Genomic DNA, 55,501 nt, shown 5'->3' with positions numbered 1-55,501 from the left:
CACGTTGCGCAGGTCGGCCACCTGGGGCACTGGCAAGTCACGCTCCCAGTTGACCCCGAAATAGTGCTTGTCGTCGATATTGGCACCGATACCGAAGTCGCTCATCAGGGCGACCGAACGGTCGATCACGCACTCGAGCGGCAGGTTCAGCGGGCCCAGCGAGCCTGCCCCAGCACCGATGGCCTCGCGCAGTTCGGCATCGGTGGCCATGACCAGGGGGTCAGCCACCTGTTTCAGCTTGGCGGCCTTGATTTCGTTGAGCTCGTGATCGCCGCGCACGATCAGGGCGACCAGCTTGCCTTCCTCGGCGCCGCGTACGATCAAGGTCTTGACGGTCTTTTCGATCGGCAGACCGAAGTTTTCGACCAGCTGGGCGATGGTCTTGGCATCGGGCGTATCGACCAGGCGCAGCTCTTCGGTTGGGGCAGGGCGCACGGTCTCGCGCGGCACGGCCTCGGCTTTTTCGATGTTGGCAGCATAGTCGGAGCTATCGCTGAAGATCACATCGTCCTCACCGGACTGCGCCAGGACGTGGAATTCATGGGAGTAGCTGCCACCAATGGAACCGGTGTCGGCCTGCACCGGACGGAAATCCAGCCCCAGGCGGGTGAACACATTGGTGTACGCCTGGTGCATGCGGTCATAGGTTTCCTGAAGGGAAGCCTGGTCGGCATGGAAGGAGTAGGCGTCTTTCATGATGAACTCGCGACCACGCATCAGGCCGAAGCGCGGGCGGATTTCATCGCGGAATTTGGTTTGGATCTGGTACATGTTCAACGGCAGCTGCTTGTAGCTCGACAGCTCGTTGCGCGCCAGGTCGGTGATGACCTCTTCGTGGGTTGGGCCCACGCAGAAATCGCGCTGATGCCGGTCCTTGACCCGCAGCAGCTCGGGGCCGTACTGCTCCCAGCGGCCGGACTCCTGCCACAGTTCGGCAGGCTGGATGCTGGGCATGAGCACTTCAAGGGCGCCGGCGGCGTTCATTTCCTCGCGCACCACGTTCTCGACCTTGCGCATTACCCGCAGGCCCATCGGCAGCCAGGTGTATAGGCCCGAAGCCAGTTTGCGGATCATGCCGGCACGCAGCATGAGCTGATGGCTGATGACCACTGCGTCGGCAGGGGTTTCTTTTTGGGTGGCGAGCAAATATTGACTGGTGCGCATGGTTAGCCGTGTCGATTGCCTAAGACGTTGAAATAGCCCCGCATTGTACGGGGGTGAAGCCAAGGCGTACAGGATGCCCCAGGGCGTCCTGCTTGTCAGCCAAGAAAAAGCCCGGCACGGTCGCCGTAAGGCTGTTCACTCAATACCGCTGGGGCCGTTTCACGGCCCATCGCGGCACAAGGCCGCTCCTACAAGCCCTGTGAGTACCCCAACTAGGGCATCACGCGGTCAGTGTGGGAGCGGCCTTGTGCCGCGATGGGCTGCGAAGCGGCCCTAAGTGAACTGCATTACGGCGCGGTGGCCGGGCTTTTCAGGTGCGCAGCGTTGCAAGCCAGGCTTACAGGATGCTCAGCGGGTACTCCACGATCAGGCGCAGCTCGTCCAGCGATGGGGAGCCGTAGTAGACGCCATCGGAAGAACGGTAGGTGGCTTGACGAACGCGGAAGCTCAGGTCCTTGGCAGGGCCCTCTTGCATCACGTACTTGATGTCGATGTCGCGTTCCCATTCCTTGCCGTTGCTGGTGGTGCCGGTGTCGGCGCCGCTGCCACGCACGTAGCGGGTCATGAAGCTCAGGCCTGGAATGCCGTACTCGGCGAAGTTCAGGTCGTAGCGAGCCTGCCAGGACTTCTCGCCTTCGGCGTTGAAGTCGGAACGGGCCACGGAGTTGGCCAGGAACACGGTGCCGCCACCGTCGACGCCGTAGCCATAGTCGCCGTCGCCGGTCACTTTCTGGTAGGCCAGGGTGAAGGTATGGGCGCCGATGTTGTACGCACCGGACAGGCTGAACGCACGGTTGTCGAGCTTGGTCACGCCGTCTTTTTCGGCGCGCTGCAGGCCTTGGCCGTCGCTCTTGGTGTCATAGAAGTTGAAGTCGAACACCAGGCCTTGCTTGTCCGACAGCGGCAGCGCCCAGTTGACGTTGGCGTAGTATTTGCGCCAGTAGTCTTCGACCTTGGAGTAGTACAGGCTGGTGGACAGGCTGTCGGTGAAGGCATAGGTGCCGCCGAATACGTCGGCTTCTTTCAGGCGCAGGCTGTCACGGTTGGTCTGTTCCTGACCGGTCAGGCTGGTGAAGCGACCCGCGTGCAGGGTCAGGCCCTTGATGTCGTTGCTGGTCAGCAACGCGCCCTGGGCGATTTCCGGCAGCAGGCGGCTGTCGTCGGTGGCGAACACTGGCAGGGCAGTGAACTGGTCGCCGACTTTCAGTACGGTGTCGGAGATACGGAATTTAACCGCGCCGCCACCCTTGGAGTAGTCATCCTGTGCACGGCCGTCCGAGCCGTTCGGGAACAGGCCGGTGCCAGCACGGCCCTTGCCGCTGTCCAGTTTCAGGCCGAGCATACCAATGGCGTCGATACCCACGCCCACGGTGCCCTGGGTGAAGCCCGACTCATAAGTACCCACGAAGCCGAGGCCGGTTTCTTCACGGCGGCTCTGGCCGCCTTCGTTGTTGCGGAAATCACGGCTGAAATACAGCATGCGAGTTTTGACGCTCAGCTTGCTGTCTTCAATGAAACCTTTGGACTCATCCTGCGAAGAGGCCAGTGCCATCTGCGAGGACCCCGCCGAAACGGCCAGGGCGATCATGCTCCACTTCATCACGCGCATCGTGACTTGCTCCTTTGGTTTTTTTAGGAAGAGTACCGCTGCATCCAGGTGTTCTAGTTATAGGGTGCAGCTCTTTCTTGTTATGTCGGCGAAAATGTATAGCACGCTGAAGGTCGTTGGCGATATGGCGTAAAGCACTCTTGATGGAACTTTTTGGCCATGTCGCTGTCGGGCAATTCAGCGTCGCATCCGAGGGTGGTGACGCCCGGTGTGCAGGTGTTTCAGAGAGCATGCCGACTTGGGGTGAAGGCAATGCAACAAGCGTGCTCAACTTGGGCTGGCATTGATGAATTTTTCACAAAATTTTCAGGAATTCGTTTCAACCGCCGTAAACACGGGGGTTGGTCGCACTGCACCTCAAGCCCGCCCGGCCGGGCTATTCAGTTGGCTAGCTTGCTATCAAAGTCAATGTGTTACCGCAACATGTTAATGCGGTGTCAATTGTGGTGGGCTAGGGAGTCAGTTGACGTGGCGAAGCACCTTATTGGTGCGAAAAGTAGCGCTGTGTTACCGCAATTGCGCAAGGTATCCTTGCTGCCGTTTTTACCGCCACCCGTGCGGGTCGCTTTGCCTGAAGGAGGTACGCCGTGTTCGTTCTTGATCCACGCTTGCAGCAGGACACTTGGGTGCTGGGCGATTTCGCCCTGTGCCAGTTGCTGCTGAGCCGAGATGCCAACTACCCCTGGTTCATCCTGGTGCCCCGCCGTGCCGAGGTCAGCGAACTGTTCGACCTGAGCCTGGATGACCAGCACCTGCTCTGGCAGGAAACCACGCAGCTTGCCGAGGCGCTCAAGCGCAGCTACGGGGCTGACAAGATGAACGTGGCGACGCTGGGCAATGTGGTCAGCCAAATGCACATGCACGTGATCGTTCGCCAGCTCGATGATGTGGCCTGGCCTGCACCGGTCTGGGGCAAATGCCCGGCCGTGGCCTATACCGACGCACAAGTACAGGCGATACGCGCCCGCGTACGAAATCTACACCTCGAAGGTTTCCAGGAGGCCGCCGATGTCGCTTGAGCCGAGAATGATCGAGCTGGAAACGCGCCAGGCATTCCAGGACGACACCCTGCAGGCGCTCAACGATGTGGTGGTCGAGCAAGGGCGCGTGATCGAGCGGCTGCAGTTGCAGATGGCCGAGTTGATCAAACGTTACGAAGAGATAGCAGGTCAGTATGGCAGCGAGGGTGAAGAGGCGCCGCCGCCTCACTATTGATCATCTGGTCCTCAGGCCTGTCGCACCCATGGGCGAAGCGACAGGCCTGGTTTCAACGTGTTGAAGCCTGCTCGCCTGTCAGCGGCGCGTGACGGGGACCACATCCTCGGCCTGCAGGCCCTTGTCGCGGTGCATGACCGAGAACTCGACGCGTTGACCCTCTACCAGGACGCGATGGCCCTCGCCGCGGATGGCGCGAAAGTGCACGAAGATGTCATCGCCTGAGTCCCTGGAAATGAACCCGAACCCCTTGGACGTATTGAACCACTTGACCGTGCCCATATCTCGGTTGCCGGCCTCCGTCAGTGGCTGTTGGCTGCTGCGTACCTTGCGCGTGCCCTGGGCAAAGCCTGCGCCCAGGTGCAGGACCACGGCCAGAGCGGCGCACACCAGCGCCGCGAGGTTGCCAAGCTCCGGTCGAGCCAGCACGGTAAGGGTCTGCAGCACCACGGCCACCACCAGCAGGGCGCAGGCCAGGTATTGCAGCTGCTGCCTGGCACCTCGGTAGTACAGCGGCAGGACAGGCGCCAGGATCAGGTTGAGCAAGCCGAACAGGGCCAGGTAGACCGCGTCGGGTTGTTGCAGGAAAGGCGTTGCCTCGGTTTTAAGACTGGGTATGAACGCTAGCAGCAAGGCTGCCGCGCCTGTCACCAGATGGACGATCTTGAACATGGGATTGGCTCACATTGATTGAAGCTGATCACGGGAAGAGCTGACGGCCCGGTGCGCATGAAGTGTTGGCGCGAACACGTGGCCTTCAGCCTATGCATTCGGCAATTGCAGTCCGCACGAATGGCACGCTGCCTATTTAACCGTAAACCTGCAGGCTACTCAAACTGCACCCGGCGCCCTGTGCCTGCGGCCACCTGACAGAGGCGCGGCGCTCAGAGTGTTGCTAAAGTGGTCGGCACCCGCTTGGGTTTCACGTTTTCCGGAGGGGAGCATCATGGCAATCGATATCGGCATCAGTGAAGAAGATCGCAAGTCCATCGTCGATGGGCTTTCCCGCCTGCTTTCAGATACCTACGTGCTGTATCTGAAAACCCACAACTTCCATTGGAACGTCACCGGGCCCTCGTTCCGTACGCTGCACCTGATGTTCGAGGAGCAGTACAACGAGCTGGCGCTGGCGGTGGACGCCATTGCCGAGCGCATCCGCGCCCTGGGGTTCCCGGCGCCTGGGTCCTACGCGTTCTACGCCAAGCACTCTTCGATCAAGGAAGAGGAGGGGGTTCCCCCAGCCGACGAGATGATCTGGCAACTGGTGCAAGGGCAGGAAGCGGTAGTGCGCACCGCCCGCAGTATCTTCCCAGCGGTTGACAAGGTCAGCGATGAACCCACCGCCGATCTGCTGACCCAGCGCATGCAGGTCCACGAAAAGACTGCATGGATGCTGCGCGTGTTGCTCGACGAGAAATAGCCGGACCGTGCCGGCAGGCCTGCCCAGGGTGACTGGGCCGGCCTGCCGGTTTCTGTGCGGGAAGGGTTTGCCGCTGCTCTGCACTGGCGCGTTCGGCGCTTGATACACCCCTTGGTTCAATCATCAGGAGGTGTGCAGATGGCTCAGTCTGGCAAGCGGACGGCAGGTCAGGGGCGCTGGCCCGGCAAACAATGCGTCGACCCATTCACGGCAGATTTCGACATGTTGCAGACCCAGCCTGTTTCCCGCTCGGTGCGGCTCAATGGTTTTTCCACCTGTCTGCGCCTTGAAGCCGTGTATTGGGGTATCCTCGAGCGCATTGCCGCTGCCAACCAGTGCTCGGTCAGTGCGGTGTTGTCCTACGTCGACCGTGAGGTGCACCTGCGCCAGGGGGGCGTGCGCAACTTCAGCGGGCTGATACGGGTGATCTGCGTTGCCTGGTTGCAGCAGCCACCGACGTCGCACTGATTGCCCGGCGGGCTGCGCAGCGCTGGTTAACCATATATAATCCCGCCTTTTGCTGGCCAGGCAGCCAGCGTTATGGTTGACGAGAGACATCCATGCCCCTTTACGACTATCAATGTGCGTCCTGCGAGCACCGTATGGAAGTGCTGCAGAAAATCAGCGCCGCGCCGCTCACCGATTGCCCGGCCTGCCAGGCGCCGGCGATGAAGAAACTGCTGTCGGTACCCGGCTTTCGCCTGAGCGGTAACGGCTGGTACGAAACCGACTTCAAGACCGGTGCGAAAAAGAATCTGGCAGGCGGCGACAAGGCCGACTGAGTTGAATGCTATGACCGGGTCTTGCAGTATTAGCCCTCCGGGCGGCCAAGGCCTCCATCGAATACACGAATCACGAGAAGCGAAACCACCATCATGATGCGCAGCCATTATTGCGGCCAACTGAACGAGAGCCTGGACGGCCAGGAAGTCACCCTTTGCGGCTGGGTCCATCGTCGCCGGGACCACGGCGGGGTGATCTTCCTCGACATCCGTGACCGCGAGGGCATGGCCCAGGTCGTGTTCGATCCGGATCGCGCCGACACCTTCGCCGCAGCAGACCGTGTGCGCAGCGAGTATGTCGTGCAGATCACCGGCAAGGTCCGCCGTCGCCCGGAAGGTGCGGTGAACAGCAACATGGCCTCCGGTGCCATCGAAATCCTCGGCTACCAGCTCAATGTGCTGAACGAAGCCGAAACCCCGCCGTTCCCGCTGAACGAATACTCCGACGTTGGTGAAGAAACGCGTCTGCGCTACCGCTTCATCGACCTGCGTCGCCCTGAGATGGCCGACAAGCTGCGCCTGCGTTCGCGCATCACCAGCAGCATTCGACGCTTTCTCGACGAAAACGGCTTCCTCGACGTGGAAACGCCGATCCTGACCCGCGCCACCCCTGAAGGCGCGCGCGACTACCTGGTGCCAAGCCGTACCCACGCCGGTAGCTTCTTCGCCCTGCCGCAGTCGCCGCAGCTGTTCAAGCAGTTGCTGATGGTCGCCGGTTTCGATCGTTACTACCAGATTGCCAAGTGCTTCCGCGACGAAGACCTGCGTGCCGATCGCCAGCCGGAATTCACCCAGATCGACATCGAGACCAGCTTCCTGGACGAGTCCGAGATCATGGGCCTGACCGAGAGCATGATCCGCAAGCTGTTCAAGGAAGTGCTGGACCTGGAATTCGGCGAATTCCCGCACATGACCTTCGAGGAAGCCATGCGTCGCTATGGCTCCGACAAGCCAGACCTGCGCATCCCGCTGGAGCTGGTTGACGTCGCCGACCAGCTCAAGGACGTGGACTTCAAGGTATTCGCCGGCCCCGCCAACGATCCTAAATGCCGCGTCACCGCGCTGCGCCTGCCAGGCGGCGCCAGCATGCCGCGCAGCAAGATCGACGAATACACCAAGTTCGTCGGCATCTACGGTGCCCGTGGCCTTGCCTACATCAAGGTCAACGAGCGTGCCAAGGGCGTTGAAGGTCTGCAGTCGCCGATCGTCAAGAACATCCCCGAGGCCAATCTCAACACCATCCTCGACCGCGTGGGCGCCGTTGACGGCGACATCGTGTTCTTCGGTGCCGACAAGTTCAAGGTGGTCAGCGAAGCGCTGGGCGCCCTGCGTATTCGTCTGGGTCACGACTTCGAACTGTTCACCTGCGAGTGGGCGCCGATGTGGGTCGTCGATTTCCCCATGTTCGAAGAAAACGAAGACGGCAGCTTCACCGCGCTGCACCACCCGTTCACCGCGCCCAAGTGCACGCCCGAGGAACTGGAAGCCAACCCGGCCACGGCCCTGTCCCGTGCCTATGACATGGTGCTCAACGGCACCGAACTCGGTGGCGGCTCGATCCGTATCCACCGCAAGGAAATGCAGCAGGCCGTGTTCCGCCTGCTGGGTATCGAGGCGGCGGAACAGGAAGAGAAGTTCGGCTTCCTGCTCGATGCCCTGAAGTTCGGTGCACCGCCTCACGGTGGCCTGGCCTTCGGCCTGGATCGCCTGGTCATGCTGATGACCGGCGCCCAGTCGATTCGTGAAGTGATTGCCTTCCCGAAAACCCAGAGCGCCGCGTGTGTCATGACCCAGGCGCCGGGCATGGTCGATGCCAAGGCATTGCGTGAGCTGCACATCCGTCTGCGCGAGCAGACCAAGGTCGAGTAATCGGCCCGGGCGCAGCCGGCGGTTGCGCCCACGCGCTTTGGCGCAGTCTTTCCACGTTCCGCCCTTCGGGGCGGAACCTGTTTCTGTTACACGGATCGGGAGTCGTTATGGCGGGTCATTCCAAGTGGGCGAACATCAAGCACCGCAAAGAGCGCCAGGATGCCAAGAGGGGCAAGGTATTCACCAAGTGGATCCGCGAGCTGACAGTCGCTGCCAAGCAAGGCGGCCCGGACCCTGCCTCCAACCCGCGCCTGCGCCTGGCGCTGGACAAGGCCCTGGGCGCCAACATGAGCCGCGATATCATCGATCGCGCAGTGGCCCGTGGCGCCGGCACGAACGAAAGCGACAACGTCGAAGAGCTCACCTATGAAGGTTACGGGCCGGGCGGTGTAGCGATCATGGTCGAGGCCATGACCGATAACCGCAACCGCACAGCTGCAGCCGTGCGCCATGCCTTTACCAAGTGCGGGGGCAACCTGGGCACCGATGGCTCGGTCGCCTACCTGTTCGAGCGCAAGGGGCAGATCAGTTTTGCACCGGGCCTGGAGGAGGATGCCTTGATGGAGGCGGCGATGGAGGCCGATGCCGACGACGTGGTGGCCCACGAGGACGGCTCGTTTGACGTGTTCACCTCGTTCAACAGCTTCTACGCCGTGCGCAATGCCTTGGAAGAGGCCGGTTTCAAGGCGGCCGACGCCGAAATCGTGATGCAGCCGACCACCAGCGCCGAACTTGATCAGGAGGGCGCCGAGAAGGTACTCAAGCTGATCGACATGCTCGAAGACCTGGACGACGTACAGAACGTCTACTCCAATGCGCAGATTTCCGACGAGATCATGGAAAACCTCGGCTGAGGGCTTTCCGGCGCGCCATACTGACGCTTCCGGGCGTCGTACAGGCCCTTTCGCAGGGCACCCGTGGCACAGGTGGCGACACATGCGACCTGGCCAGGGGGTTGATCTGCGAAAGGGCCTGTACTGTTTGCACACCGCTTCACTTCAACGACAGGCGCTATGACTCTGATTCTAGGTATCGACCCCGGCTCGCGCATCACAGGTTATGGCGTCGTCCGCCAGACCGCACGTGGTTGCGAGTACGTGGCCTCAGGCTGCATCCGCACAGGCAGTGGTGAACTGCACGAGCGCTTGCAGATCGTGTTTCGGGGGGTCAGCGAAGTCATCGGCCAGCACGGCCCGGTGACCATGGGCATCGAGCGGGTGTTCATGGCCCGCAACGCCGATTCCGCCCTCAAACTGGGACAAGCCCGAGGCGCGGCCATCGTCGCCGCGGCTGAAGCAGGCTTGGAAATCGCCGAGTACAGCGCCACTCAGGTCAAGCAGGCGGTGGCCGGTACCGGCGGGGCGAACAAGGACCAGGTGATGATGATGGTCATGCACCTGCTCAAGCTGACCCAGAAGCCCCAGATCGATGCTTCCGACGCGCTGGCCATCGCCTTGTGCCATGCCCACACCCGTTCGAGTCTGGTGCCCCATGGGCTGTCGACGGCGCGTCGGCGCGGTGGGCGCTTGCGTCTGTAAGCGCTTCATGCGCTGATACACATTTTGTGCAGGTGGAGCGTCCGCCTGCCGTATTTGCTGATAGGGTTGAGCGGCCATCGAGCAGCTCCCCGTGAAAAGGATCGAAACGTGATCGGACGTTTGCGCGGCACCCTGGCGGAAAAGCAGCCGCCGCACCTCATCATCGACGTCAATGGCGTGGGCTACGAACTGGAAGTCCCTATGACGACGCTTTATCGCCTGCCCAAGGTCGGCGAACCGGTGACAGTGCACACACACCTTGTGGTGCGCGAAGACGCCCACCTGCTCTATGGCTTTGCCGAAAAGCGCGAGCGCGAATTGTTCCGCGAACTCATTCGGCTCAACGGTGTAGGCCCCAAGCTGGCCCTGGCACTGATGTCCGGGCTCGAGATCGATGAGCTGGTGCGCTGCGTCCAGGCCCAGGACGCCTCGGTGTTGGTACGCGTACCCGGCGTAGGCAAAAAAACAGCAGAGCGCCTGCTGGTCGAGCTCAAGGACCGCTTCAAGGCCTGGGAAACGTCACCGGCCATGTTCACGCTGGTGTCCGATGGCCCACTGCCGGCCGCCAGCGAGTCCAGCGCCGAGGCGGATGCGGTCAGCGCCCTGGTATCCCTGGGCTACAAGCCTCAGGAAGCGAGCAAGGCCATCGGCGCGATCAAGGACAAGTCGGGGCTTTCCAGTGAAGAGCTGATTCGTCGCAGCCTCAAGGGGATGATTACCAAGTGATCGAAGCCGACCGCCTGATCGCTGCCAGTGGCCGCGACCGCGAAGAAGTCCAGGATCGCGCCATCCGGCCATTGCGGCTGGAGGAGTACATCGGCCAGCCCGTGGTGCGCGAGCAGATGGCGTTGTTCATCCAGGCGGCGCGTGGGCGCAGCGAGTCGCTCGACCACACGCTGATCTTCGGGCCGCCGGGCCTGGGCAAGACCACCCTGGCCAACATCATCGCCCACGAAATGGGGGTGTCGGTCAAAAGCACCTCGGGGCCGATTCTCGAGCGCCCTGGCGACTTGGCCGCCATGCTGACCAACCTTGAGCCTCATGACGTGCTCTTCATCGATGAGATCCACCGGCTGTCGCCGGTCGTCGAAGAAGTGCTCTACCCAGCCATGGAAGACTTTCAGCTCGACATCATGATCGGCGAAGGCCCGGCGGCCCGCTCGATCAAGCTCGACCTGCCACCTTTCACACTGGTCGGGGCCACGACGCGCGCCGGCATGCTCACCAACCCGCTGCGCGATCGTTTCGGTATCGTGCAGCGGCTGGAGTTCTACAGCGACAAGGACCTGGCCACCATCGTCAGCCGTTCGGCCAACATCCTGGGCCTGGTCATCGAGGACCTCGGTGCCTACGAGATCGCACGCCGCGCCCGTGGCACGCCGCGCATTGCCAACCGCTTGCTGCGGCGGGTACGCGACTACGCCGAGGTGCGCGGCAAAGGCCAGATCACCAAGGCTGTGGCCGACATGGCGCTCAACCTGCTGGACGTCGATGAGCGCGGCTTCGACCATTCCGACAGGCGCCTGCTGCTGACCATGATCGAGAAGTTCGACGGTGGCCCGGTCGGCGTCGACAACCTTGCCGCCGCCATCAGCGAAGAGCGTCACACCATCGAGGACGTGCTCGAGCCCTATCTCATCCAGCAGGGCTACATCATGCGCACCCCCCGTGGCCGTGTGGTGACCCGGCACGCCTACCTGCACTTCGGCCTGAATGTTCCCGGGCGGTTGGGGGAGGGCGCGGATTTTTCCGAGCCGGGTGATGAATGACAGATCGAAACACGCTTTTCGTGGTCCTACCGCTGGCATGCAGCGGGGGCGTTGGCACCTGGACATGAATGTTGAAAAACAGTTGCCAGAGCGGATTGGCAAGCCGAGGAGTAAGCACTAGAGTATGCGCGCGCAAAAAGGCCTGGAACCGTTCACACACCGTTGTCGCGTCTATTACGAAGATACCGATGCCGGTGGCGTGGTGTATTACGTCAACTACCTGAAATTCATGGAGCGCGCGCGCACCGAACGCTTGCGGCACCTGGGCTTTTCCCAGTCGCAACTGGCTGACGACAACCTGCTGTTCGTGGTCCATTCCAGCGAAGCGCGCTACCACGCGCCGGCGCGGCTGGACGATGAATTGCGGGTGACCGCGCACGTACTTGAACTCAATCGCGCCAGCTTGCACTTCGTGCAGCAAGTGTGGCGGGAAAGGGACGACACGCTGCTCTGCGAAGGGCGGTTCCTGATAGCCGCTGTGCGCGCCGACACTTTCAAACCCCGAGCCATACCTCCCCAGCTGCGCGACGCCTTTGCGGCAGACGGCTCGGGTAATCAATCGAATGCAGGAGAATAAGCGTGGAAGCTAACGTCGTCGACCATACCTCCATGTGGAGTCTGGTCAGTAACGCCAGCGTCGTGGTGCAGCTGGTGATGCTGACCCTGGTGGCCGCCTCGGTCACCTCGTGGATCATGATTTTCCAGCGCAGCACCATGCTGCGCGCCGGTCGTCGTGCGCTCGATGCTTTCGAGGAGCGCTTCTGGTCGGGTATCGACCTGTCCAAGCTGTACCGCCAGGCCGGTAGCAACCCGGACCCGGACTCGGGTGTGGAGCAGGTCTTCCGTGCAGGCTTCAAGGAATTTTCCCGCCTGCGCCAGCAACCCGGCGTTGACCCGGATGCCGTGATGGAAGGGGTTGGCCGTGCCATGCGCGTTGCCATTTCCCGCGAAGAAGAAAAGCTCGAGCAAAGTTTGCCGTTCCTGGCGACCGTGGGTTCGACCAGCCCCTATATCGGCCTGTTCGGAACCGTATGGGGCATCATGAACTCCTTCCGCGGCCTGGCCAGCGCCCAGCAAGCCACGCTCGCCACCGTTGCACCGGGCATCGCCGAGGCGTTGATCGCCACGGCCATTGGCCTGTTCGCGGCCATCCCGGCGGTGATTGCGTACAACCGCTTCGCGGCCCGCAGCGAGACGCTGATCGGCCGTTACTACACCTTCGCCGACGAATTCCAGGCGATCCTGCACCGCAAAGTGCACACCAGCGAAGAGTAATCAGGTAGAAGCCCATGGCCCGAGTTCGCCACAAACGCAAGCCCGTCGCCGAGATGAACGTGGTGCCCTACATCGACGTGATGCTGGTGCTGCTGGTCATCTTCATGGTGACGGCGCCCATGCTCAACCAGGGCGTGAAGGTCGACCTGCCCAAGGTTTCCAGCGAAGCCTTGCCGCAGGACAACAACGTCCAGATCCTTACCATTTCCATCAAGGCCGACAAGACCTACTACTGGAACCTTGGCAGCGAAGTCGATACCGACAAGCAGATGGACAAGGCCATGACCCTGCCGGCCATGACCGACGCCGTCACCAAGATCATCGCGGCCGGCCGCGACCAGGGCAAGCAGACCCAGGTATTCATCCGCGGCGACAAGGCGGTGGACTACGGCGCGGTCATGGGCGCCATGGGCGGGCTGCAGAAAGCCGGTGTCGGTAACGTCGGCCTGATTACCGAGGCGCCCTGATGCAACAGCGCGAGCCCTCTGCCTCGGAAAGCTACTTCTGGCCCAGTATCTGGGCCATCGGCCTGCATGTGCTGGTATTCGGCATGCTGTTCGTAAGCTTTGCCATGACGCCCGAACTGCCGCCGTCCAAGCCGATCGTTCAGGCTACGCTGTATCAGCTCAAGTCCAAGAGCCAGGCCACCACTCAGACCAATCAGAAGATTGCCGGGGAAGCCAAGAAAACCGCTTCGCGCCAGACCGAGGTCGAGCAGCTTGAGCAGAAGAAGGTCGAGCAGGAAGCGGTGAAAGCTGCGGAACAAAAGAAAGCCGACGCTGCTCAAAAGGCCCAGGAGGCACGCGAGGCAGCCGAGGCCAAGAAAGCCGAGGACGCCGCCAAGGCCGCTGAAGCTGCCAAAGCCGCCGAGGCCAAGAAGGCCGATGAGGCAAAGAAAGCGGCCGAGAAACAGCAGGCTGACATCGCCAAGAAGAAGGCCGAGGAAGAAGCGAAGAAAAAAGCCGAAGAAGAGGCCAAGAAACAGGCCGCTGAAGAGGCGAAGAAGCAAGCTGCCGAGGAGGCCAAGAAGAAGGCCGCCGAGGATGCGAAGAAAAAAGCGGCCGAAGACGCCAAGAAGAAGGCGGCAGCGGCCGAAGAAGCGAAGAAGAAGGCAGCCGAAGACGCCAAGAAGAAGGCCGCGGCCGATGCTCAGAAGAAAAAGGCACAGGAAGCGGCTCGCAAGGCGGCTGAAGACAAGAAGGCACAGGCCCTGGCCGAGCTCTTGTCCGACACCACCGAGCGGCAGCAGGCGCTGGCCGATGAGCAGGGTGACCAGGTGGCCGGCGACTTCGACGACTTGATCCGCATGCGCGCGGCAGAAGGCTGGGCTCGCCCGCCATCGGCGCGTAAAGGCATGACGGTGGTACTGCAGATCAGCATGTTGCCCGATGGCACCATCACCAGCGTCAGTGTGGCCCGGTCAAGCGGTGACGGCCCCTACGACAGCTCGGCGGTGGCAGCGGTGAAAAACATCGGTCGCCTGACTGAAATGCAGGGCATGAAGCCGAGCGATTTCAACCAATATCGCTCGTTCAAGATGACATTTACACCTGAGGATCTAGCGTTGTGATTAAACGTCTGAGAGGACTGCTGGTCATGCTGTGCTGCGTGGCAGGCATGGCCGTAGCAGAGGAAAAGAACATCCTGGTCACCAGTGGCAGTGACCGGGCAACGCCAATTGCGGTGGTGCCGTTCGCTGTTCAGGGTGGCAGTGTGCTGCCTGAAGACATGGCCGACATCATCGGCAACGACCTGCGCAACTCCGGCTACTATTCGCCTATCCCGCGCCAGAACATGATCAGCCAGCCATCCCAGGCCAGTGAAGTCATCTTCCGCGACTGGAAGGCGCTGGGTGCCCAGTACGTGATGGTCGGCAGCATCGTGCCCTCCGGTGGGCGCTTGCAGGTGCAATATGCCCTGTTCAACGTCGCCACCGAGCAGCAGGTCCTGACCGGCAGCGTCGCTGGCAGCACCGACCAGTTGCGCGACATGTCGCACTACATCGCCGACCAGTCGTTCGAGAAGCTCACCGGTATCAAGGGTGCCTTCTCCACGCGCATGCTGTACGTGACGGCCGAGCGCTTCTCCACCAACAACACGCGCTACACCCTGCAGCGTTCGGACTATGACGGTGCCCGCGCCGTGACCCTGCTGCAGTCCCGCGAGCCCATCCTGTCGCCGCGCTTTGCGCCCGATGGCAAACGCATCGCCTATGTGTCGTTCGAGCAGAAGCGCCCGCGTATCTTCGTCCAGCACATCGATACCGGTCGCCGTGAACAGGTCACCAACTTCGAGGGCCTCAATGGCGCACCTGCCTGGTCGCCCGATGGTTCGCGCCTGGCCTTCGTGCTGTCCAAGGATGGCAACCCGGACATCTACGTGATGAACGTGGCTTCGCGTCAGATCAGCCGCGTGACCGCCGGCCCTGGCATCAATACCGAGCCCTTCTGGGGTAAAGACGGCAACACCCTGTACTTCACGTCCGACCGTGGCGGCAAGCCGCAGATCTACAAACAGTCGGTCAGTGGCGGCAGCGCCGAGCGCGTAACCTTCGTGGGTAACTACAACGCCAACCCTAAACTCTCGGCGGATGAAAAGACCCTGGTGATGATTCACCGCCAACAGGGTTTCACCAACTTCAAAGTTGCCGCTCAGGACTTGCAACGCGGAAGTGTAAAGATTCTCTCGGAAACAAGTCTTGATGAGTCTCCCACTGTTGCGCCCAACGGCACCATGCTAATCTACGCCACCCGCCAGCAGGGCCGGGGAGTCTTGATGCTCGTGTCGCTTAATGGCCGCGTGAGGCTCCCACTTCCTACCGCTCAAGGCGAAGTCAGAGAACCGTCCTGGTCCCCTTACCTGAACTGATTGCGGCGTAATACGTTTTGCTTAACACACTGGGGTTTCATTAGGAGTTTCACGATGGAAATGCTGAAGTTTGGTAAATTCGCTGCGCTGGCTCTGGCCATGGCTGTGGCTGTAGGTTGCTCCTCCAAGGGCGGTGACAACGCAGGTGAAGGCGCTGGCGCCGTTGACCCGAACGCTGGCTACGGTGCCAACACCGGCGCAGTCGACGGTTCCCTGAGCGAAGAAGCCGCTCTGCGCGCAATCACCACCTTCTACTTCGAATACGACAGCTCGGACCTGAAGCCAGAAGCCATGCGCGCTCTGGACGTTCACGCCAAGGACCTGAAAGCCAACGGCAACCGCGTTGTCCTGGAAGGCAACACCGACGAGCGCGGCACCCGCGAGTACAACATGGCTCTGGGTGAGCGTCGTGCCAAGGCCGTTCAGCGCTACCTGGTTCTGCAGGGCGTTTCCCCTGCTCAGCTGGAAGTGGTTTCCTACGGTGAAGAGCGTCCAGTTGCTACCGGCAACGACGAGCAGTCCTGGGCTCAAAACCGTCGCGTAGAACTGCGTAAGTAAGTTCCTATGCGCAAGTGCTGTCGTGCAGTAACCGTCCTCGCACTCAGCCTGCCCCTTTCGGCGTGGGCTGCAGTCCCTGTAGTAGATGACAACACAGGCAGCTATCCGCCTGCGGGTTATGGCACGAGCGGCGCCTATGCCGGGTCAGGGGCTTCGGCCCCTGCCTCTGCACAGGGCCAGCTGTTCATGCAGCTGCAACAGATGCAGGATCAGCTTTCCCGCCAGCAAGGCATCATCGAAGAGTTGCAAAACGATGTGTCTCGCATGAAGCAGGAAAACCTGGAGCGATACCAGGACCTGGACCGTCGCATCAACAGTGGCGCCGCGCCTGCCGCGACCCCTGACAATTCTTCCGCCGGTGGTGCCTCTGGCGCCGCCGCGGGGGCTGCAGCCGGTGCTGCTGCCCAACAACCGGCCGCCAGTAGCGAGCCCGGTGATCCGGCCAAGGAGAAGCTCTACTACGATGCTGCCTTCGACCTGATCAAGCAAAAAGACTTCGACAAAGCCAGCCAGGCGTTCAACGCCTTCCTGCGCAAGTACCCCAGCAGCCAATATGCCGGTAACGCACAGTATTGGCTGGGCGAAGTGAACCTGGCCAAGGGTGACCTGCAGGGCGCAAGCCAGGCGTTTGCCCAGGTAAGCCAGAAGTACCCCAAACACAGCAAGGTGCCAGACTCCTTGTACAAACTGGCCGACGTCGAGCGTCGTCTCGGCCACACGGACAAGGTAAAGGGCATTCTTCAGCAGGTGGTGACCCAATACCCGGGCACATCGGCTGCGCAACTGGCGCAGCGAGACCTGCAAAAGCTGTGAAGTAATGCGGCGCTTGCCCCCCGTTCGAAAGAAACCCGCGCCTGGCGCGGGTTTTTTCGTTAGAATCACCGCCCTTTTTTCGTAAACACGCTGTCACGGATAACGCTATGTCGAGTCTGTGCCAGTGCCTGACGGAGGCGGGCAGCCTGTTTTGCTGTCACGCCCGTGGCGATCATGCAAGATACATTACGCATCACCGAAGTCTTTTACTCGTTGCAGGGTGAAACACGAACGGCTGGGCTGCCCACGGTATTCGTGCGGCTCACCGGTTGCCCCCTGCGCTGCCAATACTGCGACAGCGCCTATGCCTTCAGTGGCGGCACCCTTCGCAGCCTGGATTCGATCCTTGAACAGGTGGCCGGCTTCAAGCCGCGCTATGTCTGCGTGACGGGCGGCGAGCCCCTCGCCCAGCCTAACGCCTTGCCCCTGTTGCAGCGCCTGTGCGACGCCGGTTACGAAGTCTCGCTGGAAACCAGCGGAGCGCTCGATATCGCCGGCACCGACACCCGTGTCAGCCGCGTCGTCGACCTGAAAACCCCAGGTTCGGAAGAATCGCACCGCAACCGCTATGAGAACATCGAGCACCTGACGCGCAACGACCAGGTCAAGTTCGTCATCTGCTCCCGCGAAGACTACGACTGGGCGGTGTCCAAGTTGATTCAGTACAACCTGGCCGAGCGCGCCGGCGAAGTATTGTTCTCGCCCAGCCACCACCAAGTGAGTGCCACTGATTTGGCCGACTGGATCGTTGCCGACAACTTGCCTGTGCGTTTCCAGCTTCAGCTGCACAAACTGTTGTGGAACGACGAACCTGGCCGCTGAGCAAGAGAGTGAGACATGACTGATAAACGCGCAGTAATTCTTCTGTCCGGTGGTCTGGACTCGGCCACGGTAGTGGCCATGGCCAAGGCCCAGGGCTATGCCTGCTATACCATGAGCTTCGACTACGGCCAGCGTCACCGCGCCGAGCTCAACGCCGCGGCACGGGTCGCCCAGGACCTGGGCGTGGTAGAGCACAAGGTGATCGGGCTGAACCTGGACGGCATCGGTGGCTCGGCCCTGACCGACAGCAGCATCGATGTGCCGGAAACGCCAGGGGAGGGTATCCCGGTGACCTACGTACCAGCGCGCAACACGGTGTTTCTGTCGCTGGCGCTGGGCTGGGCCGAAGTGCTGCAAGCCCGTGACATTTTCATCGGTGTCAATGCCGTGGATTATTCCGGCTACCCGGACTGCCGCCCCGAATTCGTCGAAGCCTTCGAACGCATGGCCAACCTGGCTACCAAGGCAGGGGTCGAAGGGCAGGGGTTCCGCATTCAGGCGCCCTTGCAAAACATGAGCAAAGCCCTGATCGTCCAGGCCGGCGTGGCGCATGGGGTCGACTATAGCTTGACTGTGTCGTGCTACCAGGCTGATGACGACGGGCGTGCCTGTGGCAAGTGCGACAGCTGCCGCTTGCGCGCTGACGGTTTCAAGGCAGCATCCGTGGCGGACCCAACGCGCTATTTTTAAGAAATTTTATTGCGGGGTGTTGATTTCTTTATAGAAATCAGTATTATACGCGCCATCCAACGGGTCGTTAGCTCAGTTGGTAGAGCAGTTGGCTTTTAACCAATTGGTCGTAGGTTCGAATCCTACACGACCCACCATCTTCGCAGCGGTTGCGAATACTCAAGCTAGACCACCGGGTCAGCGTCAGGTAAAGCAATTGTATGGATCGAACAGTCAGTTCGCTTCTGTGTGAAATCTGTACGAAAAGCCCGCCCTCATCGGCGGGCTTTTTCGTTTCTGGTCAAAGTACTGGGCCGTAGTCTGTCTGCAGTGACACTGCCTCATTCATGGGCAGTGTTTCACGTGCAAGGTGGCCTCTGATGAAGTCTCAGCAGGCGACCCCTACTCCAGGTGTACTAGATAGCCCTTTGCCCACTACTGCGGATGGGAAAATGTTCCGTCTAAGTAATGGCAGAGAGATGGCCAGTCATGCGCTCCCCAGTGAAACAACTGCTGTCGCTTGCACTCCTGTTGGGTGCCTTATCCGTCCATGCGGACAATGCCCAAAAGGGCGATTACTGGGTAGTGCATCATCAAGCCAGCCTGGGCAAGAGCAAGGTGTACCTTGCAGATGGCGACCCCAGTAACATCTACGAGCGCCCCGGCGGCGCCAAGTCCGTGGGCGTCTACCTGTTTGACCAGCAGCCCGGCAAGCCCGATTTCACGGTCTACGACGTCGAAGTCGATTGCAAGAACAAGCGGGCCCGTGTCACAGGGGCGCTCGACTTCAGCAGCGTGGCCAATACCTTGCGCAGGGCCAAGTTCTCCAATCAATGGCAGGGCGATCAACAAGCGTGGTTGGCGCAAAGCCGTAATTTCATCTGCAAGCCAGCTGAGCGCCAAGCGCTCAAAATGGAGCACCTGGGTGTGATGTCAGCTTCGCAGTTGAGCCGCGCTGGCCCCCAGCTATTTGAGATAACGAACCGCGAAGCGCTCAGGGCCGAGGTCATCAGGCAGATCGACCACGCCTTCACACAGATGCCTGCCAAGTAACTGGCCACCAAGGAGAGAAGCCATGATCCGTCTGCTCGTGTTTTGCCTGGGCGCTGTCCTGCTTAGCGGTTGCTCGTCACTTGAGGCAACCAGTGCGTGGAAAGGCCGCCCGGTCGGTGAGCTGATCGACTATTTCGGTGTGCCCAGGGTCATCATGGTGGCACCTGATCAGGACATGGTTGTGCTCAGGTACGTGCGCGACAGCACGTATATCTCCCGGGAGGCTGCGGGCACCTACACCGGCCCTGAAAATGGCCAATTGGTACACCGCGAGTATTGGCAGGATGTCGAGCATTCAGGCAGTTGCGAGATCAACGTCTTTGTCGACAGGGCGCACGTGGTGCAGAAAGTCAGGGCCAATGGTCGCTGTGCGGTCATCGACATGGCGCCCAAGGCGTAGCCCGGTAGTGGGAAGCAGGTACCGGGCAAAGGGGCGTTAAGCGATGACCGCTTTCGCCTCTCGTCATCACTGATTCAAAAAAGCTTCCACCACAGGCAGTAGCCATTGCGGGTGCGTTTCATGAGGTGAGTGATCAGCCAGCGCCAGGTTCAACAGCTGCGCCCCAGGCACTTGCTCTACCAGCTCCAGGGCATTGGCGCGTGAAACCAGGCGATCACGATCGCCACGCACTACCAGCAATGGCGCGGTAATGCCACCCACGCTGGCTGCGGGATAACCGTGCTCGCTGTCATCGAGCCACATCCCCCGCACGGCCTCCAGCAACCTTGCAAAGTCCGGTTGCGGGTTGATCGCCTCATAGCGAGCCACATCTTCGGCAAACAGGCCGCTCCACTTCGCGGCGGTAATACCCTCGTAGAGGGCCCGCGCAGGGTCGTTCTCGCCCAGCGCCCAGTGAGCCCCGATGGTGACGAGCCTATCGACCGTCACAGCCTGCGAGGCAGCCATGCGCAACGCGACGATTCCGCCATCGCTGTGCCCGATCAGGCTGACGCGTTCAAGGGCCAGATGCTCGATCACCCGCTCTACGTCGTGCTGCATGCGTTCATAGGTGAGTGGTGCGCTGCCCAAGGTGGACATGCCCTGGCCGCGGCTGTCGATGCCGATTACGCGCCAGCGGTGGGCTAAATGCGGAGTAATGGCGTTGAAGGTTTCGATATGTCCAAGCCCGCCATGCAGCAGGATCAGTACTGGTGCGTCAGGTGCGCCCAGCTGTTCGTAATAAAGGCGTGCATCACCGACGGTGAGGTACTCGCCGCCCCGGTGGTTGAAGACAGTCATGTCGAAGTTGTCCGTGTCGTCAGCTGTTATATCGGGCGTCAGTGTACCGAGTTACCCGCCCAAGCCCAATTAATCCGAGCTGCCAGGCCTTTTTGTCTGTTCTTTACCTTGCCCACCGCACCTCTGGGCAACCATGCTGTCAAAGTGCCAACAACGCTGCCCTGACGTTCTGACGATCGTGTTATTCCAGCGCTACTTCCTCTTCATCAAGCTGCCGGAGACACCATGGCCGATTTGATCTTTGCGCAGCCATTTGAAGCTGTGGGTTGCAAGCAATGCCGTGAGATGGCTGACCTCGGCTTCGGCATCACCATGGCCTTCCAACCTATCGTTCACCAACCTTCGGGTAAACCGTACGCCTACGAGGCGCTGGTCAGAGGTGTAGCGGGGGAGGGGGCTGCGCAGGTGCTGGCCAAGGTCACACCCGATAACCTGTATCGCTTCGACCAGGCCTGCCGGGTCAAGGCCATCGAAAAAGCCTCCGAGCTTGGGCTCAATCGGGTGCAGGATTGCAAGCTCAGCATCAACTTCCTGCCCAACGCCGTGTACCGTCCCGCCACCTGTATTCGTGCAACACTCGAGGCCTCCAGGCAGTTCGATTTTCCGGCCGACAGGCTGATCTTCGAAGTGACCGAAGGCGAACGGGTCGAGGACACCGAACACCTGAAGTCCATCTTTCGCGAGTACGACCGGCAGGGCTTCACCACGGCCATTGACGATTTCGGGTCAGGCTACTCGGGCTTGAACCTGCTTGCCGAGTTTCAACCGGACCTGCTGAAGCTGGACATGGCGCTGACACGCAACCTTGGGGCCGACCCGGTGCGCCAGGTGATTGTGGCAGGCATCGTGCTGGTGGCGCAGCGGCTGAACATTCTGCTGGTCGCCGAAGGCGTGGAAACAGAAGCCGAGTGCCAGGCGTTGGCAGCCCTGGGTATCGAGCTGATGCAAGGCTACTATTTCGCCCGGCCTGAAATCGAAGCGCTGCCGCTGATCGAACGCCTGCGTGGCTGAGTGCTGATGTCTATTCGGCCCACTCGGGGTCGCCGGTAAACACCACCGTCAGCCAGCGGTTGGGCCCTTCGCCGCCGATGGCCTCGCCGATCTCGTTGCGCCAGGCATCCCACTGCTCGATGGTCTTGGCCGCCATTTGCGGCGGCACGATGAAGTACAGCTCAATCTCCCGTGAGCGCCCCACCTTGGCCACATAGGCGCGGTAGGACTGCAGGTCATGGCGTTCAACGAAAGCCTGCGCAACCACATCCACATGCTGCTTGAGATCGCCCGGCGTGACGAGAAAGATATCCGCCAACGCCTGGCGAACGACCGACATCGGCAGCGGCACGATCACCAGACAGACCAGTGCCAGCACCGCCGGGTCGATGTAGGGCGATACCCATTCAAGCGATGTACCCTGCACGGCATAGCCAAAGCAGAAGGCGATCAGCAGCGCCGCCGTGATGCTGGCGGACATCACCCAGCCCTTGACGTCCATGGCGACGAAATCAGAGCGCAGCTTGCGGTTGGCCTTGCCCTCGATCACCGCGATGGTCACGCAGGCGGTGACGGTAAGCGCCGCATAGACCATGGCGATACCGAACTCCAAGTGACGGCCACCCTCCAGCAGGCTGCTCACGGCGTTGATCAGGGCATAGATGGCGACCCCGCTGAGCAGGATGCCATTGAGTGCCAGCACCATTGGCTCCAGGTGCCAGAAGCCCATGGTGAAGCGCTCACGCAGTTTGCGCGACATCTGCAGGCTGCTGGCATGGGAGGTGATCAGCCTGACCACCATTAGCGACAGCCCGCTCATGCTGGCATCGACCAGCGAGTAGACGCCGTCGAACACGATGGAAAACGAGCCCGACGCCAAGCCAAAGGCAATGCCGATGCTGGCGATGAACAGCGTGACCGCGATCGAGGTGCGCAGCAGGCCCTGCTCAGTGGTGATGTCGAAGAAACCGGTTGTGGTCGAGCTGTGCATGGTCGGTATGCGTCATCCCTCGGCGATACAGTTGGGCGGCGCCGCACGGAACGCCTTGGTCAACCAGGCCAGGTACACCAGGCCTAGCGTGGCCCAGATCCCGCCGAACAGCAGCGAGTGCATGTTCAGGTCCAGCCACAGCGAAACGATGATACAGAAGCCAGTGGTGGGCAGTACCAGGTACTTAAGTTGGTTGGCCAGCCCTCGGCGATTGCCCTCTCGCAGGTAGCAGTGATTAATCACCGACAAGTTGACGAAGCTGAACGCTACCAATGCACCGAAGTTGATGATGGAGGTGGCGGTGACCAGATCGAAGAAGATCGCCGACAGCGAAATCACCCCTACCACGGCAATGTTCAGTACGGGTGTCTTGTAGCGCGAATGCAACCGTGCAAACACGCTCGCGGGTATGACCTTGTCACGGCCCATGACATACAGCAGGCGCGACACGCTGGTTTGCGACGCCAGCCCCGAGGCGATGGTGTTGATTACCGTGCACGCGATGAACACCGATTGGAACAGCTTGCCGCCCACGTACAGGGCGATTTCCGGCAGCGCCGCTTCCTGATCGTGAAAGCGTGCCATCGTGGGGAAATAAGCCTGGATGAAGTAGGAAACGGTGATGAATACAACGCCGCCGATCAATGCCGTGAGGAAAATGGCCCGCGGTATGGTTTTGCCCGGGTCGCGCGTTTCTTCGGACAGGCACGTGACCGCATCGAAACCCAGGAATGAGAAGCACAGAATGGTTGCGCCTGCCGCCAGGGCGCTCAGGTGGGTCTGCTGGTCGGCGAAGGGCAACAGGCTCCATGCCGTGCCCAGCCCTTCGCCCTGGTCCAGGCCGCGTATGCACAGGTAGATGAACACTGCGATGATCGCCACCTGCACGCCGACGAACAGCAGGTTGAAATGCGCAACCAGATTGACGCTGCGCATGTTGATCAGGCTGATCAGGGACACGAAGGCCACGACCCAGACCCACGGCGCCACCTCGGGGAACATGGCAGACAGGTACAGCTTGGCCAGCAAGGCGTTGACCATGGGCAGCAATAGGTAGTCCAGCAAAGAGGACCAGCCCACAAGAAAGCCCACGTGTGGATTGATGGCACGCTGGGTGTATGTGTAGGCCGAGCCCGACTGAGGAAAGCGCTTGACCAGGGTGCCATAGCTGACGGCCGTGAACAGGATCCCGGCAAGGGCCAGGATGTAGGCGCTCGGTACGTGCCCTGCGGTGATGCCTGACACGATGCCAAAGGTGTCGAACACGGTCATGGGCGTCAGGTACGCCAGGCCAATGATGATTACATGCCACAGACGCAAGGTCTTGCGCAGTTGGCCGGCTTCGGATGCGTAGGATTCAGGCTGCATGCTGGCGTGGCTCCAAGGCGAGGGCTTGAAAGACAGGCACAGCGAAGGGCGCAAGCAGCAGCGGCGAGCGGGTGGGCTCCATATTGTTCACCTTTATGTAGGAGCAGCAGAGGCGTGACGGGATCACGCAAGTGATCAAAATAAAAAACGATAGGGTCTCGGGTGTCAAGTTAAACGTGACAAGGTGTTTCGAGGGTCCGCTTTTTATCGAGGAATTAACGCATTCGAGCGTCTCTGTAGTCTTTATTTTCACTGCTAAGGCCATAAGCGTGTTCGTAAAAATTGACATCTTTGAAGTGGGCCTGTGCAACGGGTTGCACGATTTCCTGCCTGGAACTGCCGCCAACCTGCCTGGCCTTCGGTGATATGCTGCATTTTCCTGGCTGCGCAGGCGATGTGCGAGCCTTTGTGGACATCAATCGGTTTTATTCATGAAGAAGACTTCAGTAGCAATTCTGTCCGGCGTAGCGGTGGCCTTTGCCGCAGTGGTCATTGGCGGCGCCTGGTACACCGGCAAGCGACTGCCGAGTGAGCTGGACCATGCCTTGGCCCTGAGCAACGCGCAGCTGCAAAAGTCGCTGGTGAACACAGGTGGCAGCGTACGCATCGAGTTGGTATCGCTGGACCAGCGCTGGTTCAGCAGTACGGCGCACTACCGTGTTGTCGCTCGCGATGTGCGTGCCAGCAGCCAGCAGGTCATGAATTTTGACGTGGGCGTGACCGATCAGATCGAGCACGGCCCGTTTCCATGGTCCCGCGTCAAGACCTTCAAGCTTTTGCCAGTGCTGGCGCTGAGCAACACCACGCTGGACAAGGACGATGTCACGGCGCCCTGGTACGCAGCAGCCGGGGACCGCGTGCCGTTCAGCGCCCAGACCAGCATGGGGTACGGCGGCAGTGTCGACAGCCAGGTTCGCCTGGCGCCGGTCAAGCTCGACGATGCCAACGGCACCAGCCTGGCGTTCTCGGGCATGGAGCTTGGGGTCAGCGGGGATCGCGACGGCAAGGATTCGCGCTTCCATGGCGAAGCCGATCACTTTCTGATGAAGCTGGTGAGCGAAGACCAACCTCCCGTCATCTTCGAGCTCAATGGGCTGAAGTTGGGTGGCAAGCTGGCGGCGACTGCGCATGACAACCTGTTCTCGGGCAACGCTGACCTTTATCTGGCCGAGACCAAGATTATCCTCGGGCCCAGGCAGCAGGCGCTGGTCATCAAGGGGGGAGAGCTCAGTACCCTGCAAAGCCTCGAAGGTCCCGACACCTTTGGCGGGCGTGTCGAATACAAACTTGGGGACATCACCTGGGATGGGCGAGCGGTCGGCAAGGTCCAGATGATCGTCGGCTTCAAGTCCATTCATGCGCCCGCGCTGCAGGCGTTGAGTAACTGGTATGCGGCGCATTTGCCTGAGTTCGAGGCAGCGGCAGCTGCCGGGCAGTCGGCGCCACAGATCAACATGACCGAAGCTGAAAAGGCTAAATTCCAAGGTGACTTGCGCACGCTGCTGGCCGCAAAACCCAAGGTGGCGCTCGAAGATTTGAGCCTCAAGACCGCCAATGGCGAGAGCCACTTCAACCTGGCCATGGACTTCGACGCGCCGTCTTCCTTCGACTTGCCACAAGATCAGGCGTTGAAGCAGATGGTGACGCAGGTCACCAGCAAACTGTCCTTGTCCAAGCCAATGCTAGGAGACCTGGCGACCTTGCAGGCCCTGCTCGACGGTCAGACCGATGCCCAGGCCATCGCCACGCAGTCTGGCCAGGCAGGAGAGATGGTCGGCTTGATGGGCGTGCAGAGCGGCCTGGCTACGGTGGAAGGCGATAAGGTGATCAGCTCGTTGCACTATGCCGATGGCATGGTCGATTTCAATGGCCAGAAAATGACGCTCGAAGCCTTTGCCGCGTTCGTCAATACACGGCTGGCAATGCTCTCGCCGCAACGCTGAGTGCCCGGCTTTACCTGCCCTTGAGCCGCTGGTACGAGGGCGGGTAAGGGCTGGATAAAAACCGCTTTAGAAATCTTGGGTTTCTCTGTAGCCTTCGGCCTCCATAATAATCCGCGCCCGCAGAGGGCCGTGGCGGCCTGCGCCGTCCGGCGCCCTTAGCCGATCTGCCAGGGCCGGGTGATACACTCGATTTGATGCGCGCACGCGCTTGCAGGTCCAGCGATCATGACCCAGATTTCCGAACGCCTGTTGGTACAGGCTCACCTCGACGCCAAGCAGCCCAACCCGCTGACGGACGAGCAGCAGGCCGAATACCGTGCGGCCATCGCTGCCGAGCTCAAGGCGCAGAATGCCGTGCTGGTTGCCCATTACTACTGCGACCCGGTGATCCAGGCCCTGGCGGAGGAAACCGGCGGCTGTGTGTCCGACTCGCTGGAAATGGCCCGCTTTGGCAAGCAGCACCCGGCCGAGACGGTGATAGTAGCCGGCGTGCGTTTCATGGGTGAAACCGCCAAAATTCTCACTCCTCACAAACGCGTATTGATGCCCACGCTTGGAGCGACCTGTTCGCTTGATCTGGGTTGCCCCATCGAAGAATTCTCTGCCTTCTGCGATCAGCACCCCGAGCGTACCGTGGTGGTTTACGCCAACACCTCCGCTGCCGTGAAGGCACGGGCCGATTGGGTGGTCACTTCCAGTTGCGCGCTGGAAATCGTCGAAAGCCTGATGGATAACGGCGAGACCATCATCTGGGGCCCCGATCAGCACCTGGGTCGCTACATCCAGAAGCAGACCGGTGCCGACATGCTGCTGTGGGACGGTGCCTGCATCGTTCATGAGGAGTTCAAGTCGCGTCAGCTCGCCGACATGAAGGCCCTGTACCCGGACGCCGCGGTGCTGGTCCATCCCGAGTCGCCGGAGTCGGTGATCGACCTGGCCGATGCGGTGGGCTCCACCAGCCAGTTGATCAAGGCTGCCCAGACGCTGCCTAACAAGACCTTTATCGTCGCCACCGACCGCGGCATCTTCTACAAGATGCAGCAGCTATGCCCCGACAAGGTCTTCATCGAGGCGCCCACTGCCGGCAACGGCGCGGCCTGCCGCAGCTGTGCCCACTGCCCGTGGATGGCCATGAACACCCTGGAGCGCGTGCTGCATTGCCTGCGCAGTGGCGGGGACGAGATCTTCGTCGACCCAGCCCTGGTGCCCAAGGCCATCAAGCCGCTGAACCGGATGCTGGATTTCACCCAGGCGGCCAGGTTGAAGCTTTCCGGGAACGCGTGAGGTAAGCGCTGGCTGAAATGCAGGTCCTGGTGCCATGCCCGAGGCAGATGACGCTCCTACATTGCGCCGAATCGGTGAGCTAGAGGATCTTGTGTGGGAGCGGCCTCGCGCCGCGATGGGCTGCGCAGCAGCCCTCAGGTGTCAGCCCCGCATCACAGGCCGGCGCGGCCGGTCCGGCGCCCCGGCGAGACCGCTCAGGCATGTTGTTCAACATTGGAAACGGTCCCGCCCCAGACCCTGAAACGCCTCAGCGCCCCATCATCTCCCGCACCATGCGCTGCTGCTCCAGCACCTCTCGCTGGCGTTGGTCGATCTGCGAGGCCAGCGGGAAATTCCCCCCGGCGCGGCGCTTGGCATAGTCGAGCTGCTGAATGGCCTGATCAAAGTCCCCCACCAAGGTGAAGTATTCCGCCCGCGCCCGGTGCAGGCCGATGGTATTGCCCGACAGCCCGCGCACCTCGGCCATGTCGTACCAGACGTCCGGATCATCCGGGCGGCTCTTGATCAGATCGTTCAACACCTTCTCCGCCTCGGCCGGCTTATTCTGCTTGACCAGCAGGTCGGCGCGCACCTGCTTGAGCGGGTAATTACCTGGGTACAGCCCCTGCATGCGCTCGGCCCGCTGCTGTGCATCGGCCAGGCGATTGTTGGTGATATCCAGGTCGATCTGCGCCAGGTTGTAGGTAATGTCGTTGGGCGCCTTGGCCAGCAGCGGCTTGAGCATCTCCCGTGCTTCGTTGAGCTGACCGCCCTTGATCTGCGCCAGCGCCAACCCATAACGCGCCGCATCGAGTTTGGGGTCTTCGTCGAGCTGGGCGCGAAAACGCTTGGCCGCAAGCCCCGGCGTACCTTCATACGTCAGCGCTACCCGGGCGCGGATCAGCTGATAGCGCAGGCTGTCTTCCACACCGCCTTTTGGCGCCTGCTCTGCCCGGTTACGGGTGTCGGCGATCCGCGACTCGGTTACCGGGTGCGTCAACAGAAATTCCGGCGGCTTGGCGTCATAACGGTACTGACGCGCCAGGCGTTCGAACATGGTCGGCATGTTGCGCGGATCGTAGCCGGCCTTTTCCAGGTTCTGGATGCCGATGCGGTCGGCTTCCTGTTCGTTTTGCCGGGAGAACCTGCGCTGTTCCTGAATCGCCGCCGCCTGGGTGCCGGCAATCATGCCGATGCCGGCATCACCGGCGCCACCGGCCGCCAGCACGATACCGGTGAGCAACGCTGCCATCATCGGCAACTGCATGCGCTGCTGGGCCTCGATGCCCCGGGCAAAGTGCCGTTGGGACAAGTGCGCCAGTTCGTGCGCCAGCACCGACGCGTACTCGCCTTCGGTCTGCGCATTGAGGAACAACCCGCCGTTGACACCCACGATGCCGCCTGGCGCTGCAAACGCGTTGAGTTCGCGGCTGTCGATCAGGATGAACTCCAGGCGACGATCCTGCAGCTGGCTGGTTTCGGCCAGGCGGTACACGCTGGTCTCCACGTAGTCCTTGAGCTGCGGGTCGTTGAGTTGGTTGACCTGGCCGCGCAGCAGGCTCAGCCAGGCGCGGCCAAGCTGATGTTCCTGCTGTGGCGAAACGATCGCCGAACTGGCGTCACCCAGCGACGGCAAGTCGTCAGCATGGCCAGGCAGGGCCATCAGGCAGGCCAGCGTCAGCAGGGTAGGGCGCAGTAGATTCATGCACGAAGCTCGCGTCGGTCAAAGATTGCTACTGTAGCGGGCTCACACGTTGGCGACCAGTGGCGCTATCCTAGGCGGCCGATCAGGCCGTAGCCGGCATTGCCCTGGAGAGTCCCGTTGATGAGCACCCCCCTGACCTGTGACGCCGAACTCGATGCCAGCGGGCTGAACTGCCCGTTACCGCTGCTCAAGGCCAAGATGGCGCTCAATGGCCTGGCCAGTGGTGCCGTGCTCAAGATCATCGCGACCGACGCAGGTTCCCAACGCGACCTTCGCACCTTCGCTAAATTGGCCGGTCATAGCCTGTTGCACGAAACGGCCGAGGCCGGTACCTACACCTACTGGCTGCGCAAGGCCTGAGTCCTACAAGGATCGTTCATGTTCAAAGTGCTACGCGACTGGGTCCAGCGCTACTTCTCCGATGAAGAAGCGGTGGTGCTGGCGGTCTTGCTGTTTCTGGCGTTCACGGCGGTGCTCACGCTGGGCGGGATGCTGGCGCCAGTGTTGGCCGGCATGGTGCTGGCATTTCTCATGCAGGGGTTGGTCAACGCCCTGGAGCGTCTGCGAGTGCCTTCGAGACTGGCGGTCATGCTGGTATTTGCCCTGTTCATGGGCGCGCTGGCGGTGTTCATGCTGGTGCTGGTGCCGCTGCTGTGGCACCAGCTGATCACCCTGTTCAACGAGCTGCCGGGCATGCTTGGCAAATGGCAGTCACTGCTGCTCCTGCTGCCAGAGCGCTACCCGCACCTGGTGTCGGACGAGCAGGTGCTGCATGCCATCGAGTCGGTCCGTGGCGAGATCGGCAAGTTCGGGCAATGGGCCCTGACGTTCTCCCTGTCCAGCCTGCCGCTGCTGGTCAACGCCATGATCTACCTGGTACTGGTGCCGATCCTGGTGTTCTTCTTCCTCAAGGACCGCGAGCTGATCGGCCGCTGGGTCAGTGGCTACCTGCCGCGTCAGCGCACCTTGCTCAACCGTGTGGGCAGCGAGATGAACCGGCAGATCGCCAACTACATCCGGGGCAAGGGCATCGAAATTCTGATCTGTGGCATTGCCACCTACATCGCATTCATCGCCCTGGGCCTGAACTACGCCGCGTTGCTGGCACTGTTGGTTGGGCTATCGGTGGTCGTGCCCTATGTAGGGGCGGTGGTGGTGACCGTGCCGGTGACACTGATCGCGTTGTTTCAATGGGGATGGGGAGACCAGTTCATCTACCTGATGACGGTCTACGCGATCATCCAGGCGCTCGATGGCAACGTGCTGGTGCCGCTGCTGTTCTCCGAGGCCGTCAGCCTGCACCCGGTAGCGATCATCTGCGCGGTCTTGCTGTTCGGTGGGCTGTGGGGGTTCTGGGGCATCTTCTTCGCCATTCCGTTGGCGACCCTGATCAAGGCCGTGCTGGATGCCTGGCCGCGTCAGGAGCCCAGTGTATCGCCCTTGCTCTGACAGCCATAGGGCTGCGCCGATGACCGACGCAGCCTGATCCGATCAGGCCTCGTTATGGGCCTGGGCCGCTGCCAGCACGGCATCCACATGGCCAGGCACTTTCACCCCCCGCCACGCTTGGCGCAACACGCCCTCCTTATCGATCAGGAAGGTGCTGCGATCCACGCCCAGGTATTCCTTGCCGTACAGTTTTTTCAGCTTGATCACATCGAACAGCTGGCACAGGGCCTCGTCCTTGTCGCTGATCAACTCGAACGGGAAACCCTGCTTGGCCTTGAAGTTCTCGTGGGACTTCATGCCGTCGCGCGAGACGCCAAGCACCACGGTATTGGCGGCTTCGAAGGCGCCATGTTGATCGCGAAAGCCTTGGCCTTGGGTGGTGCAGCCTGGCGTGCTGTCTTTGGGGTAGAAATACACCACCACCTGGCGGCCCTTGAGCGCGGACAGGCTGACCGTCTGCCCACTGGTGGCCTGGGCGGTGAAGTCGGGGACAGGTTGGTCGAGTGCAACGGCCATGGGAACCTCCTCAGACAGGGTTTTGTGGGCGCCAGGGCTCGATCAGGGCATCGAGGTTCAGCGCGTCGGCAAAATCCAGGAACTGGTCGCGCAGCCAACTGATCTGGGTGCCGGCCGGCAGGATCACCGTGAACTGGGCATTGAGCATGCTGCTGCCAGTCTGCGGTGCCAGGTAGGTGTCGCAGGTCATGGCTTCGAGCTCGACACGGTGGTCAAGGAAGAACTGGCACAGCTCGTTGATGATGTCAGGCCGGTAGGCGGCGCTGACATAGGCCACGTAGGGCAGGGCCTGCGGGCGTACTTCCTGGTCGGCGCTGCGCACCACGTCAAGGGTCAGGCCGTGCTTCTTGCCAAGGCCGGGGAGCATGGCCTCAAGGCGCGCCAGGGCATCCCAGCTGCCGCCGACCTGCAAAACCAGTGCGCTGGTCTCGCCATGGCGGCTCAGGCGCGAGGTGACCACCGCGCAGCGGTTTTCGAAGGCAGCGCGGCTCAGTACATTGGCCAGCTCCATGGGGTTGGGCCCCAAGGCGCTGATGACGAGGAATTGTTCGCGGACAGTGGGGGTGGACATGCAGCATTCCTAAAGCGATGAGCGGTCGATGCAGGACGGGCGAAAGCCTCCTGTAGGCAGCGCTCGGCACTCGCAGGCGAGGGCCGGGGCGCTGGCCGGGAGCAGGGTCTACGGCCCGGCGGGCCGTGCTGCACCGATCAAAGCATCAAGGGTAGCGAAATAAGGCGCCGAGGGGAATGCTCCGCCCGCCTGCTTCGCTTGTGCAAGGCCGATGCCCCCAGTACCATTACCGCTCTCTTTTTCCGGCAGGAGCAGATACATGATTGCGGGCAGTATGGTGGCACTGGTCACTCCCATGGATGCACAAGGGCGTGTTGACTGGGGCAGCCTCGACAAACTTGTAGACTTCCACCTGGAAAACGGCACCCACGCCATCGTCGCCGTCGGCACCACCGGTGAGTCCGCCACGCTGGATGTCGAAGAGCACATCCTGGTCATCAAGCACGTGGTCGAGCGCGTCAAGCGCAGCAAGAGCCCGATCCCGGTCATCGCCGGCACCGGTGCCAACTCCACTGCCGAAGCCGTGCACCTGACCCAGAACGCCAAGAATGCCGGCGCCGATGCCTGCCTGCTGGTCGTGCCGTACTACAACAAGCCGACCCAGGAAGGCCTGTACCAGCACTTCAAGCACGTTGCCGAGTCGGTCGACATCCCGCAGATCCTGTACAACGTGCCAGGCCGCACCTCCTGCGACATGCAGGCCGAAACCGTCATCCGCCTCTCGACGGTGCCCAACATCATCGGCATCAAGGAAGCCACCGGTGACATGGCCCGCGCCAAGGCCATCCTCGAGGGCGTTGCCAGCGACTTCATCGTGCTGTCCGGTGACGATCCAACCGCCGTCGAGCTGATCCTGATGGGCGGCAAGGGCAACATCTCCGTCACGGCCAACGTCGCCCCGCGGCAAATGGCCGACCTGTGCGAGGCCGCCCTTGAGGGCAATGCCGAGAAGGCCCGCGCAATCAACGACACGCTCATGCCCCTGCACAAAGACCTGTTCTGCGAGTCCAACCCGATCCCCGTCAAATGGGCGCTGGTCGAGATGGGCCTGATGAAAAAAGGCATTCGCCTGCCACTGACCTGGCTTAGCGAAGGCTGCCACGACAAAGTCCGTACTGCCCTGCGCCAGTCCGGCGTACTGGTTTAAGAGGAAGTACCCTGCATGAAGCGACTGGCTGGCCTTTCTGCCCTTGCCCTGATCATCTCCAGCACCAGTGGGTGCGGCTGGCTGTGGGGCGAGGATGGTTATTTCCGCGACCGCGGCAGCGATTACCTGCAGGCGCACTCGACCGCGCCCATGCAGTTGCCTTCGGACGTCAGCGGCGTCAAGCGCCTCGACCCCCTGCTGCCCATCCCGCGCAATGTTGCCGACGACAACGTCAGCGGCGAGTACGAAGTGCCGCGCCCTCAGCCGCTGACCGGCGGTGCGGGCCAGGCCAACGACTACAGCCTGCAGCGCAGCGGCAGCAGCCGTTGGGTGCTGGCCCAGCACGCCCCGGCCGAAGTCTGGCCGGTGGCGCGTCAGTTCTTCGAGGACAACGGCTTCCGTATTGCTGAGGAGCGCCCGCAGACGGGTGAATTCAGCACCACCTGGCAGCGTTTCGACGAACTCTCGGCCTCCCTTGGCCAGCGCCTGGCCAGCACGGCCAGCAGCAACGACAGCGAAGTGCGCGTGCGTGTGCGCATGGAGCCCGGCGTGCAGCGCAACACCTCCGAGGTGTACGTGGTCACCGTCGAGCGTCCGGCTGGCAGCAGCGCCGAACCTGACTTCCCGTCCAGCTCCACCAACACCGGCGCCGACGCCCTGCTGGTCGACGAGTTGCTCGCCAGCATGAACCGCAGCGCCGAGAAGGGCGGTTCGGTGTCGCTGCTGGCCGAACGTGATTTCGATGTGCCGAACCGCGTCAGCCTGAGCGAAGACGGCAGCGGCAACCCGGTCCTGAACGTGGGCGCCGACCTGGATCGCGCCTGGTCCAGTGTGGGCCGTGCCCTGGAGCAGGGGGGCCAGTGGCGGGTCGAGGACATCAACCGCAGCCTGGGCCTGTACTACATCAACTTGTCCGAAAAACCCGAAGACAAAGAGAACAAGCCTGGCTTCTTCGGTCGTGTGTTCGGCAGCGAGCCCACCAAGGAAGAGCGCGAAGCCCGTGCCGAGCGCTATCAGGTACGCCTGAGCAAAGTGGGTGAGAACGTGCAGGTCACGGTCGAGAAGAACATCAACACCGTGGCTCCGGCCGATGTCGCTCGCCGTGTGCTGAGTGCCATTCAGGACCACTTGGGTTAAGTGCGCTTCGCCGTACTTGGAAGCGGTAGCCAGGGAAACGGCACGCTGATCGCCAGTGGTGATACCTACATCCTGGTCGATTGCGGCTTTTCCCTGCGCGAGACCGAGCGGCGCCTGGCGCTGCTCGGTGTCTCGGCAGCCCAGCTGAGCGCTGTGCTGGTCACCCACGAACATGCCGACCACGTGCATGGGGTTGGCCTGCTGTCGCGGCGCTACAATGTACCGGTCTACCTGAGCCAGGGCACTTTGCGCGGGCTGCGAAAGCCGGTGGAAGTGGCCGGTTTCCTGGCTTGCGGCCAGCGCCTGAGCGTCGGCAGCCTGGAGGTTACGGCATCGCGCGTAGAGCACGATGCCCATGAACCGTTGCAATACGTGGTCAGCGACGGCACACGCCGTTTCGGCATGCTGACGGACCTGGGCTCGTACGACGCGCGGCTGCTGGACGGCTATCGCGACCTGGATGCGCTGTTGATCGAAGCGAATCATTGCCGCGACATGCTGGCGCGTGGTCACTACCCCTACTTTCTCAAGCAGCGGGTCGGCGGCATGCGCGGGCATTTGAACAACCACCAGGCCGCGAGCCTGGTACATGAGCTGGGCTGGAGTACCCTGCAGTATCTGGTGCTGGCTCACCTCAGCAGCAAGAACAACCTGCCACACCTGGCCCGCCAGTGCTTTGTCGACACCCTTGGGTGCGACCCTGACTGGCTTGAGGTGGCAAATCAGGAACACGGGCTCGACTGGCGCGCCATCGCCTAGCCCACCCCTCACGCAAGCGGAGCCCAATCATGGAAAAACGCGACGAACTCTACCGCGGCAAGGCCAAATCGGTTTACAAGACCGATGACGCCGACCGCTTGATCCTGCTGTTTCGCAACGACACGTCGGCCTTCGACGGCAAGCGCATCGAGCAGCTGGACCGCAAGGGCACGGTGAACAACAAGTTCAACGCCTTCATCATGCAGAAGCTCGAAGAAGCCGGCGTGCCGACCCAGTTCGACAAACTGCTGGGCGACAACGAGTGCCTGGTCAAGAAGCTGGACATGATCCCGGTCGAATGCGTCGTGCGTAACTACGCAGCCGGCAGCCTGGTCAAGCGCTTGGGCGTGGAGGAGGGCATCAAGCTGGAGCCGTCCACCTTCGAGCTGTTCCTGAAAAATGACGAGAAGGGCGACCCCTTCATCAATGAATCCCACGTTGTCGCCTTCGGCTGGGGCACCGCCGAGCAACTGGTCGAAATGAAGAAGCTGTCGCTCAAGGTCAATGAGGTGCTGACCAAGCTGTTCGACGACGCCGGCCTGCTGCTGGTCGACTTCAAGCTGGAGTTCGGTGTCTTCCACGGCCAGATCGTGCTGGGCGACGAGTTCAGCCCCGACGGCTGCCGCCTGTGGGACAAGGAAACCCGTAAGAAGATGGACAAGGACCGCTTCCGTCAGGGTCTGGGCGATGTGATCGAAGCCTACGAAGAAGTTGCCAAGCGCTTGGGCGTGCCGCTGTAAGGCGCCCGCACACGCAAGCGCCTGATACCACGCGGTTTTTTTGAAAATAAAGGTTTGCGTTTTCAGAATTCGCTGGTATGATGCGCGGCATTGGAGAGATGCCGGAGTGGTCGAACGGGACGGATTCGAAATCCGTTGTACTGGCAACAGTACCTAGGGTTCAAATCCCTATCTCTCCGCCATATTCAGAAAGTCCTTATAAATCAATGATTTACGAGGGCTGGAAAATGGCGATTTGTAGCAATAGTTTGTAGCAAAATTTGTAGCGAATTTTGATTGCAAGCTAGCCTACAGATCGCCATTTTTTTTCGTCTGTCTTTTGACCTTCCTAGCTAATGTGCTGCCCTGTGACCTAGAAGCCTCCGTGGGAGCGTTAGAGCGGGTTTGTAGCTATCTGCCTGTATTGATCTGATCAAGACCCTTTGATGTGCTGCGGCTCTGCAGCAGTGCGTCGAAGGGTCAGATGGGTTACCTGTCTATCCATACACCATGCTAGTATCACCGATTTTTAAGTAGCCGCTTTGAAGTAGAGCGTAGCGAGGAGACAAAATGAGCCTATTCACGTCATTGGAAATGTGTGCCGGAGCAGGCGGGCAAGCTCTCGGCCTTGAAATGGCGGGCTTTGGGCACGAAGTGCTGGTGGAAATTGAACCCCCTGCATGTGCAACCCTTCGACTGAATCGTCCAGAGTGGAACGTTCAGGAACAGGATCTGCGTCAGTTCAACGGGCTGCCGTTTTTCGGCGTTGATTTGGTCGCGGGTGGGGTTCCTTGTCCTCCCTTCTCCAAGGCGGGCAAGCAGCTCGGTGCAGACGATGAGCGGGATCTATTTCCCGAGGCGTTGCGTCTCGTTGATGAGTGTCGTCCAAAGGCAGTAATGCTGGAAAACGTGCGTGGGCTCTTAGACGCGGTTTTCGACGATTACCGTAATAAAGTCGAGAAGCAATTAAAAAAGCTTGGCTATGTACCGGGCTGGCGGCTGCTGAATGCTTCCGATTTTGGCGTTACTCAGCTTCGGCCTCGTGTGGTCTTCGTCGGTATCAGAAAAGACCTTGCTGATGGTTTTTCATGGCCTGAGCCAAAGCTAATCACTCCACCGACTGTTGGTGAACTTCTTCACGATTTAATGAAGGCGGATGGTTGGCGTGGTGCTGATGCTTGGCGAGAGCAAGCTAACACAATTGCACCAACGTTGGTCGGCGGCTCGAAAAAGCATGGTGGCCCCGATCTGGGACCGACAAGGGCGAAAAAAGCTTGGGCGTCTATTGGTGTCTGCGGAATGGGCATTGCGAATGAGCCTCCTACCGAGTTTTTTGAAGGTATGCCGAAGCTGACAACTCGCATGGCCGCACGCATTCAGGGGTTCCCTGATGATTGGCAATTCCACGGTAAGAAAACTGCAGCCTATCGACAGATAGGTAACGCTTTCCCGCCTCCAGTGGCTTGTGCAGTAGCAACGCAGATTTTTAAGGCTCTTTCAGTAAAACGCTTGGTACAGGTTGCCTGATGAATATTCCTCCCGAGTTTTTACAAGCACGGAAAGAGTTCCATGCCTCGCTTCTCAAAACAACCCTGACTATTAATGACAAGGGTGTGCCAAGTAACGCTGATAGTAGCAACAAAACCAGCATTGCAATCGCAAAAGGAATTGCGGAGCTATTGAAGGCAGAAACTATTGCCGAACGGCAAGCCGGTCAAACGTCTGGCAATGAGTTTGAGGGTATTTGTGCCGAATATGTGAAAAGCACGTTTTTAAAGCTTGGGCATCTTCGTCCCGGTGACTGGGACGTGCATCAAGTTTCTGGTCGCAATCGTCTAGAAATAGCTAAATATGAGCAATACGCACACTTGATAGCATTGGATCGAGCTGCTAAAGCTGATGCCGAACTAGCTGCGGCTTTGGGAAGTGACTACACAATCACCCCTGATATCGTTGTAGCTAGGGGTTTGGAAAGTGACGACAATATTAACCGTCATGAATTTTTGGTAGATGCGTCCGTAAGCACACGGGCTAGCTTGCGGGCTGCAGCTGGGGGCAAACCGCTTCTACATGCAAGCGTGTCATGTAAGTGGACTATCCGAAGCGATAGGGCACAGAATGCACGTTCCGAAGCGTTAAACCTGATGCGGAATCGCAAAGGCCACCTGCCTAATATCATGGTAGTCACCGCTGAGCCTACCCCTAGCAGATTAGCTTCAATTGCTCTCGGTACTGGCGATATAGATTGCGTTTATCATTTCGCCTTGTATGAGCTACAAGCAACATTGAAAGAATTAGGAATGGACGATTCGTCTGAGCTTTTAGCTATCATGGTTGATGGTCGGCGTTTGAAGGACATAAGCGATTTGCCGCTCGACTTGGCAACTTAAAATTTAGTCAGTTGTAAGCAGAAGGCCGGTATCGGCCTTTTTTATTCTGCTCCATGTGATGGTGTTAAGAGGGTAAAGGTTGGGGGGTATATCCTTGAACCTAAGTATGCTCAGCCATGTAGCGAAAAAAACGCTGCATGGATATATATTTATGATATTGATGTTCGCATTTCTTGAATTTTTTGTTTCTTATATTCATTTGCATCATCTTCAATTTTTTTCTTCGCATCGCTCCATAGTGACTTATACGTTTCGCTATATCGCTCTGTTAAAATCAATACAATATCGTCAAGGTTTTGCTGTTTTACCTTGTTGCCGGGCCTCCCAAACTCTTTTATCAAAACATCGTTAGAGATTGATTTGCAGCCAGAGAATGCTGCTATCAGTTTTTTTGCGAGGCATGAGGTCAGCTTTAAGTCTGGAAATTCCTCCATTTCTACCAGCTTTATAAATGCTACTAAAAACTTCTGACGCTCTCTTCTTTTAAATCCGCCAACTAATCCGCCTATTTTTCCTGCTTGTTCTGCTTTGTTCATGTTAGAACTCCTATGTTGTTATAATACAAATACCATAGGTTTTATGTAAGTCAATGCTTCAGGGTCATATCTCCGAACCTATAAATTTACTTCAGGGATATACATTGTAGGAAATTCGACATTTTCAATTTTTTTGAATTTTAGATGTGGCCAACACCCCGCGTTTTTTTGTGAAATTAATTTGAGGGCGATTTTTTGAGTTTCGCAGGTGCGATTTTTTCTCTGCTTTGTAGCAAAAGTGAACTAAGTAATTAATTTAGGGTTGAACCCTGTTTAACGATTACGGTTGAACCTTATATTTATTTTCATTTTTCTCTTGACAAGGTGTTTTGCTGTTTTTAAGCCGTAATTCGATGGTTGAAAAATCCCATATATCAAAAATTTGGTATAAATCCTTAAAATTTCTTGGGCGTATTTTAGAGAAAAATGACTTTCTCTAAATCCCGTTTTTTCAGTGCTGGCCAAAATCGCTTTTGGGATATTTAGGCTAATCAGCCCAGTGAGGGGTATTCACCGTTTTCGATGAATTTGAGAAAGTGTGAAATTTTCATCAGGAGAGAAGGTTGATATGTATGTATACATACATATAGGTTCAGGGATATATCTCCAAACCTTGGGAAGTATAGGGGTGCTGGTTAGGTGCTGCAGGGTGGTCGCTTACCCATTCGGTTATTTTAGGCATGTAGTGGTGTGGTTTGGTGTCTTCGTATCAATAAGATAAATAAACGCAGATTTTAACCGTTTCCTTGCGTTTTATGGCTATCGGTGGTGCGGTGTATGTATATGTGGGTAGGTATGGGGGAGGGGGGAAGAAGAAACACCCTCACCGGGTGCTACTATCTGATATAGGCTTTTGTCTCACCATTATAATACTATTTTCGATTTTGTAACCTGTACCAAGTCGCTCTGCTAACGCCCAACTCCACCCAAGGTCTACCGTTCGCAGTTGTTGTGGCGGGTCTACCGCCTTTCTTACCTCTGAATGCCTGCATCTCGCTTGTGTGAGTTCTGGCGACATAATCGTCAAAGGAGCCACGGGTAAAGTTTCTATGTGTCCACTTCGCTACGCTCTTGGCTGTGTGTTTAACCTCGGATATGTCCAACGGCGTAGTAAAATTAACGTTGTAGCCTATGGCACGGTCAAGGCAAGCGTTTAGCCATTGTTCATACGTCGGCCATCCCTGACGGATTGCCTTGTATGCCCACGCTCTTAATTGGTCAAAAAGCATACAGTTACGGCCCAAGCCGTAATCCTCTACAGGCGTCTCTCTGGCCTTTTCAGGGGTTAAATCAACGTATTCGGCTAAGTCGTCCAAGGTATATGGATCGGCCTGCCACTCGGTAACGATCCAATGGGAGTTGATCGGGTTTTTGCAGATCAACCCGGAATAGCCTCGGTCTGCACCTAAACGGTTACGCAGACCCGCTTCGATGGCCGCAGCATAGCGTAAAGGGGCTGTTTTACCGTCGATTGCGGTTCGGACAGGGGTTTGTAGCAGGTAGAGCAAATGGGCGTGCCCATTGGCCGGATTTCGAGCGATTAGGTTAGGGGCTGGTGCTCCAACGTCATCCCAGTGCAGCCCCGCGTTGGTCTTGTCCAGATCGAAAACCATCCAATATCTATGGGTTGGGCCGTTTGGTTGGACCAGACGAGCAAGTTTCGCTTTTTCTTTTTTGTTGATTTTTAAGCCGCTGATTATATCATCGGTGTGATAAGGTCTCTTTGGTAAGTAGTCCTCAAATAATTTTACGCATCCCATCGTCATCCTCTTCTAATTGGTTATTTAGAAAAAGAAAACCTTGGGAGATGACTTGACAATAAATTATTTGGTGATTAAATGGAGGTGTAAGTTTTATAAAATATTGTAGTAGTATCTTTCGCCACCTTCCCCAAGGTGGTTTTCTTTTTCTGCTCCTTTCAAGTTGCCACACTTTCGAGGTTTGTCAAATTTGGATGCTAAAAATCCCGCTTTCCAGCGGGTTTCTATTATCTAATGGTTTGACTATTGAAACGGGTCGTAAGGGTCTTGAAATGGGCTTAGTGGCTTAGGTTTTAGAAGTCTTCTCTTTCTTGCCTGCTTCGCCTGCTCGGCTTCTTCCTTGTCGAATTCAACCACTTGCTTGCTGGTGAACGTATCAGATGCCCACAGTTTTACTTTGTCGGTAAATCCTAATGCGGCTTGCGTATCGTCCAAACCCTGTTCTTTGAGTTGTTCGGCAACGTTGAATAGATAGTCCTTTCGTTTCTCTTTGCCCAAACGACTAGCCATTTCATACGTGTTTTCTCGTAATCTCTTATAGTATTGCTCTGGGTTCTCGTCGAGCCTTCGGGCTTCAAGTAGTCGATCCACCAAAATATCAAAACGTTTCATCAAAGGCTCAAGCTCTTCCTCGTATGCCTTGATTGCTTTTTCCAAGATGGTTTTTCTGCTGGTGTCCTCTTTAATTTTCTTGCGTAGTTCATTTAGTTCTTTTGTCATTCTGGATTTCATGGTTTTGAAATTAGATGACAGCTCTGCAGACTTTGTGGTTTTTACCGTTATTTCGTCGTCTAATTTCTGCTTTTGACTATCTAGCTCGGCATTTTCTTTTCTCTGCTCGCTGGCCTGTATTTCTAAGCTCTGTATGGTTGCTTTGTAGTTGCTAGCCGTTCCTTGTAGGTCTTTTATCGTGGTGTTAAGTGTGACGACAGTGGCCCTTTGCTCGATAAGTTCGACCTCCTTACTGGTTAGTTCTTGCTGCAGCTTTTCTAGCTGTCTGGTGTAATAGTTGTGGCTTCGTTCACTTTTCGGTTTTTTGGCTTCCTTTTCAATAGGGCTTAAATATTCGGTGTTTTCCTTTGTTTTAGGTAGGAATTTGGCTTGCAAGCCATATGCAGCCGCTAAGCTGTTAAAGTGCTCATAGAAAGCCACCTGCATCACTTTTGACTTCCATGATTCGCGTGCTCGAATAAATCTGTGGTTCTGCTTTTCTTCGCTGCGGTTGGGCAGTTTGAAGTCTTCTAATTTCGGCGGCTCGGATATCTTGTCAAGTCGGGCCTTGTTCTTCGCATAGTATTGCGATGCGAACTCAAATTCTTGGGCTGAAAAATCATATTTTCCAGTTTTCGTATTTTGAAGGTCAAGGAAGGCGTGAACGTGGTTGGTTGTCTCGTCCAAGTGGCTGAATGAAAATAAGATGTCGTTATTAGGGAAGTTATTTTGATAGAACTGATGCATGGCTTTCTGCAAAAGGTCTGTGTATCCCTTTGTGATAGCCAATTTATTGGGTTCAGGTATCACAAGGATGATTTCTTTAACCCTGTTGACCGTCCTTGATACGGCTCGATCTGGTGCGTTTTGCTCGATCTCTCGCTTCTTGGTGGTGTAGTTCTCTAGAAGGTCGATACGCTGAGCTACACGGCTGATTCTGTGCTGATTGAGTAGGGCGGCGTAGTCTCCGACTACCAACGGCCTTTCTCCCTCCATAACCGATGTGACGTATTCTTTTATTTGGGTGGGTTCGGTTGCGTTGATGAATTTAACCAGCTTGGATTTTAGTTTTCGGAGCTTTTCTTTTTCTGCTGCTATCTCGTCAGTCGCTTCTGTTGCTTTGAGTTTGGTTTGTAGTTGGTCGTTGAAGTCGGCCAGCAATTGCTCTGCCAATTCCCTAGTTAATACTTGTTCAACGCCACCTACAATGGCGATATTTGGGTGGTCTGGATTGGGGTTGAATTCAAAGTCGTCATACTCGTTTTGGTCCAGTCTAAGCGAGTGTTTCAGCGAACTGTCCAGCCCCTTGAGGTTGGAATAGTTCCTGTCTCTTTTGGTTAGTGTGATTGTCTGCAAATTGGTGTCATTCATTTTATCCTCAGTGGTGGGTTTGTTTTTGCTCTTGGCTTTTGCTTCTATCCTGCCGACTAGGCACCTGCGTTAACCGTCACATCTTTTGCGTAGCAAAAGTGGGATGGTTAACATAGCAGGTATGCTTTAAAGGGCTTCTTTGAAAATTTGAGCCATATACATATATTGAACCACATAAAAAATGTATATCAAGCATGATTGTGCTGATTGTTTTGTGTGTGGCGGTTGTGTATGCGTGCGTGCGGTGTAGTAATCTTTATTATTGTTATCTAGTATATTTGATATCTATATATTGATAACTAAAGACGCGGGCGTGCGTGTGCGTGCACATGAGGCGTGTGCAGGGGAGTGCATTATGCGAGACGATTTGTAAAAAAAGATGGTAGTTTAGGGAAGGTCAAAAGCTCTTCTGGTGGGTAAGAGCTTTGGAGCCTTTGATTATTGTTCTGAATTTTAACGTGTAACGCTTGCGATTTTAAGATTTTAGCTCGTATTTTAGTTTTGATATCGCGTCGTGTTTTTGCTTTGGACTTGGCCCTGCACTGTATACGTCAAACGTGACTGTACCTGTCTCATGTCCGACAATTGAGGCAATGAGTATTCCCGGCACGTCTGCACGTTGTAATTGCGTGATAACGGTCTTGCGGAAGCTGTGGAATACAAACTGGCTATTATAGTTGAGGCTGGTCTTTAATCGCCCGAATTGCTTACTGAGAGCGTCTGAGCGGTTGCCGTATTTATTTCCTGCAGGTGACTCAATCAAGAAACCGTCTTTTGAATTACGGATCAACCTTTCTACGGTGTCCTGTATCGCCGGATGTATTGGGGTATGTCGCTCGCTGGCGGCAGTCTTCCCATCGTAGAAGTAGAAACATTTAATCCCTTCCTCACTGACGATATCTTGGGCCTGAAGCTGGCAAAGCTCTTCAATACGTGCTCCGGTGTAAGCACCTAAAAGGATGAGATCTGTAAGGGTTTCGCGGTTTTTGGTGGCTTTTGCGGCTTCATGGAGCTTTGTAACGTCTTCCGGGGTGAATGCCTTCCTTTCCATTGATCCATCGTTCCTTTTGCTGCGGTTGACTGGGAAATCGTGCTTTTCAAAGGGGGATTGCTGGTCACGGTGCAGTTTTTTGAAATTCTCATCGTGTTTAATCGCCCATTTCCAAAAGCTTGACCCTGCGAATAGGTATTGTTTTTTGGTCTTAATGGATAGGTCGAGCGTATCGAGATAACTGGCAATGCTTTCGTGGTTGAGGTCGCGTTGCTCTGCCTCAAGCCAAGCACCCATCATTTTCAATCGATTGGCCTGCGTATCGACTGTCTTTTGAATAATACCCTTGGTATTCGTCTGATAGGCTTCAAATGAGGCTATTCTGTTCGTCGTAATGGGGGACTTGGTTTTGTAGTTTTTGGGGTCTTCGAGGATTGACTTAATTTCTTCAATGGTGCCAACGCTGATGGCTTGCCCCGCAGTGATGGCGTAGTGCTCTACTGCTTTATGCAATTTAATGTAGTCATTGAACCGTTCAATCTTCCTTTCGAGCGGGATTTCCTCGCCCAACTCATACCATTTTTCTTTGAAAGCTTGATATTCGCGGTAGGGTTTTTGGCCGTATAGGTCAAATTTCGCTTCTGAGGCTTCCTTGGTGGTTGTCCATTTTTGAGTGTGGAGGATTACATCGATGATGTAACTTCCGAGTTCGTCCAAGCTTTCCCGGCTGAGCCTCGGGTCTACGTCATCGGGATTTTTAGGCATGACAAGGCCTAGCAGCCCGTTTTGCTGGCTCGTCTGGATCATCTGGGAAACGCTAAACGACGTTTCTGGGAGGTGGTCGGGGGTAGGCCCTGCCACGAGCTGCCGGGCTTTTGTAATGGCCTCCTTCCACATGTAGAGGTAGGCCAGCTTTTTCACCTGAGCTTCTGGCTTGCTGCCGGTCCTGAGCGATTCGGTGAACTCGCTTCGGTTCAGGACGTGCCGAACGTCCTTCGGGACGCTAAGACGGACGTGCCACGTTCCTGACCGTAAAAGGAGGTTTTCGCTTGCCATTTTCGTCCCTGACCGAGTGGGTTTTGATGGCAAAAAGGTAGCTGTTTTTGGTTTGGATTTGTAGCGAAATTTTGTAGCAAAATCGCCTGAAAGCCATGTAACCATTGATTTTAAAGGGCTGCGGGGTTGGATTCGGAAAGTCCCTATCTCTCCGCCATACGCGAAGTAGTCAAAGCCCCCGAAAATGTTGAGTTTTCGGGGGCTTTTTCATTGGTGCTCGAAAATATTGGTTTTTTGGGCAATAACTTCACCCTCCAGCACGCAGCAGGCCATTTTAGGACAATGTTTTTAGACCTCTAACCGGGCTAGGGCTTCCCGGTCTCATGGTATTTATCACTAGGGTGGTGGCGGTGCTGTTGAGAGCTTTTTTAAGGCTTGCGAGACGGGCTGTACAAGCAAGTCCAGTAGGCGTCTGTCGAACACAGCTTGCGTGATCAGGCGGATGCCCGCCCAGGTATGAGATCCAGGGCACCTTTATTGGTTGTTAGCTTCGAGACTTTTCAAAGCGAACATCACCCTCAGTCAAGTTCTTCACAGGCTGCCAGCCAAGGTGCCGATAGAAGCCACATGCACGGCTCGCTTGAGCTGTCTCTAACCAGATCGTTTGATGGTGTTGAAAGAGGAACGTCTCTGCTTGCTCCATGAGTCTGCGGCCCAGCCCGTTTCCCTCAAATCCGGGTAGAACGAAAGCGGCAAACACACACCCGTCCTCGACATCGGCCATAGAAAAACCTACAGGGGCACCATTGACCTCGGCAATCCAAGCACAGGGGGCCTCTAAAATGGCCTGCCTTACCGTAATGGGGCTAATTCCCATTGCGGCTAGCTGCTCACGGGATAAGTGATTTTCGTGCACGCTGGTTCGAATATCAAAAATCGCATCAATATCCGCTAGGTTGGCGAGTCTGATTGAGTGGTTCATATTTGGTTTGAGCCTCTAAGCGGGCTTCCTTGAATTCATAGGATCCCTAAATTCCTCAGTCGGTATTCCTGTTCCCTGCACCGCTGGGTCAACCGAAGGATTGTGACAACTCATCGCTTCAACAGAGTCAGTCGGGCTGCTACAGCCTTGCTGTCAAACAAGAGGGTGGCAGCGATACGCGGGTTGACAGACCGAGGACTCCGGAGACTCAGCGCACACAAGGTGCCCTACGTACCACCGCCATAAGGGTTGCACGTGTGGGGAGAAGGGTCTGCCTGTCAAAGCCGGTCGTTGATCTGCAACGACCCGCCGAGACTAGAAGGCGACCTGCTCCATCGCAACCGTTTGAGCAGCGGGGCAGTATGTTTCGGAAACGGCCTACAAGTAAGTGGATTAATCTGAGTTCGGAGACCCAAAAGTACCGATCACAGCGATCCCCTGCCGCTCAGCCCTCCGCAACATTTTGTCTTGATCTGCCATTCACCACCTGCGCTACAATGCCGGCCTCTGTTCGCCACTCACGCCCGAACAACACGCCGTAATGACTACGCGCGCCGGGCGATGAACGCTTCCTGACATGGATTCGTTGGATGCTTTGCGCTTCGCCATACCTACCCATCACTGTTCGCTCATCCGTGGCGTCGCCTTCTGCGGCTGCCACTGGCGCCCCTCTGCAAACCCACCACACCACGCCCACGCTGCTGCCCGAAGGCTGCGGTTCACGGCTGTGCGTCCACTGGAAAATGGAGTGATCCACGTGCATAAGAAATTCATCGCCTCCCTCTTGGCCGTCGCCATCGCCTCGACCACCGCCTGCGCCCAGCTTGGCATCAGCAAGGAACAGGCCGGCACCGTGATCGGCGGTCTGGCGGGTGTTGCCATCGGTTCGACCATGGGCAGCGGCAACGGCAAACTGGCGGCTGCCTTGATCGCAGGCGGCATCGGTGCCTACGTGGGTAACCGCATCGGCAACATGCTCGATGAAAAAGACCAGCAGGCCCTGGCCTTGCGCACCCAGGAAGTGCTGAGCCAGCAACAGGCCACGGCCAGTGCACAGCCGGTGACCTGGAAGTCCGACCACTCCGGCGCCACCGCGCAGATCGTGACGGGCAAGACCTACACCAAGACCAAGCAGGTCGAGGTCAAGCGTGCGCCGAAGATCCAGGCCGTTCCGTCGATGAAGCTGATCAACGAACCCTACGTGACCACCAGCGATAACCTCAATGTGCGTGCGGCGCCCAACGCCAAGGGCGAAAAAGTCGGCAGCCTGAAGAACCACACCGAATTCACGGCCGTCGGTTCAACGGGCGACTGGGTGCTGGTAGGGCGCAAAGGCGTGACGGTCGGTTACGTGCACAAGGACTATGTCGAGCCCAAGGCACAGGCCGTGGCCAAGCGGGTTACTCCGGCAGTGAACCTGGATGAGCTGGATGTGGCGGCCAGTAGCGAAACCCAAGGCTTCGACCTGGATACGCTGCAAAACCTGCCTACCCAGACCGTCGCTGCCGAAGCGGCTTGTCGCCCTGTGACGGTCAGCCTGAAGTCCAAGGAAGGCAAGACCGAACAGGAACAGAACACCTTCTGCAAACAGGCCAATGGCACCTGGGAACTGATTTGAGAACCTCCATGAAAAAGCACGCCCTTGCGCTCGCCGTGATCGGTGCTTGCGGTCTGGTACCGCAGGCTTTCGCCCACGAGCTGGCGTTTTCGAAGAAGGACAATATCAAGGTCGAAGTGCCCGGTGAGGCCGCGACCTGGTGCAAGCCCGAGGTCGAGCTGACCATCACCCGACCTGTCTGGGACAACCCGGACATGCTTTCGGGCTTGCTGAACAAGTTGCCGTTCGTGTTCGCCAAGGACTGCTCCACGGCCAAGGTCAGTTGGAAAGCGGTCGATGACAAGGGCACGCTGTATGCCAGCGGCGCTGGCACTGCCGGCAACCTGGGCCTGATGAACCTGGCTGCTGCACCTGCCGCAGCCACGGCGCCAGCCCCCCAGCAGGCTCAAACGCCAGCGCCATCATCTGCGCCAGCACCAGCAGAGGCATCCGCACCTGCCGCTACGCCTGCGCCTGCCGAGGCCCCAGCACCGGCCGTGGCGGCTGCCCCAGCGCCGACCAACAAGCCAGAACCGGCCGCTGTCCCCACCCCAACCCCAGCGCCCGCACCTGAACCGGCGGCAGCACCTGCCGTCGCGCCCAAGGTAGCCGGCGCAGCCGTCGCGGCTGCGCCCACCTCGGACTATGGCCGTTCAGTGGTGCTGAAGAACAACAAGCTGATGCAGATCACCGATGCGGCGGGCTGCAAGTGGGTGCTCAATAGCACCATCATCAGTGAGGGCGATACCCTCACGTTCGGCACCACGCCGGCCATGCCCTGTCCGGCTTCCGGCTTTGGTGCGGGCAATTTCGAAAAGATCAGCTGGAAAGCCGAAGGCACCTACCGCGGCAACGACTGGAATCGTATCTACGTCCACCCCAGTGCTTTGATGTTCAGCAAGCGTTACGAGGCGGCGGTCAAGGATAAGTCGGTTAGCTACCTCACGGCCGAAGCGGACCAGGTGGCGTTGCTGGTGGGCGAAATTCCCGACCGGAACATGAAGGTATACCTGGCGTTCTCCCGGCCTACCTACGGCGCTGTGGGGCCTTTCCTCGCCGACCCGTACTACGTCGCCGTAACCCCGGACGACGCCTTCGCCCTGGACCCGGTGAAGTACAAGGAGACTGCGCTGCAGGTTTTCGACCTGATCAAGAACGCATCGCCGAGCACCACCGACGTGGCAGACCTGCTCATCGTCAAGGACCTGTCGGCCATTTCCAACAGAATCTGGGGCAACGATGACCAGAAGATCGTGCGCAACCGCATCGGCATGAGCCGCCAGGGCTTGTACTTCGATGTGCGCAGCGGCGCCAACTGGGCGCAGCAGCGTGAGAAGCAGCGCGTGCGGGAAGCCCGCAATCGTCAGCAGCAGTTGGCCTGGGAACACACCCGTGTGCTTGAGCGTTACCAGCAATTGCAGGAGCGCATGGGGGAATTCAAGGGGCGTGAAACCGAGGCACTGGCGCAGATGGCCGGCATCAAGGTGCGTTACCCTTCGCCGCTGCAGCAGCAGGACCCTACGTCGTCGCAGAACGTAACGCCGATGATGGTGCATGTCACCGGCAAGAAGGGCGAGTTCTACACCCTCGACCACCCAGGCGAAGGGCGTCTGGTTGCCGAGCAGCAGTACCCCGAAGGCTGGTACGTGGCCCAGGTGGCCAACGCTACCCCTTACTACCCGCTCGAAGACGGTCGCGCCATCCCTACCTACCGCGCCTACAGCGTGGGCGAGCCGAAGGCCTGCGAGCAGGAGCGCTGCGCCGACCGCGTGTCCTATGGCGCCGTGCTGGCCAAGGAATTCCCCAATGCAGGCATCGACTCCAACTGGACGCCCGAAGTCTCCCAACAGTTTGTGAACGACTGGAACAACGCGTCGGCACAGGTCCAGTGAGGCATAACCCATGATCAAGCAGATGAACGCAAAGCAGAAGTTGATTGGCGGTGTGGCGGTCGTGGCGGTAGCGCTCGGCGTCACCTATGCCGTGGTTTCGAGCAGTGGCAAGAAGCAAGCCATGGCCTACTACGAAGACTTCAAGGAACGCTACTTCCTCGAAGACGTGCTATCTGAAGGCGACATTTCGTACTCGGCACTTTCCGGTAACCTGACAGTGGCCGACCCGGAGATACGTGTGGCCGCCGTGCAGACCAACGGCGCGCAACAGTTCATGCGCAGCATGGCCGGCTTAGTGGCCTCGATGCGGGGCATGGACATGCAGGAGGGCCTGGGCAACTGGGCCGAGTACCAGATGAACGCACTCGAATCACGCTACGTGACCGGCGTTTTTCTAAAGGCTGATGCGTTAAAACTGTCGCACAGCGGTGACAGCAAGGACGGCGAAATCCATGTCCAGTTGCTGGGCATGCAGATGGCCGATCCGTATATCGCGGCCCAGGGCCAGGACATCGTCCGTGTCTGCGATGTGAGCGACGAAATCCAGCCGGGCGTCGAGCTGACGGCCAACGGGCGCGCGTCCCAGGCGAAGCTGCCTTGGGGTGTGAACCTGGCGGCGCGCCAGCCGGTCACGGGCGCTTTCCTGGTCAACAGCACGGGGCAATTCGGGACCAAGATCGATCTTGACCTCACGCTGCAGCGTTCAAGCGATGGCGAGGGCGTTATGACGTTCGTGGTCACTCACCGCAACGACGGTTCGAAGGTGGGCGAAATCGTGCGCAAGGCCACCTTGCAATCCATGCCCGAACTCGATGATGTGCAGGAACAGTTCAAAGCAGCCCTGGGCGGCCAGATTGTCGCCGCCTTCAGCCCGCCTTCTGGTCTGGCCATGTTCAGCGGCGCAGTATCGGACTTGGCGCGCAAGGCCAAGGTGGAGCGCTATGAGGTCAGCTATAGCGGGTTCAAGCCCATGCGTACGGCATTCGAAGCCTTCCAGCACACCACGCCCAACGCCAAGTTTGCCGACTTCTGCCAACAAGTAGGGCTTTCAACCTGGAGCAGCGATTTTGGCACCAAGGCCAAGCAGCACAGCGATTCGGAATGCGCCATTGCGCAGAAGCTGGCGGCCGGGGACGACTTCGAGGAAACCTACACCTTCAAGGAAGGCAAGAGCCTGTACGCCGCGTTGTTCGTGAGCAAGGCGTATGAGCTGGAGACGAACTAGGACGTTGTCGGGGCGGGCCTTGTGCAAACCGCAAGCATGCCGGGGCCGTTTCACGGCCCATCGCGGCCGTTATCCCCCCTGGGCGTCACTCATCTACCAAACCCGCTCATCCCCCACATCTTCAAGCACCTGCCCCAAATCCAGCTCGAAAGACAATGCAATCAGACTCGCATTTCCATCCTCGCCCTCCGGCCATACCGTCACTTGGGTGTCCGCTGCCAGCAGAAGCTGGTCGCCGCTTTTCATCATCTGCTGCGTGCCATCGGCTTTGATGACCCTCAAGCCACCGGCGGTTGCGAACAAAAGCAGGTCGTTGATGGTGCTCAGCCGGGCCGCAGCGCGCAGGTGTCGGTACTCCACGATCCAGCCGTCGGCCAGAAACGTCTTGCTCAACTGGTAGTTCAGCGAGCACTCCAGCGACAGCTCACCCAGTGCCGCGATCACCTGCTCCTGTGGCAAGCCCTTGGGCATGAGGCGGGCAAACTCGCTCAGGTTTTCCAGTGTCACGTGTTTATGAGCAGGGCTCATGCCGGTGTCCTTGTAGATTCGATGCGCTCAGGCACAGGTGCAATTGAGGTCGACGTCACGCCACAAGCGTGATGGCGACGTGCGCGGCGATGCCTGCCGCCACGCTGAAAATCAAACTCCGGGTGAAGTAGGCCACGATCACCACCGGCACTGCGGCCAGCATGTCGGCGTTCACTGCCATCAGCGAGCCGTCCTTGGCCATCAGCAACGCAGGCACGGTGATACTGGCGATGATCGCCACAGGCAGGTACTCGATGACATCGTTGAACACCTTGGGCGTGCCCTGCATTCGGAACAGCAGGGGCGTGGCCCGGGTGAAGTAGGTGATGGCCATCATCAAGGCCACCGCGCCGATCAGGTATTTTTCTTCAGGCATAGGCCTACTCCACAGCCCACGGCCGTCGCCACGAACACATTCAAAGGGGAGGGGTACAGCGCGTTGAGTAGGCAGGTCGCGGCAATCACCACCAGGGCGACGATCAGCTTGGGCCGGCTGTTGCACAGCGACACGAGCACGAAGATCATCATGGCGGTCAGCGCGTAGTCCAGCTTGAACGCGGAGAAGCGGCTCAGCGCATCGGAGGCCACGGCGCCGAGCAGGGCGCCGGCAATCCAGCTGGCATGGCACCAGGTGTTGAACTGCAGCAGATAGCCAGGCGGGGTGTACTTGCCGGCTTGTAGCCGTTGGCTGTGCAAGGCGAACGATTCGTCGGTCAGGCCAAAGGCATACATCAGCTTTTGCGACCGGGAGATGCCCAGCCCATCGCTCTGCTTGGCCATGTACATGGCCATGAGCATGTGCCGCGAATTGATCAGCAGCGTCGACAACGCGATGGTCAGCAACGGCGCACCGGAGGTGATCAACGCCAGCGCCGCAAACTGCGCGGCGCCTGCGTAGACGAACACGCACATCGCCACCGGGAGCCACAAGGGCAGCCCGGCATTGATGCACATCACGCCAAACACGAAGCTCACCACGAAGTAGCCGGTGATCACCGGCAAGGCATCGACGAAGCTTTCCCTGCGCGAGACCGGGTGCAAGGCGAGGTCGGTCATAGATCGACCTCGCAGGTGATCTCGCCGCGCGTCTGGCTGAAGCCCTGCCGGTTCCAGAAGCGCACCGCCGACGCATTGTCCTGGTCGATGAACAGAAACACCCGGCGGATGCCATGCTGACGGAAGTCGTTGAGGATCGAGGTGGTCAGCGACGTGCCGATGCGGCTGTGGCGATAGTCTGGCGACACGGCCAGGTGGTTGATGGTACCGCGTGTACCCATCGCCCCTCCGGCCACGGCACCGATGATCGCCCCGCTGTGGTTTTCCGCCAGGTAGCAGAACGTGTTGTCATGGCTCAACAGGCCCTTGAGCAGGTCCTCGTTCTGCCAGTCGCAGAACGCAATCTCGTCGAACCGCTTGAGGAAGTTGACCAGGCGCGTGGCATGAAACGGCGTGGCCTTCTTGATGGTCAGGCCGTTCATGCGGTCGGGCACGGCAACGCTGCGCGTTGCCTGCTCAAGGCTATTTGACAATGTCATGTTCGGTCCCCGGCCGGGAGAAGGAGATGGCGATGATCTGCCGATAGCCCATTTCCGATTCGCTGGGGTTGGTGGCCGGTGTCACGTAGTGCTGCAGCTCGCGGTCGAGGAAATACGTGGTGTCGAGAATTTCCTGGTAGGTGCCGGAGTCGATCACGTTCGACTGTTTGTCGTAGACCTTGCTGGTGGCGCCTTCGATGTTGTGACGGCCCCAGAAGTGCACGCCGCTGAAAGGGTAGCCGTCGCAATGGATGCCTTCGGGCGTGATTTCGATTTGCTCGCCGGGTTTGACCTCGATGCGGATCTGGTGAACCTGGCACTGCCAAGGCACGTTGTGCAGTTCTTCAGGCAGCACGGCCTTGTACACGTCGAAGTCCAGCTTGATCAGGGCGCGCAGCACCGGCGAGTTGAAGACATCGCTGGACACATCGTCGAAGTGGCGCCGCACGCCGCCCACATACTGGTTATGGGCCTCGGACTGTTCATAGGCACGGTGTTCGAGCTGCTGCAGCTCGCCGGTCGCTGGGTTGAAGTCGAAATCGCTGTAGCGGCGGTAGCGGGTACCCTTGTCGGCCTGGCCGTAGTACTTGTCTACGCCCATGGTTTCCCAGCTCTTGGAAAACGCCACGAAATGGCCAAAACCGCCGTTGAGTGCAAAGTCGTTGCCCAGCACGTTGACTGTCTTGTTCAGGCGCAGTGCGTCATCAACATTCCGTTTGAGTGTAAGCATTGGCATCTCTTCCCGTTGAAATCTGGGCGCCAATCTAGCAGGCGAAAAGATGGCAGAAACTTCACTTTTTTTTGTGGTGCCTCAACCGCCGCTTGTTGCCAGCCGACGTACCGAGCAGACAGCGGCGGCGGTTGTGCGTTATCCTTCCAGGCCTTGTTGCATGCGGGCTTGAGCACGTCTTGGGAGGGGTGTCGAATGGATATCAAGGTGCTGCGAAACATCGCCAATGTCGCGAGGACGGGGTCGATCACCGATGCCGCCGAGCAGGTCCACGTCACGGTGCAGGCACTGGCGGCGCAGTTGAAAAAGCTGGAGGACCATTGCGGCTTCAAGCTCTTTGACCGCACCAACAAAGGCGTGTCGTTGACGCAGGAAGGGGTCGGGATCCTGCCCCATGTGCTGGAGATCGTGCGCTGCTCCGAGCGCATGCAACTGAAAATCAAACAGCTGCGCGAGCGCCAGAGCCAGCCCTTGCGGGTCGCCCTGAACAGCACCCTGTCGATGGAAATCAACCAGCAGATCATGGCCGGTGTGGCCAGCAACCTGACCGGGTGCAGCCCCATCTTCAGCTGTTCCGAATCCCCCGACAACCTCACCAAGCTGGCCAAGGGCGAAGCCGACATGGTGGTGATCCTGGGCGACAGCATGCCCGAGGGGTTCTACTCGGTCTCGCTCAAGGGCCTGCGCATCGAGGTGGTGGCCTGCTCAGTCAGTGCCGACACCGTCCCTTCGGTGGTCATCAAGCCGTTGCCCGAATGCCCGTACGCCTCCATTTTTTCGCGTTTCGCCAACCATCAGGGCGGCGGGCTCGAGGCTGCTACCGTGTTCCATTCCGGCAGCGAGATCGTCAGCGTGTCGATGATCAAGAGCTTCGGCGGCATGGGCGTGCTGTCGCGGGCCGTGGCCGAGACGAACGACCTGCACATCTGGGAAGGGTATTCCGAATACCTCGATGTGTACCTGGTGATGAAAGAGCCATGGATCGTGGAGGAGGAGTTTCCTCAGTTCTATCCCAAGACAGCACCGATGCACGCCTTCGAGTCGATCAATGCCTGAAGCGCCGTCAGCCTGAGACAACCTGTCGTCTTGCGCTTGGCCGCGCAATTTGTTTGTGCTGGCATTTCGGTTACAATCGGAAAAACGATTCAGTGATGTAGGTCAATGCGACAAAAGCCTGATTCGTTTTCCGGTTCTCTGGCTGCTGAACAATGATCAATAACAAGCCTGCGCTGAAGAACACGCGTTACCTGGGTCAGCCACAGGCCCACCTCCGTTCTCCTGACTGGAATTGATCAATGTTCAAGAAAGCTGGCAAGACCTTGCTGGGTCTGGCTGTCGCTGCAACTGTCATGCACGCACACGCCGCTGAAACCAAGAAAGTCGACGTACTGTTGGTCGGCGGCGGCATCATGAGCTCCACCCTGGCCGTCTGGCTGCACGAGCTGGAGCCGAGCTGGTCGATGGAGATGGTCGAGCGCCTGGACGGCGTGGCCGAAGAAAGCTCCAACGGCTGGAACAACGCCGGTACCGGTCACTCCGCACTGGCTGAGCTGAACTACACCCCCGAAGACAAAGACGGCAACATCAACATCTCCAAGGCCATCGAAATCAACGAAGCCTTCCAGATTTCCCGTCAGTTCTGGTCCTGGCAGGTACGCCAGGGCGTGTTGAAGAACCCGCGCGCGTTCATCAACACCACGCCGCACATGAGCTTCGTGTGGGGCGACGACAACATCAAGTTCCTGAAGAAGCGCTATGAAGCGCTGCAGGCAAGCCCGCTGTTCCGCCCCATGCAGTACTCCGAAGATCACGCGCAGATCGCCAAGTGGGTCCCGCTGATGATGGAAGGTCGTGACCCGGCCCAGAAGCTGGCTGTCACCTGGACGCCAATCGGCACTGATGTGAACTTCGGCGAAATCACCCGCCAGTTCGTCGGTCACCTGCAGACCCAGCAAGGCTTCGACCTGAAGCTGTCCAGCGAAGTGCAGGACATTAGCCGCAACAAGGACGGCTCCTGGCACGTCGAGTACAAGAACCTGAAGGACGGTAGCAAGTCGGCTACCGATGCCAAGTTCCTGTTCATCGGGGCCGGTGGCGGCGCGTTGAAGCTGCTGCAGAAGTCCGGTATTCCGGAAGCCAAGGAATATGCAGGCTTCCCTGTGGGTGGCTCGTTCCTGGTGACCGAGAACCCAACCATTGCCATGCAGCACATGGCCAAGGCCTACGGCATCGCTTCCACCGGTGCGCCGCCCATGTCGGTACCCCACCTGGACACCCGCGTGCTCGACGGCAAGCGTGTGATTCTGTTTGGCCCATTCGCGACCTTCTCGACCAAGTTCCTGAAGAACGGCTCGTACCTGGACCTGCTCAGCAGCACCACCACCCACAACCTGTGGCCAATGACCCGCGTGGGCATCGACCAGTACCCACTGGTGGAATACCTCGCAGGCCAGCTGATGCTGTCTGACGACGACCGTTTCGACGCCCTGCGCACCTACTTCCCGAATGCCAAGAAGGAAGACTGGAAACTGTGGCAAGCCGGTCAGCGCGTGCAGATCATCAAGCGTGACGAAGAGAAGGGCGGCGTGCTGAAGCTGGGCACCGAAGTGGTGGCCTCTCAGGATCGCACCATTGCCGGTCTGCTGGGCGCCTCGCCAGGTGCATCGACTGCTGCGCCGATCATGCTGAACGTGCTGGAAACCGTGTTCAAGGAAAAGGTCGCTACCCCAGAGTGGCAGGCCAAGATCAAGGAAATCGTCCCAAGCTACGGCACCAAGCTGAACGACTCGGCCGCTGCTACGCAGAAAGAGTGGAACTACACCGCTGAAGTGCTGCAGCTGGCCAAGCCGCCGGTCATCGACGAGAGCGTCGGCACCAGCGTCGTTGCGCCAAGCCAGCCGGTTGAAAGCAAGCCCGAAAACGACATGGCCCTGTAACTCACGGCCCTGGCGTAATCGAAAGCCACGGGGGTGACCTCGTGGCTTTTTTTTGCGCGGTTAGGCAGGCAGGGCTTTGGCAAGATCGCGCCCGCGCAG

General features: G+C 58.7%; 56 protein-coding genes and 2 tRNA genes (1 of these 58 running past the window's edge). 39 read left to right on the top strand and 19 right to left on the bottom strand.

Annotated elements, in window-relative coordinates; all coding sequences use genetic code 11:
* Together ACF8E5_RS15810 and ACF8E5_RS15805 are read right to left on the bottom strand one after the other, a co-directional pair.
* Positions 1-1,164, bottom strand: partial view of a proline--tRNA ligase gene (locus ACF8E5_RS15810; RefSeq protein ID WP_392475515.1) — the 5' portion only. 552 nt of this gene lie to the left of the window's left edge; 1,164 of the gene's 1,716 nt are visible here — the first part of the coding sequence; its start codon is at positions 1,162-1,164; the stop codon falls past the left edge of the window.
* Between the two features lie 337 nt (positions 1,165-1,501).
* Positions 1,502-2,773 carry an OprD family porin gene (locus tag ACF8E5_RS15805; protein WP_058604319.1) on the bottom strand — a complete coding sequence of 424 codons (1,272 nt, stop codon included), beginning with the start codon at positions 2,771-2,773 and terminating at the stop codon, positions 1,502-1,504.
* A 587-nt stretch (positions 2,774-3,360) separates the two neighbouring features.
* Here ACF8E5_RS15805 and ACF8E5_RS15800 point away from each other — a divergent pair.
* Both ACF8E5_RS15800 and ACF8E5_RS15795 read left to right on the top strand, forming a co-directional pair.
* Positions 3,361-3,792 (top strand): HIT domain-containing protein, encoded by a 432-nt coding sequence (locus ACF8E5_RS15800; protein ID WP_058638509.1) that lies wholly within the window; start codon positions 3,361-3,363, stop codon positions 3,790-3,792.
* Positions 3,782-3,988, top strand: coding sequence for a SlyX family protein (locus ACF8E5_RS15795; RefSeq protein WP_058638508.1), 207 nt, complete (start codon positions 3,782-3,784; stop codon positions 3,986-3,988). Before ACF8E5_RS15800 ends, ACF8E5_RS15795 begins: the two co-directional genes overlap by 11 nt.
* Before the next feature lie 78 nt (positions 3,989-4,066).
* Here ACF8E5_RS15795 and ACF8E5_RS15790 read toward each other — a convergent pair whose 3' ends face one another.
* Positions 4,067-4,660, bottom strand: coding sequence for a cold shock domain-containing protein (locus ACF8E5_RS15790; RefSeq protein ID WP_058638507.1), 594 nt, complete (start codon positions 4,658-4,660; stop codon positions 4,067-4,069).
* A 274-nt stretch (positions 4,661-4,934) separates the two neighbouring features.
* Between ACF8E5_RS15790 and ACF8E5_RS15785 the strand changes: the two genes are divergently transcribed.
* From ACF8E5_RS15785 to ACF8E5_RS15690, 20 genes are all read left to right on the top strand, one after another.
* Complete coding sequence (locus ACF8E5_RS15785; RefSeq protein ID WP_392475514.1) at positions 4,935-5,408, top strand: Dps family protein; 474 nt, start codon at positions 4,935-4,937, stop codon at positions 5,406-5,408.
* A 138-nt stretch (positions 5,409-5,546) separates the two neighbouring features.
* Complete coding sequence (locus ACF8E5_RS15780; protein ID WP_027914213.1) at positions 5,547-5,876, top strand: ribbon-helix-helix domain-containing protein; 330 nt, start codon at positions 5,547-5,549, stop codon at positions 5,874-5,876.
* 92 nt (positions 5,877-5,968) lie between these two features.
* The gene (locus ACF8E5_RS15775) at positions 5,969-6,190 is read left to right on the top strand and encodes an FmdB family zinc ribbon protein (protein WP_023536249.1); all 222 of its coding nucleotides are present in this window, start codon (positions 5,969-5,971) and stop codon (positions 6,188-6,190) included.
* A 93-nt stretch (positions 6,191-6,283) separates the two neighbouring features.
* Entirely contained in the window at positions 6,284-8,059 is a 1,776-nt protein-coding gene (aspS, locus tag ACF8E5_RS15770; protein WP_027914214.1) for an aspartate--tRNA ligase, read from the top strand.
* Between the two features lie 107 nt (positions 8,060-8,166).
* On the top strand, positions 8,167-8,913 hold the full coding sequence (locus ACF8E5_RS15765) for a YebC/PmpR family DNA-binding transcriptional regulator (protein ID WP_058604316.1): 747 nt from the start codon (positions 8,167-8,169) through the stop codon (positions 8,911-8,913).
* Between the two features lie 159 nt (positions 8,914-9,072).
* Entirely contained in the window at positions 9,073-9,597 is a 525-nt protein-coding gene (gene ruvC, locus ACF8E5_RS15760) for a crossover junction endodeoxyribonuclease RuvC (protein WP_023536229.1), read from the top strand.
* A gap of 108 nt (positions 9,598-9,705) precedes the next feature.
* The gene (gene ruvA, locus ACF8E5_RS15755) at positions 9,706-10,323 is read left to right on the top strand and encodes a Holliday junction branch migration protein RuvA (RefSeq protein ID WP_058604315.1); all 618 of its coding nucleotides are present in this window, start codon (positions 9,706-9,708) and stop codon (positions 10,321-10,323) included.
* A complete protein-coding gene (ruvB, locus tag ACF8E5_RS15750) occupies positions 10,320-11,366 on the top strand; it encodes a Holliday junction branch migration DNA helicase RuvB (RefSeq protein ID WP_023536242.1) in 1,047 nt (348 codons plus the stop codon). The genes ruvA and ruvB overlap by 4 nt, the downstream gene beginning before the upstream one ends.
* A 124-nt stretch (positions 11,367-11,490) precedes the next feature.
* Positions 11,491-11,943, top strand: a complete 453-nt coding sequence (gene ybgC / locus ACF8E5_RS15745) for a tol-pal system-associated acyl-CoA thioesterase (RefSeq protein ID WP_058604314.1) — start codon at positions 11,491-11,493, stop codon at positions 11,941-11,943.
* A 2-nt stretch (positions 11,944-11,945) separates the two neighbouring features.
* Positions 11,946-12,641 carry a protein TolQ gene (tolQ, locus tag ACF8E5_RS15740; protein ID WP_023536305.1) on the top strand — a complete coding sequence of 232 codons (696 nt, stop codon included), beginning with the start codon at positions 11,946-11,948 and terminating at the stop codon, positions 12,639-12,641.
* Between the two features lie 14 nt (positions 12,642-12,655).
* Positions 12,656-13,108 (top strand): protein TolR, encoded by a 453-nt coding sequence (gene tolR / locus ACF8E5_RS15735; protein ID WP_003254760.1) that lies wholly within the window; start codon positions 12,656-12,658, stop codon positions 13,106-13,108.
* The gene (gene tolA / locus ACF8E5_RS15730) at positions 13,108-14,211 is read left to right on the top strand and encodes a cell envelope integrity protein TolA (RefSeq protein WP_392475513.1); all 1,104 of its coding nucleotides are present in this window, start codon (positions 13,108-13,110) and stop codon (positions 14,209-14,211) included. The genes tolR and tolA overlap by 1 nt, the downstream gene beginning before the upstream one ends.
* Positions 14,212-14,237: 26 nt before the next feature.
* Positions 14,238-15,509: a Tol-Pal system beta propeller repeat protein TolB gene (tolB, locus tag ACF8E5_RS15725; RefSeq protein WP_058604312.1), complete on the top strand. Its 1,272-nt coding sequence runs from the start codon at positions 14,238-14,240 to the stop codon at positions 15,507-15,509.
* A 54-nt stretch (positions 15,510-15,563) separates the two neighbouring features.
* Positions 15,564-16,067: a peptidoglycan-associated lipoprotein Pal gene (gene pal / locus ACF8E5_RS15720; RefSeq protein ID WP_023536326.1), complete on the top strand. Its 504-nt coding sequence runs from the start codon at positions 15,564-15,566 to the stop codon at positions 16,065-16,067.
* Between the two features lie 6 nt (positions 16,068-16,073).
* A complete protein-coding gene (gene ybgF / locus ACF8E5_RS15715) occupies positions 16,074-16,880 on the top strand; it encodes a tol-pal system protein YbgF (RefSeq protein ID WP_392475512.1) in 807 nt (268 codons plus the stop codon).
* Between the two features lie 174 nt (positions 16,881-17,054).
* The gene (gene queE, locus ACF8E5_RS15710) at positions 17,055-17,702 is read left to right on the top strand and encodes a 7-carboxy-7-deazaguanine synthase QueE (protein WP_023536244.1); all 648 of its coding nucleotides are present in this window, start codon (positions 17,055-17,057) and stop codon (positions 17,700-17,702) included.
* Between the two features lie 15 nt (positions 17,703-17,717).
* On the top strand, positions 17,718-18,392 hold the full coding sequence (gene queC / locus ACF8E5_RS15705) for a 7-cyano-7-deazaguanine synthase QueC (RefSeq protein ID WP_392475511.1): 675 nt from the start codon (positions 17,718-17,720) through the stop codon (positions 18,390-18,392).
* Positions 18,393-18,453: 61 nt separating this feature from the next.
* Positions 18,454-18,529, top strand: a tRNA-Lys gene (locus ACF8E5_RS15700).
* A 331-nt stretch (positions 18,530-18,860) separates the two neighbouring features.
* Positions 18,861-19,424 carry a hypothetical protein gene (locus ACF8E5_RS15695; RefSeq protein ID WP_058638502.1) on the top strand — a complete coding sequence of 188 codons (564 nt, stop codon included), beginning with the start codon at positions 18,861-18,863 and terminating at the stop codon, positions 19,422-19,424.
* Between the two features lie 22 nt (positions 19,425-19,446).
* On the top strand, positions 19,447-19,824 hold the full coding sequence (locus ACF8E5_RS15690; RefSeq protein ID WP_058638501.1) for a hypothetical protein: 378 nt from the start codon (positions 19,447-19,449) through the stop codon (positions 19,822-19,824).
* A 66-nt stretch (positions 19,825-19,890) separates the two neighbouring features.
* Here ACF8E5_RS15690 and ACF8E5_RS15685 read toward each other — a convergent pair whose 3' ends face one another.
* Positions 19,891-20,664 (bottom strand): alpha/beta fold hydrolase, encoded by a 774-nt coding sequence (locus ACF8E5_RS15685; RefSeq protein WP_058638500.1) that lies wholly within the window; start codon positions 20,662-20,664, stop codon positions 19,891-19,893.
* A 225-nt stretch (positions 20,665-20,889) separates the two neighbouring features.
* Between ACF8E5_RS15685 and ACF8E5_RS15680 the strand changes: the two genes are divergently transcribed.
* Complete coding sequence (locus ACF8E5_RS15680) at positions 20,890-21,675, top strand: EAL domain-containing protein (protein WP_058638499.1); 786 nt, start codon at positions 20,890-20,892, stop codon at positions 21,673-21,675.
* 10 nt (positions 21,676-21,685) lie between these two features.
* Here the strand turns inward: ACF8E5_RS15680 and ACF8E5_RS15675 are convergent, their stop codons facing one another.
* Positions 21,686-22,645 (bottom strand): cation diffusion facilitator family transporter, encoded by a 960-nt coding sequence (locus ACF8E5_RS15675; RefSeq protein WP_145254991.1) that lies wholly within the window; start codon positions 22,643-22,645, stop codon positions 21,686-21,688.
* 12 nt (positions 22,646-22,657) lie between these two features.
* The gene (locus tag ACF8E5_RS15670) at positions 22,658-24,013 is read right to left on the bottom strand and encodes an APC family permease (protein ID WP_392475510.1); all 1,356 of its coding nucleotides are present in this window, start codon (positions 24,011-24,013) and stop codon (positions 22,658-22,660) included.
* Positions 24,014-24,444: 431 nt separating this feature from the next.
* Between ACF8E5_RS15670 and ACF8E5_RS15665 the strand changes: the two genes are divergently transcribed.
* Together ACF8E5_RS15665 and nadA are read left to right on the top strand one after the other, a co-directional pair.
* A complete protein-coding gene (locus ACF8E5_RS15665) occupies positions 24,445-25,956 on the top strand; it encodes a YdgA family protein (RefSeq protein WP_392475509.1) in 1,512 nt (503 codons plus the stop codon).
* A gap of 225 nt (positions 25,957-26,181) precedes the next feature.
* On the top strand, positions 26,182-27,240 hold the full coding sequence (gene nadA / locus ACF8E5_RS15660) for a quinolinate synthase NadA (RefSeq protein WP_392475508.1): 1,059 nt from the start codon (positions 26,182-26,184) through the stop codon (positions 27,238-27,240).
* 247 nt (positions 27,241-27,487) lie between these two features.
* On the opposite strand, the gene ACF8E5_RS15655 is transcribed toward nadA, so the two are convergent.
* A complete protein-coding gene (locus ACF8E5_RS15655) occupies positions 27,488-28,924 on the bottom strand; it encodes a M48 family metalloprotease (RefSeq protein WP_058604302.1) in 1,437 nt (478 codons plus the stop codon).
* A 120-nt stretch (positions 28,925-29,044) separates the two neighbouring features.
* Here ACF8E5_RS15655 and ACF8E5_RS15650 point away from each other — a divergent pair, with 120 nt between their 5' ends.
* The gene (locus ACF8E5_RS15650) at positions 29,045-29,284 is read left to right on the top strand and encodes a sulfurtransferase TusA family protein (RefSeq protein WP_058638494.1); all 240 of its coding nucleotides are present in this window, start codon (positions 29,045-29,047) and stop codon (positions 29,282-29,284) included.
* A gap of 18 nt (positions 29,285-29,302) precedes the next feature.
* On the top strand, positions 29,303-30,373 hold the full coding sequence (locus ACF8E5_RS15645; protein WP_058638493.1) for an AI-2E family transporter: 1,071 nt from the start codon (positions 29,303-29,305) through the stop codon (positions 30,371-30,373).
* A gap of 42 nt (positions 30,374-30,415) precedes the next feature.
* On the opposite strand, the gene ACF8E5_RS15640 is transcribed toward ACF8E5_RS15645, so the two are convergent.
* Complete coding sequence (locus ACF8E5_RS15640) at positions 30,416-30,889, bottom strand: peroxiredoxin (protein WP_392475507.1); 474 nt, start codon at positions 30,887-30,889, stop codon at positions 30,416-30,418.
* A 10-nt stretch (positions 30,890-30,899) separates the two neighbouring features.
* A complete protein-coding gene (locus ACF8E5_RS15635) occupies positions 30,900-31,460 on the bottom strand; it encodes a glycine cleavage system protein R (protein WP_023536329.1) in 561 nt (186 codons plus the stop codon).
* 259 nt (positions 31,461-31,719) lie between these two features.
* Between ACF8E5_RS15635 and dapA the strand changes: the two genes are divergently transcribed.
* From dapA to ACF8E5_RS15600, 7 genes are all read left to right on the top strand, one after another.
* Positions 31,720-32,607 carry a 4-hydroxy-tetrahydrodipicolinate synthase gene (dapA, locus tag ACF8E5_RS15630; RefSeq protein ID WP_058638491.1) on the top strand — a complete coding sequence of 296 codons (888 nt, stop codon included), beginning with the start codon at positions 31,720-31,722 and terminating at the stop codon, positions 32,605-32,607.
* Positions 32,608-32,622: 15 nt separating this feature from the next.
* The gene (gene bamC, locus ACF8E5_RS15625; protein WP_058638490.1) at positions 32,623-33,744 is read left to right on the top strand and encodes an outer membrane protein assembly factor BamC; all 1,122 of its coding nucleotides are present in this window, start codon (positions 32,623-32,625) and stop codon (positions 33,742-33,744) included.
* On the top strand, positions 33,745-34,503 hold the full coding sequence (locus ACF8E5_RS15620) for an MBL fold metallo-hydrolase (protein WP_197844689.1): 759 nt from the start codon (positions 33,745-33,747) through the stop codon (positions 34,501-34,503).
* Between the two features lie 29 nt (positions 34,504-34,532).
* Positions 34,533-35,243 (top strand): phosphoribosylaminoimidazolesuccinocarboxamide synthase, encoded by a 711-nt coding sequence (gene purC / locus ACF8E5_RS15615; protein ID WP_016498342.1) that lies wholly within the window; start codon positions 34,533-34,535, stop codon positions 35,241-35,243.
* Between the two features lie 92 nt (positions 35,244-35,335).
* Positions 35,336-35,425, top strand: a tRNA-Ser gene (locus ACF8E5_RS15610).
* Positions 35,426-35,792: 367 nt separating this feature from the next.
* Positions 35,793-36,749 (top strand): DNA cytosine methyltransferase, encoded by a 957-nt coding sequence (locus ACF8E5_RS15605; protein WP_100413323.1) that lies wholly within the window; start codon positions 35,793-35,795, stop codon positions 36,747-36,749.
* Positions 36,749-37,612, top strand: coding sequence for an NgoMIV family type II restriction endonuclease (locus ACF8E5_RS15600; protein WP_232905575.1), 864 nt, complete (start codon positions 36,749-36,751; stop codon positions 37,610-37,612). The genes ACF8E5_RS15605 and ACF8E5_RS15600 overlap by 1 nt, the downstream gene beginning before the upstream one ends.
* Positions 37,613-37,761: 149 nt before the next feature.
* On the opposite strand, the gene ACF8E5_RS15595 is transcribed toward ACF8E5_RS15600, so the two are convergent.
* The 5 genes from ACF8E5_RS15595 to ACF8E5_RS15575 all read right to left on the bottom strand — a co-directional run bounded on the left by ACF8E5_RS15595 (position 37,762) and on the right by ACF8E5_RS15575 (position 44,959).
* Positions 37,762-38,148 (bottom strand): hypothetical protein, encoded by a 387-nt coding sequence (locus ACF8E5_RS15595; protein WP_232905576.1) that lies wholly within the window; start codon positions 38,146-38,148, stop codon positions 37,762-37,764.
* A gap of 872 nt (positions 38,149-39,020) precedes the next feature.
* On the bottom strand, positions 39,021-39,908 hold the full coding sequence (locus ACF8E5_RS15590; RefSeq protein ID WP_279804856.1) for a replication initiation protein: 888 nt from the start codon (positions 39,906-39,908) through the stop codon (positions 39,021-39,023).
* A gap of 243 nt (positions 39,909-40,151) precedes the next feature.
* The gene (locus ACF8E5_RS15585; protein WP_392475506.1) at positions 40,152-41,990 is read right to left on the bottom strand and encodes a hypothetical protein; all 1,839 of its coding nucleotides are present in this window, start codon (positions 41,988-41,990) and stop codon (positions 40,152-40,154) included.
* A 475-nt stretch (positions 41,991-42,465) separates the two neighbouring features.
* On the bottom strand, positions 42,466-44,037 hold the full coding sequence (locus tag ACF8E5_RS15580; RefSeq protein ID WP_306579469.1) for a site-specific integrase: 1,572 nt from the start codon (positions 44,035-44,037) through the stop codon (positions 42,466-42,468).
* A 484-nt stretch (positions 44,038-44,521) separates the two neighbouring features.
* The gene (locus ACF8E5_RS15575; protein ID WP_058638488.1) at positions 44,522-44,959 is read right to left on the bottom strand and encodes a GNAT family N-acetyltransferase; all 438 of its coding nucleotides are present in this window, start codon (positions 44,957-44,959) and stop codon (positions 44,522-44,524) included.
* A 757-nt stretch (positions 44,960-45,716) separates the two neighbouring features.
* Here ACF8E5_RS15575 and ACF8E5_RS15570 point away from each other — a divergent pair.
* From ACF8E5_RS15570 to ACF8E5_RS15560, 3 genes are read left to right on the top strand one after another with little or no spacing between them, the layout of a single operon-like run.
* Positions 45,717-46,577, top strand: a complete 861-nt coding sequence (locus ACF8E5_RS15570; protein ID WP_058604344.1) for an SH3 domain-containing protein — start codon at positions 45,717-45,719, stop codon at positions 46,575-46,577.
* An 8-nt stretch (positions 46,578-46,585) separates the two neighbouring features.
* Positions 46,586-48,448, top strand: a complete 1,863-nt coding sequence (locus ACF8E5_RS15565) for a hypothetical protein (protein WP_392475504.1) — start codon at positions 46,586-46,588, stop codon at positions 48,446-48,448.
* A 10-nt stretch (positions 48,449-48,458) separates the two neighbouring features.
* Complete coding sequence (locus ACF8E5_RS15560) at positions 48,459-49,673, top strand: hypothetical protein (protein ID WP_392475503.1); 1,215 nt, start codon at positions 48,459-48,461, stop codon at positions 49,671-49,673.
* Between the two features lie 93 nt (positions 49,674-49,766).
* Here ACF8E5_RS15560 and ACF8E5_RS15555 read toward each other — a convergent pair whose 3' ends face one another.
* The 5 genes from ACF8E5_RS15555 to ACF8E5_RS15535 are packed head-to-tail and all read right to left on the bottom strand — an operon-like array spanning position 49,767 to position 52,466.
* Positions 49,767-50,201 (bottom strand): hypothetical protein, encoded by a 435-nt coding sequence (locus tag ACF8E5_RS15555; protein ID WP_392475502.1) that lies wholly within the window; start codon positions 50,199-50,201, stop codon positions 49,767-49,769.
* A gap of 55 nt (positions 50,202-50,256) precedes the next feature.
* Positions 50,257-50,577, bottom strand: coding sequence for an AzlD domain-containing protein (locus ACF8E5_RS15550; protein WP_023536306.1), 321 nt, complete (start codon positions 50,575-50,577; stop codon positions 50,257-50,259).
* Positions 50,556-51,257: an AzlC family ABC transporter permease gene (locus ACF8E5_RS15545; protein WP_027914243.1), complete on the bottom strand. Its 702-nt coding sequence runs from the start codon at positions 51,255-51,257 to the stop codon at positions 50,556-50,558. The genes ACF8E5_RS15550 and ACF8E5_RS15545 overlap by 22 nt, the downstream gene beginning before the upstream one ends.
* Complete coding sequence (locus tag ACF8E5_RS15540) at positions 51,254-51,736, bottom strand: N-acetyltransferase (RefSeq protein WP_145129942.1); 483 nt, start codon at positions 51,734-51,736, stop codon at positions 51,254-51,256. Before ACF8E5_RS15540 ends, ACF8E5_RS15545 begins: the two co-directional genes overlap by 4 nt.
* Entirely contained in the window at positions 51,720-52,466 is a 747-nt protein-coding gene (locus ACF8E5_RS15535; protein ID WP_058638484.1) for a 2OG-Fe dioxygenase family protein, read from the bottom strand. The genes ACF8E5_RS15540 and ACF8E5_RS15535 overlap by 17 nt, the downstream gene beginning before the upstream one ends.
* A gap of 195 nt (positions 52,467-52,661) precedes the next feature.
* Here ACF8E5_RS15535 and ACF8E5_RS15530 point away from each other — a divergent pair, with 195 nt between their 5' ends.
* Together ACF8E5_RS15530 and mqo are read left to right on the top strand one after the other, a co-directional pair.
* Positions 52,662-53,522: a LysR family transcriptional regulator gene (locus tag ACF8E5_RS15530; protein ID WP_058605469.1), complete on the top strand. Its 861-nt coding sequence runs from the start codon at positions 52,662-52,664 to the stop codon at positions 53,520-53,522.
* Positions 53,523-53,761: 239 nt separating this feature from the next.
* Complete coding sequence (mqo, locus tag ACF8E5_RS15525; protein WP_392475501.1) at positions 53,762-55,402, top strand: malate dehydrogenase (quinone); 1,641 nt, start codon at positions 53,762-53,764, stop codon at positions 55,400-55,402.
* Positions 55,403-55,501: the final 99 nt, after the last annotated feature.

The sequence above is a fragment of the Pseudomonas sp. WSY_20 genome (genome assembly GCF_043104335.1).
GTDB classification, from domain to species: domain Bacteria; phylum Pseudomonadota; class Gammaproteobacteria; order Pseudomonadales; family Pseudomonadaceae; genus Aquipseudomonas; species Aquipseudomonas parafulva_B.
Note: the sequence above shows the minus strand (reverse complement) of the source record. Positions and strands in the feature narration are given on the sequence as shown.

Excerpts from the sequence above, each read along its gene's own strand:
- ACF8E5_RS15805 (WP_058604319.1), bottom strand. The coding sequence starts at position 2,773 with ATGCGCGTGATGAAGTGGAGCATGATCGCCCTGGCCGTTTCGGCGGGG.
- ACF8E5_RS15795 (WP_058638508.1), top strand. The coding sequence starts at position 3,782 with ATGTCGCTTGAGCCGAGAATGATCGAGCTGGAAACGCGCCAGGCATTC.
- ACF8E5_RS15790 (WP_058638507.1), bottom strand. The coding sequence starts at position 4,660 with ATGTTCAAGATCGTCCATCTGGTGACAGGCGCGGCAGCCTTGCTGCTA.
- ACF8E5_RS15785 (WP_392475514.1), top strand. The coding sequence starts at position 4,935 with ATGGCAATCGATATCGGCATCAGTGAAGAAGATCGCAAGTCCATCGTC.
- ACF8E5_RS15780 (WP_027914213.1), top strand. The coding sequence starts at position 5,547 with ATGGCTCAGTCTGGCAAGCGGACGGCAGGTCAGGGGCGCTGGCCCGGC.
- ACF8E5_RS15775 (WP_023536249.1), top strand. The coding sequence starts at position 5,969 with ATGCCCCTTTACGACTATCAATGTGCGTCCTGCGAGCACCGTATGGAA.
- aspS (WP_027914214.1), top strand. The coding sequence starts at position 6,284 with ATGATGCGCAGCCATTATTGCGGCCAACTGAACGAGAGCCTGGACGGC.
- ACF8E5_RS15765 (WP_058604316.1), top strand. The coding sequence starts at position 8,167 with ATGGCGGGTCATTCCAAGTGGGCGAACATCAAGCACCGCAAAGAGCGC.
- ruvC (WP_023536229.1), top strand. The coding sequence starts at position 9,073 with ATGACTCTGATTCTAGGTATCGACCCCGGCTCGCGCATCACAGGTTAT.
- ybgC (WP_058604314.1), top strand. The coding sequence starts at position 11,491 with ATGCGCGCGCAAAAAGGCCTGGAACCGTTCACACACCGTTGTCGCGTC.
- tolR (WP_003254760.1), top strand. The coding sequence starts at position 12,656 with ATGGCCCGAGTTCGCCACAAACGCAAGCCCGTCGCCGAGATGAACGTG.
- tolA (WP_392475513.1), top strand. The coding sequence starts at position 13,108 with ATGCAACAGCGCGAGCCCTCTGCCTCGGAAAGCTACTTCTGGCCCAGT.
- tolB (WP_058604312.1), top strand. The coding sequence starts at position 14,238 with ATGCTGTGCTGCGTGGCAGGCATGGCCGTAGCAGAGGAAAAGAACATC.
- pal (WP_023536326.1), top strand. The coding sequence starts at position 15,564 with ATGGAAATGCTGAAGTTTGGTAAATTCGCTGCGCTGGCTCTGGCCATG.
- ybgF (WP_392475512.1), top strand. The coding sequence starts at position 16,074 with ATGCGCAAGTGCTGTCGTGCAGTAACCGTCCTCGCACTCAGCCTGCCC.
- queE (WP_023536244.1), top strand. The coding sequence starts at position 17,055 with ATGCAAGATACATTACGCATCACCGAAGTCTTTTACTCGTTGCAGGGT.
- queC (WP_392475511.1), top strand. The coding sequence starts at position 17,718 with ATGACTGATAAACGCGCAGTAATTCTTCTGTCCGGTGGTCTGGACTCG.
- ACF8E5_RS15695 (WP_058638502.1), top strand. The coding sequence starts at position 18,861 with ATGCGCTCCCCAGTGAAACAACTGCTGTCGCTTGCACTCCTGTTGGGT.
- ACF8E5_RS15690 (WP_058638501.1), top strand. The coding sequence starts at position 19,447 with ATGATCCGTCTGCTCGTGTTTTGCCTGGGCGCTGTCCTGCTTAGCGGT.
- ACF8E5_RS15685 (WP_058638500.1), bottom strand. The coding sequence starts at position 20,664 with ATGACTGTCTTCAACCACCGGGGCGGCGAGTACCTCACCGTCGGTGAT.
- ACF8E5_RS15680 (WP_058638499.1), top strand. The coding sequence starts at position 20,890 with ATGGCCGATTTGATCTTTGCGCAGCCATTTGAAGCTGTGGGTTGCAAG.
- ACF8E5_RS15675 (WP_145254991.1), bottom strand. The coding sequence starts at position 22,645 with ATGCACAGCTCGACCACAACCGGTTTCTTCGACATCACCACTGAGCAG.
- ACF8E5_RS15670 (WP_392475510.1), bottom strand. The coding sequence starts at position 24,013 with ATGCAGCCTGAATCCTACGCATCCGAAGCCGGCCAACTGCGCAAGACC.
- ACF8E5_RS15665 (WP_392475509.1), top strand. The coding sequence starts at position 24,445 with ATGAAGAAGACTTCAGTAGCAATTCTGTCCGGCGTAGCGGTGGCCTTT.
- nadA (WP_392475508.1), top strand. The coding sequence starts at position 26,182 with ATGACCCAGATTTCCGAACGCCTGTTGGTACAGGCTCACCTCGACGCC.
- ACF8E5_RS15655 (WP_058604302.1), bottom strand. The coding sequence starts at position 28,924 with ATGAATCTACTGCGCCCTACCCTGCTGACGCTGGCCTGCCTGATGGCC.
- ACF8E5_RS15650 (WP_058638494.1), top strand. The coding sequence starts at position 29,045 with ATGAGCACCCCCCTGACCTGTGACGCCGAACTCGATGCCAGCGGGCTG.
- ACF8E5_RS15645 (WP_058638493.1), top strand. The coding sequence starts at position 29,303 with ATGTTCAAAGTGCTACGCGACTGGGTCCAGCGCTACTTCTCCGATGAA.
- ACF8E5_RS15640 (WP_392475507.1), bottom strand. The coding sequence starts at position 30,889 with ATGGCCGTTGCACTCGACCAACCTGTCCCCGACTTCACCGCCCAGGCC.
- ACF8E5_RS15635 (WP_023536329.1), bottom strand. The coding sequence starts at position 31,460 with ATGTCCACCCCCACTGTCCGCGAACAATTCCTCGTCATCAGCGCCTTG.
- dapA (WP_058638491.1), top strand. The coding sequence starts at position 31,720 with ATGATTGCGGGCAGTATGGTGGCACTGGTCACTCCCATGGATGCACAA.
- bamC (WP_058638490.1), top strand. The coding sequence starts at position 32,623 with ATGAAGCGACTGGCTGGCCTTTCTGCCCTTGCCCTGATCATCTCCAGC.
- purC (WP_016498342.1), top strand. The coding sequence starts at position 34,533 with ATGGAAAAACGCGACGAACTCTACCGCGGCAAGGCCAAATCGGTTTAC.
- ACF8E5_RS15605 (WP_100413323.1), top strand. The coding sequence starts at position 35,793 with ATGAGCCTATTCACGTCATTGGAAATGTGTGCCGGAGCAGGCGGGCAA.
- ACF8E5_RS15600 (WP_232905575.1), top strand. The coding sequence starts at position 36,749 with ATGAATATTCCTCCCGAGTTTTTACAAGCACGGAAAGAGTTCCATGCC.
- ACF8E5_RS15595 (WP_232905576.1), bottom strand. The coding sequence starts at position 38,148 with ATGAACAAAGCAGAACAAGCAGGAAAAATAGGCGGATTAGTTGGCGGA.
- ACF8E5_RS15590 (WP_279804856.1), bottom strand. The coding sequence starts at position 39,908 with ATGGGATGCGTAAAATTATTTGAGGACTACTTACCAAAGAGACCTTAT.
- ACF8E5_RS15585 (WP_392475506.1), bottom strand. The coding sequence starts at position 41,990 with ATGAATGACACCAATTTGCAGACAATCACACTAACCAAAAGAGACAGG.
- ACF8E5_RS15580 (WP_306579469.1), bottom strand. The coding sequence starts at position 44,037 with ATGGCAAGCGAAAACCTCCTTTTACGGTCAGGAACGTGGCACGTCCGT.
- ACF8E5_RS15575 (WP_058638488.1), bottom strand. The coding sequence starts at position 44,959 with ATGAACCACTCAATCAGACTCGCCAACCTAGCGGATATTGATGCGATT.
- ACF8E5_RS15565 (WP_392475504.1), top strand. The coding sequence starts at position 46,586 with ATGAAAAAGCACGCCCTTGCGCTCGCCGTGATCGGTGCTTGCGGTCTG.
- ACF8E5_RS15560 (WP_392475503.1), top strand. The coding sequence starts at position 48,459 with ATGATCAAGCAGATGAACGCAAAGCAGAAGTTGATTGGCGGTGTGGCG.
- ACF8E5_RS15555 (WP_392475502.1), bottom strand. The coding sequence starts at position 50,201 with ATGAGCCCTGCTCATAAACACGTGACACTGGAAAACCTGAGCGAGTTT.
- ACF8E5_RS15550 (WP_023536306.1), bottom strand. The coding sequence starts at position 50,577 with ATGCCTGAAGAAAAATACCTGATCGGCGCGGTGGCCTTGATGATGGCC.
- ACF8E5_RS15545 (WP_027914243.1), bottom strand. The coding sequence starts at position 51,257 with ATGACCGACCTCGCCTTGCACCCGGTCTCGCGCAGGGAAAGCTTCGTC.
- ACF8E5_RS15540 (WP_145129942.1), bottom strand. The coding sequence starts at position 51,736 with ATGACATTGTCAAATAGCCTTGAGCAGGCAACGCGCAGCGTTGCCGTG.
- ACF8E5_RS15535 (WP_058638484.1), bottom strand. The coding sequence starts at position 52,466 with ATGCTTACACTCAAACGGAATGTTGATGACGCACTGCGCCTGAACAAG.
- ACF8E5_RS15530 (WP_058605469.1), top strand. The coding sequence starts at position 52,662 with ATGGATATCAAGGTGCTGCGAAACATCGCCAATGTCGCGAGGACGGGG.
- mqo (WP_392475501.1), top strand. The coding sequence starts at position 53,762 with ATGTTCAAGAAAGCTGGCAAGACCTTGCTGGGTCTGGCTGTCGCTGCA.